49 protein-coding genes, 1 tRNA gene and 1 pseudogene (1 of these 51 running past the window's edge) are annotated in these 57,671 nt (G+C 69.9%); 30 read left to right on the top strand and 21 right to left on the bottom strand.

The window, feature by feature from the left end; translation table 11 throughout:
- The 4 genes from IF67_RS0113910 to IF67_RS0113895 all read right to left on the bottom strand — a co-directional run bounded on the left by IF67_RS0113910 (position 1) and on the right by IF67_RS0113895 (position 4,542).
- On the bottom strand, positions 1-834 hold the full coding sequence (locus tag IF67_RS0113910; protein ID WP_030985500.1) for an S-methyl-5'-thioadenosine phosphorylase: 834 nt from the start codon (positions 832-834) through the stop codon (positions 1-3).
- A 115-nt stretch (positions 835-949) separates the two neighbouring features.
- Positions 950-1,288, bottom strand: a complete 339-nt coding sequence (locus IF67_RS0113905) for an FmdB family zinc ribbon protein (RefSeq protein WP_030985498.1) — start codon at positions 1,286-1,288, stop codon at positions 950-952.
- A gap of 112 nt (positions 1,289-1,400) precedes the next feature.
- Positions 1,401-2,702 (bottom strand): MFS transporter, encoded by a 1,302-nt coding sequence (locus IF67_RS0113900; RefSeq protein WP_030985496.1) that lies wholly within the window; start codon positions 2,700-2,702, stop codon positions 1,401-1,403.
- Between the two features lie 319 nt (positions 2,703-3,021).
- The gene (locus IF67_RS0113895) at positions 3,022-4,542 is read right to left on the bottom strand and encodes a potassium/proton antiporter (RefSeq protein WP_030985495.1); all 1,521 of its coding nucleotides are present in this window, start codon (positions 4,540-4,542) and stop codon (positions 3,022-3,024) included.
- A 182-nt stretch (positions 4,543-4,724) separates the two neighbouring features.
- Here IF67_RS0113895 and IF67_RS0113885 point away from each other — a divergent pair, with 182 nt between their 5' ends.
- Positions 4,725-7,448 (top strand): penicillin acylase family protein, encoded by a 2,724-nt coding sequence (locus IF67_RS0113885; protein ID WP_030985491.1) that lies wholly within the window; start codon positions 4,725-4,727, stop codon positions 7,446-7,448.
- A 132-nt stretch (positions 7,449-7,580) separates the two neighbouring features.
- Here IF67_RS0113885 and IF67_RS0113880 read toward each other — a convergent pair whose 3' ends face one another.
- Positions 7,581-8,171, bottom strand: a complete 591-nt coding sequence (locus tag IF67_RS0113880; protein WP_037839316.1) for a 5-formyltetrahydrofolate cyclo-ligase — start codon at positions 8,169-8,171, stop codon at positions 7,581-7,583.
- Between the two features lie 144 nt (positions 8,172-8,315).
- Here IF67_RS0113880 and galU point away from each other — a divergent pair, with 144 nt between their 5' ends.
- From galU to IF67_RS0113825, 11 genes are all read left to right on the top strand, one after another.
- Positions 8,316-9,218, top strand: coding sequence for a UTP--glucose-1-phosphate uridylyltransferase GalU (gene galU, locus IF67_RS0113875; protein ID WP_030985488.1), 903 nt, complete (start codon positions 8,316-8,318; stop codon positions 9,216-9,218).
- Between the two features lie 4 nt (positions 9,219-9,222).
- Entirely contained in the window at positions 9,223-10,539 is a 1,317-nt protein-coding gene (gene glp, locus IF67_RS0113870; protein ID WP_030985487.1) for a gephyrin-like molybdotransferase Glp, read from the top strand.
- A gap of 60 nt (positions 10,540-10,599) precedes the next feature.
- Positions 10,600-11,082 carry a cyclic pyranopterin monophosphate synthase MoaC gene (gene moaC, locus IF67_RS0113865; RefSeq protein WP_030985485.1) on the top strand — a complete coding sequence of 161 codons (483 nt, stop codon included), beginning with the start codon at positions 10,600-10,602 and terminating at the stop codon, positions 11,080-11,082.
- Positions 11,079-11,582 (top strand): MogA/MoaB family molybdenum cofactor biosynthesis protein, encoded by a 504-nt coding sequence (locus IF67_RS0113860; protein WP_030985483.1) that lies wholly within the window; start codon positions 11,079-11,081, stop codon positions 11,580-11,582. Before moaC ends, IF67_RS0113860 begins: the two co-directional genes overlap by 4 nt.
- A gap of 14 nt (positions 11,583-11,596) precedes the next feature.
- Positions 11,597-12,211 carry a GNAT family N-acetyltransferase gene (locus tag IF67_RS0113855; RefSeq protein WP_037839314.1) on the top strand — a complete coding sequence of 205 codons (615 nt, stop codon included), beginning with the start codon at positions 11,597-11,599 and terminating at the stop codon, positions 12,209-12,211.
- A gap of 151 nt (positions 12,212-12,362) precedes the next feature.
- Positions 12,363-13,406 carry a hypothetical protein gene (locus IF67_RS0113850; protein WP_030985478.1) on the top strand — a complete coding sequence of 348 codons (1,044 nt, stop codon included), beginning with the start codon at positions 12,363-12,365 and terminating at the stop codon, positions 13,404-13,406.
- Positions 13,407-13,481: 75 nt separating this feature from the next.
- Positions 13,482-13,554, top strand: a tRNA-Ala gene (locus IF67_RS0113845).
- A gap of 718 nt (positions 13,555-14,272) precedes the next feature.
- The gene (locus tag IF67_RS0113840) at positions 14,273-14,725 is read left to right on the top strand and encodes a hypothetical protein (protein WP_030985476.1); all 453 of its coding nucleotides are present in this window, start codon (positions 14,273-14,275) and stop codon (positions 14,723-14,725) included.
- Between the two features lie 2 nt (positions 14,726-14,727).
- Positions 14,728-16,920 (top strand): DUF6571 family protein, encoded by a 2,193-nt coding sequence (locus IF67_RS0113835; protein WP_030985474.1) that lies wholly within the window; start codon positions 14,728-14,730, stop codon positions 16,918-16,920.
- 2 nt (positions 16,921-16,922) lie between these two features.
- Complete coding sequence (locus IF67_RS43700; RefSeq protein ID WP_158713088.1) at positions 16,923-18,041, top strand: hypothetical protein; 1,119 nt, start codon at positions 16,923-16,925, stop codon at positions 18,039-18,041.
- 250 nt (positions 18,042-18,291) lie between these two features.
- A complete protein-coding gene (locus tag IF67_RS0113825; protein ID WP_030985469.1) occupies positions 18,292-18,600 on the top strand; it encodes a hypothetical protein in 309 nt (102 codons plus the stop codon).
- Between the two features lie 86 nt (positions 18,601-18,686).
- On the opposite strand, the gene IF67_RS43695 is transcribed toward IF67_RS0113825, so the two are convergent.
- Positions 18,687-19,217, bottom strand: coding sequence for a hypothetical protein (locus tag IF67_RS43695; protein WP_158713087.1), 531 nt, complete (start codon positions 19,215-19,217; stop codon positions 18,687-18,689).
- A gap of 1,052 nt (positions 19,218-20,269) precedes the next feature.
- Between IF67_RS43695 and mycP the strand changes: the two genes are divergently transcribed.
- Both mycP and IF67_RS0113810 read left to right on the top strand, forming a co-directional pair.
- Positions 20,270-21,502, top strand: a complete 1,233-nt coding sequence (mycP, locus tag IF67_RS0113815) for a type VII secretion-associated serine protease mycosin (RefSeq protein ID WP_234341084.1) — start codon at positions 20,270-20,272, stop codon at positions 21,500-21,502.
- 10 nt (positions 21,503-21,512) lie between these two features.
- Positions 21,513-25,499, top strand: coding sequence for a type VII secretion protein EccC (locus IF67_RS0113810; RefSeq protein WP_030985466.1), 3,987 nt, complete (start codon positions 21,513-21,515; stop codon positions 25,497-25,499).
- Positions 25,500-26,297: 798 nt separating this feature from the next.
- Here IF67_RS0113810 and IF67_RS41380 read toward each other — a convergent pair.
- From IF67_RS41380 to IF67_RS0113795, 3 genes and pseudogenes are all read right to left on the bottom strand, one after another.
- Positions 26,298-26,431: pseudogene (locus IF67_RS41380) on the bottom strand (aminoglycoside phosphotransferase family protein); the annotation flags it as partial.
- A 288-nt stretch (positions 26,432-26,719) separates the two neighbouring features.
- Positions 26,720-26,959 (bottom strand): hypothetical protein, encoded by a 240-nt coding sequence (locus IF67_RS44215; protein WP_199812727.1) that lies wholly within the window; start codon positions 26,957-26,959, stop codon positions 26,720-26,722.
- Between the two features lie 10 nt (positions 26,960-26,969).
- Entirely contained in the window at positions 26,970-28,142 is a 1,173-nt protein-coding gene (locus IF67_RS0113795; RefSeq protein ID WP_030985464.1) for an epoxide hydrolase family protein, read from the bottom strand.
- 82 nt (positions 28,143-28,224) lie between these two features.
- On the opposite strand from IF67_RS0113795, the gene IF67_RS0113790 reads away from it, so the two are divergent.
- Complete coding sequence (locus IF67_RS0113790) at positions 28,225-28,800, top strand: CGNR zinc finger domain-containing protein (RefSeq protein WP_030985462.1); 576 nt, start codon at positions 28,225-28,227, stop codon at positions 28,798-28,800.
- A 412-nt stretch (positions 28,801-29,212) separates the two neighbouring features.
- On the opposite strand, the gene IF67_RS0113785 is transcribed toward IF67_RS0113790, so the two are convergent.
- The 9 genes from IF67_RS0113785 to IF67_RS0113745 all read right to left on the bottom strand — a co-directional run bounded on the left by IF67_RS0113785 (position 29,213) and on the right by IF67_RS0113745 (position 36,785).
- Entirely contained in the window at positions 29,213-30,052 is an 840-nt protein-coding gene (locus IF67_RS0113785) for an alpha/beta fold hydrolase (RefSeq protein ID WP_030985461.1), read from the bottom strand.
- Positions 30,049-30,480 (bottom strand): helix-turn-helix domain-containing protein, encoded by a 432-nt coding sequence (locus IF67_RS0113780; protein WP_030985459.1) that lies wholly within the window; start codon positions 30,478-30,480, stop codon positions 30,049-30,051. The genes IF67_RS0113785 and IF67_RS0113780 overlap by 4 nt, the downstream gene beginning before the upstream one ends.
- 89 nt (positions 30,481-30,569) lie before the next feature.
- On the bottom strand, positions 30,570-31,091 hold the full coding sequence (locus IF67_RS0113775) for a M23 family metallopeptidase (protein ID WP_234341083.1): 522 nt from the start codon (positions 31,089-31,091) through the stop codon (positions 30,570-30,572).
- A gap of 160 nt (positions 31,092-31,251) precedes the next feature.
- A complete protein-coding gene (locus IF67_RS0113770; RefSeq protein ID WP_030985456.1) occupies positions 31,252-32,514 on the bottom strand; it encodes a glycosyltransferase in 1,263 nt (420 codons plus the stop codon).
- Between the two features lie 159 nt (positions 32,515-32,673).
- Positions 32,674-33,459 carry a MerR family transcriptional regulator gene (locus tag IF67_RS0113765; protein WP_030985454.1) on the bottom strand — a complete coding sequence of 262 codons (786 nt, stop codon included), beginning with the start codon at positions 33,457-33,459 and terminating at the stop codon, positions 32,674-32,676.
- Between the two features lie 195 nt (positions 33,460-33,654).
- Positions 33,655-34,050, bottom strand: a complete 396-nt coding sequence (locus tag IF67_RS0113760) for a GntR family transcriptional regulator (RefSeq protein WP_030985453.1) — start codon at positions 34,048-34,050, stop codon at positions 33,655-33,657.
- A gap of 169 nt (positions 34,051-34,219) precedes the next feature.
- Positions 34,220-35,242, bottom strand: coding sequence for an ABC transporter permease subunit (locus tag IF67_RS0113755; RefSeq protein WP_030985451.1), 1,023 nt, complete (start codon positions 35,240-35,242; stop codon positions 34,220-34,222).
- Positions 35,239-36,168, bottom strand: a complete 930-nt coding sequence (locus IF67_RS0113750) for an ABC transporter ATP-binding protein (protein WP_030985448.1) — start codon at positions 36,166-36,168, stop codon at positions 35,239-35,241. Before IF67_RS0113750 ends, IF67_RS0113755 begins: the two co-directional genes overlap by 4 nt.
- 134 nt (positions 36,169-36,302) lie before the next feature.
- Positions 36,303-36,785 carry a GNAT family N-acetyltransferase gene (locus IF67_RS0113745; protein WP_030985446.1) on the bottom strand — a complete coding sequence of 161 codons (483 nt, stop codon included), beginning with the start codon at positions 36,783-36,785 and terminating at the stop codon, positions 36,303-36,305.
- A gap of 67 nt (positions 36,786-36,852) precedes the next feature.
- Between IF67_RS0113745 and IF67_RS0113740 the strand changes: the two genes are divergently transcribed.
- Positions 36,853-37,656, top strand: coding sequence for an exodeoxyribonuclease III (locus tag IF67_RS0113740; protein ID WP_030985444.1), 804 nt, complete (start codon positions 36,853-36,855; stop codon positions 37,654-37,656).
- 189 nt (positions 37,657-37,845) lie between these two features.
- Positions 37,846-38,196 carry a hypothetical protein gene (locus IF67_RS0113735; RefSeq protein ID WP_030985442.1) on the top strand — a complete coding sequence of 117 codons (351 nt, stop codon included), beginning with the start codon at positions 37,846-37,848 and terminating at the stop codon, positions 38,194-38,196.
- Positions 38,197-38,367: 171 nt separating this feature from the next.
- Here the strand turns inward: IF67_RS0113735 and IF67_RS0113730 are convergent, their stop codons facing one another.
- Positions 38,368-38,874 carry a hypothetical protein gene (locus IF67_RS0113730; protein ID WP_051818003.1) on the bottom strand — a complete coding sequence of 169 codons (507 nt, stop codon included), beginning with the start codon at positions 38,872-38,874 and terminating at the stop codon, positions 38,368-38,370.
- A gap of 372 nt (positions 38,875-39,246) precedes the next feature.
- Between IF67_RS0113730 and IF67_RS0113725 the strand changes: the two genes are divergently transcribed.
- On the top strand, positions 39,247-41,094 hold the full coding sequence (locus IF67_RS0113725; RefSeq protein ID WP_234341082.1) for an AfsR/SARP family transcriptional regulator: 1,848 nt from the start codon (positions 39,247-39,249) through the stop codon (positions 41,092-41,094).
- Between the two features lie 25 nt (positions 41,095-41,119).
- On the opposite strand, the gene IF67_RS0113720 is transcribed toward IF67_RS0113725, so the two are convergent.
- Positions 41,120-41,926 carry a MerR family transcriptional regulator gene (locus IF67_RS0113720; protein ID WP_420708650.1) on the bottom strand — a complete coding sequence of 269 codons (807 nt, stop codon included), beginning with the start codon at positions 41,924-41,926 and terminating at the stop codon, positions 41,120-41,122.
- 205 nt (positions 41,927-42,131) lie between these two features.
- On the opposite strand from IF67_RS0113720, the gene IF67_RS0113715 reads away from it, so the two are divergent.
- From IF67_RS0113715 to IF67_RS45725, 5 genes are all read left to right on the top strand, one after another.
- Entirely contained in the window at positions 42,132-43,661 is a 1,530-nt protein-coding gene (locus tag IF67_RS0113715) for a flavin-containing monooxygenase (RefSeq protein WP_030985437.1), read from the top strand.
- The gene (locus IF67_RS0113710; RefSeq protein ID WP_030985434.1) at positions 43,658-44,656 is read left to right on the top strand and encodes an alpha/beta fold hydrolase; all 999 of its coding nucleotides are present in this window, start codon (positions 43,658-43,660) and stop codon (positions 44,654-44,656) included. The genes IF67_RS0113715 and IF67_RS0113710 overlap by 4 nt, the downstream gene beginning before the upstream one ends.
- Entirely contained in the window at positions 44,653-45,534 is an 882-nt protein-coding gene (locus IF67_RS0113705; protein WP_030985433.1) for an SDR family oxidoreductase, read from the top strand. The genes IF67_RS0113710 and IF67_RS0113705 overlap by 4 nt, the downstream gene beginning before the upstream one ends.
- A gap of 177 nt (positions 45,535-45,711) precedes the next feature.
- Positions 45,712-45,975, top strand: a complete 264-nt coding sequence (locus IF67_RS0113700; RefSeq protein WP_030985430.1) for a hypothetical protein — start codon at positions 45,712-45,714, stop codon at positions 45,973-45,975.
- An 87-nt stretch (positions 45,976-46,062) separates the two neighbouring features.
- A complete protein-coding gene (locus tag IF67_RS45725; RefSeq protein WP_267959191.1) occupies positions 46,063-46,194 on the top strand; it encodes a hypothetical protein in 132 nt (43 codons plus the stop codon).
- A gap of 162 nt (positions 46,195-46,356) precedes the next feature.
- On the opposite strand, the gene IF67_RS0113690 is transcribed toward IF67_RS45725, so the two are convergent.
- Entirely contained in the window at positions 46,357-49,758 is a 3,402-nt protein-coding gene (locus IF67_RS0113690; RefSeq protein WP_030985429.1) for a S41 family peptidase, read from the bottom strand.
- A 252-nt stretch (positions 49,759-50,010) separates the two neighbouring features.
- On the opposite strand from IF67_RS0113690, the gene IF67_RS0113685 reads away from it, so the two are divergent.
- The 7 genes from IF67_RS0113685 to IF67_RS0113650 form a co-directional block, all read left to right on the top strand.
- Positions 50,011-50,586 (top strand): TetR/AcrR family transcriptional regulator, encoded by a 576-nt coding sequence (locus IF67_RS0113685; protein ID WP_030985428.1) that lies wholly within the window; start codon positions 50,011-50,013, stop codon positions 50,584-50,586.
- A 126-nt stretch (positions 50,587-50,712) separates the two neighbouring features.
- Positions 50,713-53,007, top strand: coding sequence for an MMPL family transporter (locus IF67_RS0113680; protein WP_030985427.1), 2,295 nt, complete (start codon positions 50,713-50,715; stop codon positions 53,005-53,007).
- A 308-nt stretch (positions 53,008-53,315) separates the two neighbouring features.
- Complete coding sequence (locus IF67_RS0113675) at positions 53,316-54,449, top strand: energy-coupling factor ABC transporter permease (protein WP_030985426.1); 1,134 nt, start codon at positions 53,316-53,318, stop codon at positions 54,447-54,449.
- Position 54,450: 1 nt separating this feature from the next.
- Positions 54,451-55,212 (top strand): cobalt ECF transporter T component CbiQ, encoded by a 762-nt coding sequence (gene cbiQ / locus IF67_RS0113670; protein WP_030985425.1) that lies wholly within the window; start codon positions 54,451-54,453, stop codon positions 55,210-55,212.
- Complete coding sequence (locus IF67_RS0113665; protein ID WP_030985424.1) at positions 55,200-55,973, top strand: energy-coupling factor ABC transporter ATP-binding protein; 774 nt, start codon at positions 55,200-55,202, stop codon at positions 55,971-55,973. Before cbiQ ends, IF67_RS0113665 begins: the two co-directional genes overlap by 13 nt.
- A 119-nt stretch (positions 55,974-56,092) precedes the next feature.
- Positions 56,093-57,352, top strand: a complete 1,260-nt coding sequence (locus IF67_RS0113660; protein ID WP_234341081.1) for a serine hydrolase domain-containing protein — start codon at positions 56,093-56,095, stop codon at positions 57,350-57,352.
- 297 nt (positions 57,353-57,649) lie between these two features.
- Positions 57,650-57,671: the 5' portion of a TIGR01777 family oxidoreductase gene (locus IF67_RS0113650; protein ID WP_030985422.1), read on the top strand. The gene runs 932 nt beyond the window's last position; the window shows 22 of its 954 coding nt (coding positions 1-22); it begins with the start codon at positions 57,650-57,652; its stop codon lies beyond the right edge, outside the window.

Raw genomic sequence — 57,671 nt, 5'->3', positions numbered from 1 at the left:
CTACGGCAGGTCGATGCCCAGGTCCCAGCCGGTGTGCACCTCGGTGCACAGGCAGTTGCGGGCGGCGTTGTCAGGGAGGCCGGAGACCGCGTCGAAGAGGACCTCGCGCAGCCGGCCGACGTTCTCGGCGAAGACCCTGAAGACTTCCTCGTGGGAGACGCCGTCGCCGGTCTCGGTGCCCGCGTCCAGGTCGGTGACCAGCGCCAATGACGTGTAGCACAGGCTCAGTTCGCGGGCCAGGACGGCTTCGGGGTGGCCGGTCATACCGACCACCGACCAGCCCTGTGCGGCGTGCCAGCGCGACTCGGCGCGGGTCGAGAAGCGGGGGCCTTCGATCACGACGAGGGTGCCGCCGTCGACCGGCTCCCAGTCCCGGCCACGGGCGGCCGTGAGGGCGGCCTGCCGCCCGGTGGGGCAGTACGGGTCGGCGAAGGTCAGGTGGACGACGTTGGGTGTCTTCCCGTCGGGGAGCGGCTCGCCGTCGAAGTAGGTCTGGGGGCGGGCCTTGGTGCGGTCGACGAGCTGGTCGGGGACCAGGAGCGTGCCGGGGCCGTATGAGGCCCGCAGGCCGCCGACCGCACACGGGGCGAGGACCTGGCGCACCCCGAGCGAGCGCAGCGCCCACAGGTTGGCGCGGTAGTTGATGCGGTGCGGCGGGAGGTGGTGGCCACGGCCGTGCCGGGGCAGGAACGCCACCTGGCGGCCGGCGATCTGTCCCAGGAACAGCGAGTCGCTGGGGCGTCCGTAGGGGGTGTCCACCGTGATCTCGGTCACGTCATCGAGGAAGGAGTAGAAGCCCGATCCGCCGATGACGCCAATCTCCGCGTCAGCCATGCCGGTCACACTATCGGGGCACGGCGGCCCGGGGCGGGCGGGTGGCGGAGGCGAAAGGAAGCCGTAAGACAGCGGACCCCGCCGTCGGTGACGGCGGGGTCCGAAGAGCTGTGGGTCAGGCCGCGGAGCTGGTGCCCGAGGAGCTGCCGGAGGACGACGAGGCGGCCGGGGCCGAGGACTTGGTGTCCGAGCTGCCGGACGAGGAGCTCGACGTGTCCGAGGAGGACGTGCTGCCCGCCGCGGAGGCGTTCTTCGCGGGGCTGCTGCTGGACGACGAGCCGCGGCTGTCGTTGCGGTAGAAGCCGGAGCCCTTGAAGACGATGCCGACCGCGGAGAACACCTTCTTGAGGCGTCCGTCGCAGGCGGGGCACTCCGTGAGCGCATCGTCGGTGAACTTCTGCACCGCCTCGAGGCCCTCGCCACACGCGGTGCACTGGTACTGGTAGGTCGGCACTTGTCTTCCTCCTGGCACTCTCACTCGATGAGTGCTAACGACGCTCCATCTTGCAGTATTCCCGCCCGACAGTCCACCGTGACCGGCCCACGGTGACCGACTCCACGTCCGGTCAGGTGCGCGCCAGCTCCCGCTCGCGGTCGTCGGAAACAGCCGGGACCTGGGCATCCGTGCCGTGCGCGGGGCCCGCGGCGGTCCTCGTCGACGAGCGCGGCAACAGGTGGGCGCGGAGCGCCAGCAGCACCGTCAGGGCCAGCGCCGTACCGGCCAGCGGCACCAGGAACCCGGTGCTCGGCCCGAAGCAGTCGGCGAGCTGGCCGGCCGAGGTGGCCGCGGCCGCCTGGCCCAGCGCGACCGCGCCGGTCAGCCAGGTGAAGGCCTCGGTGCGGGCGGCGGCCGGCACCAGCGACTCCACGAGGGTGTAACCGGTGATCAGGGCCGGGGCGATGCACAGGCCGACGACCAGGCCGACCGCGCCGAGCAGCGGCACCGCGGTGACCGCCCACAACGGGGTGGTGGCCAGTGCCAGCAGCCCGTAGGCGACCAGCAGCCGGCGCCGCGGGCCGACCTTCCAGGCGATGAGGCCGCACGCGATACCGGCGAGCATGTTGCCGCCCGCGAAGATCCCGTAGAGCACGCCGTTGATGCCGGGCTGCCCGATGTGCTGGGTGAACGCGGTCAGGGAGACCTGCATACCGCCGAAGACGGCGCCGATGCCGAGGAACGCCACGATCAGGACGCGTACGCCGGGCACGGACAGCGCCGAGACGCGCGGCCGGTCGCCCGCGCGGTGCCGGTGCACCGGAGGCTGGCTGCGCCGCTGGGAGGCGAACAGCAGCCCGCCGGCCAGCGTCAGCGCGGCCTCGGCGACCAGACCGGCCGCCGGGTGGATGCCGGTGCACAGCGCGGTCGCCAGCACCGGGCCGACGACGAAGGTGAACTCGTCGGTCACCGACTCGAAGGCGGCGGCCGTCGGCATCAGCGGGCTGCCGCCGAGCCGGGAGGCCCAGCGGGCCCGCACCATCGGGCCGACCTGAGGGGTCGAGGCGCCCGTGGGGACGGCCACCACGAACAGCGCCCACAGGGGCGCGTGGGTGAGGGCGAGGGTGATCAGTGCACAGACGCCGGCGACGTGCACCAGTACGCCGGGGATCAGCACCGCGCGCTGGCCGAAGCGGTCGGCGAGCTTGCCGCCCTGCGGGGCGAACAGGGCCATCGAGACACCGGTTGCGGCGGACACCGCGCCTGCGGTGCCGTACGAGCCGGTGGTGGATTCGACGAGCAGCACGATGCCGATCGTCAGCATGGCGAAGGGCTGCCGGGCCAGAAAGCCGGGCAGCAGGAATGTCCATGCACCAGGGGTGCGGAGCAGTGATCCGTAACCGGTACGGGAGTCCTTGACCGCGGATGCCACGGCCGGGCCTTTCTGCCGCCTGGTAGCGCGCCACCCGCGAGGTCGTCACGGGTACGCGCCGAGAGCTGTCCTCTCGCGCAGGACCGAGTGATACCGCGTGGTCCGCACCGGGAGGGTGGCTGCGTGTGGCAGGGGACCGCGGCCGCCGAGCGGTCGCGCCAGCTCTGCATCAGGCAGAGTTGGTTCGTCGATGTTGCGTTTTCATACTACAGGCCGCTGCGCGTGAAGCCCTGGGATTAGCCAGGGCTTCACGCGTATTTCCTTGGGATCCGTGGAGATCTGCACCACATCTCCGGCTCTTCGCCGGTTCCGCCGGACGTCAGCGGGGGCCGTGCCCGCGCCGCCCCGAGGAGCCGTCCGTGCCCAGCCAGCCGGCCAGCTTGCCGCCCTGCGAGACCGCCTGGAGCCGCCGTTCGGCCGCGTCGCGCACCGGGTCGGTGGCGACCACCAGCAGCTCGTCGCCGCGCCGCAGCACCGTCGAGGGCGAGGGCACGAAGCTGGAGCCGTCCCGGACGATGAGGGTGACCGCGGCGCCCGCGGGCATCCGTAGCTCGCCGACCTCGACGCCGTGCATACGGGACGACGGGCCGATGGACGTGGACAGCAGATGGCCGCGCAGCCGCTCCAGGGGAGCGGACTCGATGCCCAGGTCGGCCGCCTCCTCGCCCTCGCCCAGCCGCAGCCGCTTGGCGAGCCACGGCAGCGTCGGCCCCTGGATCAGGGTGTAGACGACGACCAGGACGAAGACGATGTTGAAGACCCGGTCGCTGCCGGGGACATCGCTCACCATCGGGATCGTGGCCAGCACAATCGGCACCGCGCCGCGCAGTCCGGCCCACGACAGCAGGGTCTTCTCCCGCCAGGGCACCCGGAACGGCAGCAGCGCCACGAAGACGGACGTCGGCCTGGCCACCAGCGTCAGGATCATGCCGATCAGCAGCGCGGGCACGAAGTCGTCGAGCAGATTGTGCGGGGTGACCAGCAGGCCGAGCAGTACGAACATGCCGATCTGGCCGATCCAGCCGAGGCCTTCGGCGAAGCCGCGGGTGGCCGGTGAGTGCGGCAGCTTGGCGTTGCCGAGAACCATCGCGGCCAGATAGACGGCGAGGAAGCCCGAGCCGTGTGCCAGTGCACCGGCCGCGTAGGCGGAGACCGCGATGGCCATGACGGCGATCGGGTACAGACCGGACGCCGGCAGCGCCACATGGCGCAGGCCGTACGCGCCGAGCCAGCCGAAGGCCAGTCCGATGGCGGCGCCGATCGCCAGCTCCAGGGCGATCTCACCGAGCAGGGCGTACCAGTGTTCGGCCGGCCCCGCGGTGGAGAAGGCGACGACGAGGATGACCACGGGGGCGTCGTTGAAGCCGGATTCGGCTTCCAGTACACCGGTCAGGCGGGCCGGCAGCGGCACGCTGCGCAGCACGGAGAAGACGGCCGCGGCATCCGTGGAGGACACCACGGCGCCGATCAGCAGCGCCTGGCGCCAGTCGAGCCCGGCCAGATAGTGCGCTCCGGCCGCGGTGACCCCCACGCTCACCGCGACGCCGACCGTCGACAGCGCCACCGCCCGGGGCAGCGCCGGTTTGATCTCTTTCCACTTGGTGCCCAGTCCGCCCTCGGCGAGGATCACGACCAGGGCGGTATAGCCGAGGAGTTGGGTCAGCTCGGCGTTGTCGAAGACGACACCGCCCAGGCCGTCCTGCCCTATGGCAATGCCTATCCCCAGGTAGATGAGCAGGCTGGGGAGCCCGCTGCGCGAGGAGAGCCGTACCGCGGCAACCGCGATGAGCAGTACGAGCGAGCAGAGCAGCAGGAGTTCGTTGAGGTGGTCGACAGACAGGAGCTGGTCCTTCCTCGCACGGGTTCCGGAGTGGTCTTTCCTTACCGTATCTAGTTACTGAGGCTAACAATTTACCATTGCTTGAAGGTTGAAGGTGCTGGTGGTGACTCCGCGTAGGGGTCGCCGGACCCGTGCGCCTATGGTTGCTCCAGCACGCCCACCCTGCCCCTCGAAGGACAGAGATGCCCGCCAACAAGTCCGGCCCAGTCCCCAGGAAGAAGAAGGGGCGGCGCGGCCGCCTCGTCGCGATCACGGTCGTTCTGCTGCTCGTGGCGGGCATCGGCTTCGGCGCGTTCTGGGGTGTCAGTACCGTCCGCGCCTCGTTTCCGCAGACCACCGGCTCGCTCAAACTCCCGGGCCTGACCAACCCGGTGGACGTCACCCGCGACGCCAACGGCATTCCGCAGGTCTACGCCGACACCGACGAAGACCTCTTCCGCGCCCAGGGATACGTCCAGGCCCAGGACCGCTTCTGGGAGATGGACGTCCGGCGTCACATGACCGCCGGCCGGCTCTCGGAGATGTTCGGCAAGGGTCAGGTCAAGACCGACTCGTTCCTGCGGACGCTCGGCTGGCGCCACGTGGCGCAGAAGGAGTACGACACCAAGCTGTCGCCCGGCACCAAGAAGTACCTCCAGTCCTACTCGGCGGGCGTCAACGCCTACCTCAAGGACCACGAGGGCTCGGCGGTGTCCCTGGAGTACGCGGCGCTGGACCTCCAGAACGACTACAAGCCCGAGAAGTGGACGCCGGTCGACTCGGTGGCCTGGCTCAAGGCGATGGCCTGGGACCTCCGCGGCAACATGCAGGAGGAGATCGACCGTTCCCTGATGACCAGCCGCTTCACCCCGGCGCAGATCGCCGAGCTCTACCCGGCATATCCGTACAAGCGGAACAAGCCGATCGTCGAGGGCGGCGCGGTCGACCCTGCCACCAAGAAGTTCTCGCCCAAGGGTTCGGCGAATTCGGCGAACACCGCCCCCGCCGGCGCCACCACGGGCCTCCAGTCGCAGCTGTCCTCGCTGTCCAAGACCCTCGACAAGGTCCCGGCGCTGCTCGGTCCCAACGGCAACGGCATCGGCTCGAACTCCTGGGTCGTCTCCGGTGCGCACACCACCACCGGCAAGCCGCTGCTCGCCAACGACCCGCACCTGGCGCCGCAGATGCCCTCGCTCTGGTACCAGATGGGCCTGCACTGCCGTACCACCGGCCCCAAGTGCAACTACGACGTCTCCGGCTTCACCTTCTCCGGTATGCCCGGCGTCGTCATCGGCCACAACCAGGACATCTCCTGGGGCATGACCAACCTGGGTGCCGACGTCACCGACCTCTACCTGGAGAAGGTCAACGCCGACGGCTACCTCTACGACAACAAGCAGCAGCCCTTCATAACGCGCAAGGAGACCATCAAGGTCGCCGACGGCGAGAGCCACCAGATCACCGTCCGGTCCACCAGGAACGGGCCGCTCGTCTCCGACCGCGACGGCGAACTGGCCAATGTCGGCAAGGACGCCCCGGTCGGCAACGCCGCACCGGACCGCGGCGACGGCTACGCCGTATCGCTGCGCTGGACCGCGCTGAACCCCGGCAAGTCCATGGACGGCGTCTTCGAACTCAACCGTGCCAAGGACTGGAACGGCTTCCGCAAGGCCGCCGGGCACTTCGAGGTTCCCTCCCAGAACCTGGTCTACGCCGACACCAAGGGCAACATCGGCTACCAGGCCCCGGGCCAGATCCCGGTCCGCGGCAAGGGAGACGGCCACTTCGACGGCACCTACCCGGCGCCCGGCTGGGACCCGAAGTACCAGTGGACCGGCTACATCCCGCAGAAGTCCCTGCCGTACGAGTACAACCCCCAGCGCGGCTACATCGTCACCGCCAACCAGGCCGTCACCGACGAGAAGTACCCCTACCTCCTCACCAAGGACTGGGGCTACGGCTCCCGCAGCCAGCGGATCAACGACCTGATCGAGTCGAAGATCAAGGACAGCGGCAAGGTCTCCACCGACGACATGCAGGCCTTCCAGAAGGACAACAGCAGCGAGATCGCCCGGCTGCTGACGCCCTACCTGACGAAGGTCGACATCAAGGACAAGTACGTCCGCGACGCCCAGCAGCTGCTGGACGGCTGGGACTTCAGCCAGGAGCCCGACTCCGCCGCGGCCGCCTACTTCAACGCCGTCTGGCGCAACACCCTCAAGCTCGCCTTCGGCAACAAGATGCCCAAGGAGCTGCGCCCCGACGGGCAGTGCCTGACCGTCCGCCCGGCCGACGAGACCGGCCCCGCCGACGAGAGCGACAAGTACATCCGCGAATGCGGCGAGCGGGACGGTGACTCCGCCCAGCCCGACGGCGGTGACCGCTGGTACGAGGTCGTCCGCGGCCTCCTGGACGACCCCGGCAACGCCTGGTGGAAGACCGAGGACCGGCCCAACCGCCCCGGTGACAAGAACCGCGACCAGCTCCTGGCACACGCCATGACGGATGCGCGCTTCGAGCTGACCTCCAAGCTGGGCAAGAACATCGACAACTGGAGCTGGGGCCGGCTGCACCAGATGTTCCTGAAGAACCAGACCCTGGGCACCGACGGCCCCGGCTTCCTCCAGGGCCTGTTCAACCGCGGCCCCTGGAACGTCGGCGGCGGCGAGGCCGCGGTCGACGCCACCGGCTGGAACGCCGCCGGCGGCTACAAGGTCACCTGGGTCCCGTCGATGCGGATGGTGGTCAACCTCGCCGACCTCGACAAGTCCCGCTGGATCAACCTCACCGGCGCCTCCGGACACGCCTACGACGCCCACTACTACGACCAGACCGACAAGTGGGCCAAGGGCGATCTGCTGCCCTGGGCGTACAGCAAGGACGCCGTCAAGAAGGCGGGCAAGGACACGCTGACCCTGTCGCCGTAGGGGCGGGCGGCGCTCGCGCCGCCACCGGGTGATCGCTGCGCCGTCGGGCGGGCCGGAGATTTCCGGCCCGCCCGACGCGTTTTCGGGCCCCGCTCCGGCCGCGGCTCCCGGCCCGCCCGTATACGGCCCGCGTCAGCCCTCCGTGCGGGCCCCCGGCGCCGTGAACCGGTGCACCGCCGACGGGGTCACCGCGGCATGCACATGCCGGTCGTGCGCCTCGGCCGGCACCTCGGCCAGCACCTCCGCGTCGTAGAGCAGCACCACCAGCGACGCCCGCGCACCGGCCCGCTCCAGCCGCGCCAGCACCCGGTCGTAGGAGCCGCCGCCGCGCCCCAGCCGCAGCCCGCCGTGGTCCACCGCGAGCCCCGGCAGCAGCACCACATCCGCTTGTGTGACGGTCTCCGGGCCCAGCCGGGGCCCGTCCGGCTCCAGCAGACCGCGGCCGGCCCGTACGAGCCGCTCGGCGCCCTCGTAGAGCGCCCAGTCCAGATCGTTGTCCGCCAGCAGGACGGGCAGCAGCACCCGCACCCCGGCCGCCCGCAGCCGGTCCAGCAGGGCGCGGGTGGAGGGCTCGCCGCCGATCGAGACATAGGCGGCGACCACCGGCGGGGTGCCCGGCCGCGGGGTGCCCGGCCGTGGGGAGACCGGCGCGGCCAACTCGTCCAGCTCCAGCGTGCGTCGGGCCAGCGCCTCGCCCGTCACGGCGACGACATCCGGCGGCAACGCTCTCCTCACCTCCAGGAGATGTCGCCGCAACCTGCGCTTTCTATCGTGATCAATGCTCACTGTTGGCCCTTGCTCCCGCTCTCATGCTCTATTCACCAGACCCTCATCATCGTTCCGATAGGGCCGGTTATGGTGTCGCGCATGACCGCATCGCACACACGGATCAGCAAGGCTGTCATCCCCGCAGCCGGCCTCGGCACCAGGTTTCTCCCCGCCACAAAGGCCACACCCAAGGAGATGCTCCCGGTCGTCGACAAGCCCGCCATCCAGTACGTGGTGGAGGAGGCTGCCGCCGCCGGACTCTCCGACGTCCTGATGGTGACCGGCCGCAACAAGCGCCCGCTCGAGGACCACTTCGACCGCAATTACGAACTCGAAGAGGCGCTGCACCGCAAGGGCGACGAGTCCCGGCTCGCCAAGGTGCAGGAGTCCAGCGACCTGGCGACCATGCACTACGTACGGCAGGGCGACCCCAGGGGCCTGGGCCACGCGGTGCTGTGTGCCGCACCGCACGTGGGCGACCAGCCCTTCGCGGTCCTCCTCGGCGACGACCTGATCGACCCCCGTGACCCGCTGCTGGCGCGGATGGTCGAGATACAGGAGCAGCACGGCGGCTCCGTCATCGCCCTCATGGAGGTCGACCCGGCGCAGATCCACCTCTACGGCTGCGCGGCCGCCGCTCCCACCGGTGACGACGATGTCGTGGTCGTCTCCGACCTGGTGGAGAAGCCCGACCCGGCCGAGGCCCCCAGCAACCTCGCCATCATCGGCCGCTACGTCCTCGATCCGGCCGTCTTCGAGGTGCTGCGCAAGACCGCCCCCGGCCGCGGCGGCGAGATCCAGCTCACCGACGCCCTCCAGGCGCTGGCCGCCGACCCCGCCCTCGGCGGACCGGTGCACGGTGTGGTCTTCAAGGGCCGTCGTTATGACACCGGCGACCGCGGCGACTATCTGCGTGCCATTGTCAGACTGGCATGCGAACGTGAGGACCTGGGCCCGGACTTCCGGACCTGGCTGCGCAGTTACGTCACCGAGGAGATGTAAGACGTTGAACGGCACCACCGGCCAGACCCGCCACCAGGACCGCGTCTGGTCGGTGGCCGAGCATCTCGAAGACGTCCTGTCGAAGATCGCCCCGCTGGACCCGATCGAGTTGCAGATCCTCGAAGCCCAGGGCTGCGTCCTGGTCGAGGACATCACGGTCCCCGTCGCCCTGCCGCCCTTCGACAACAGCTCCATGGACGGCTATGCGGTCCGCGCCGCCGATGTCGAGGGCGCCACGGAGGAGACACCGGTCGCCCTCACCGTCATCGGCGATGTCGCGGCGGGCAGCGGCGAGCTGCCGGAGGTCGGCCCCGGCCAGGCCGCCCGGATCATGACCGGCGCCCCGCTGCCGCCCGGCGCCGAGTCCGTCGTCCCCGTCGAATGGACCGACGGCGGCACGGGCGAGGGACCGGCCGCCACGATGCGCGCCCACAGCGCCGCCCCTCAGGACGCCGCCGGCGAGGTCCGCGTCCACCGCCCGGCCGCCGTCGGCGCCCATATCCGCGCCCGCGGCAGCGACGTCACCGAAGGCGAGCCGGCCCTGCGGGCGGGCACGGTGCTCGGCCCCTCCCAGATCGGTCTGCTCGCCGCCATCGGCCGCGGCACGGTCAAGGTGCGCCCCCGCCCCCGCGTCGTGGTGATGTCGACGGGCAGCGAACTCGTCCAGCCCGGCGAGGCGTTGGGCCCCGGCCAGATCCACGACTCCAACAGCTTCCAGCTCACCGCCGCCGCCCGTGCGGCCGGCGCCATCCCCTACCGCGTCGGCGCCGTCGCCGACGACGCCGAGACCCTCCGCTCCACCCTGGAGGACCAGCTCATCCGGGCCGACATCCTTGTCACCAGCGGCGGCGTCAGCGTCGGCGCGTACGACGTGGTCAAGGAGACCCTGACCGCCCTGTCCGCGGAGGACGGCACGGTCGAGTTCCGCAAGCTCGCCATGCAGCCCGGCAAGCCCCAGGGCTTCGGCCTCATCGGCCCCGACCGCATCCCGCTGCTCGCGCTGCCCGGCAACCCCGTCAGCTCGTACGTCTCCTTCGAGCTGTTCGTCCGCCCCGCCATCCGCGCCCTGATGGGCCTGCCCGAGGTGCACCGCCCGGCCACCCCCGCCCGGTGCACCGACGCCATCGCCTCCTCACCCCAGGGGAAGCGCCAGTTCCTGCGCGGTTCCTACGACGCCGACGCCGGCACGGTCACCCCCGTCGGCGGCGCCGGCTCCCACCTGATCAAGGCCATGGCGCACGCCAACGCGCTGATCATCGTCCCCGAGGCGACCACCGAGGTCGCCGCGGGCGCGGACGTGGACATCGTCCTGCTCGGGTAGCCCGCTGCCGCCGGGGGTACGGTGTCGTCCCACAGGCGGCAGTTTGGTACCGGGAGAACGATGAGCAGCGGCCAGCAACACCTCACCCACCTCGACGCGGCGGGCGCGGCGCGGATGGTCGACGTCTCCGAGAAGGACGTCACCGCCCGCACGGCCGGCGCCAGCGGCCGCGTCCTGGTCTCTTCGCAGGTCATCGAGCTGCTGCGGGGTGAGGGCATGCCCAAGGGCGACGCCCTGGCCACCGCCCGGATCGCCGGCATCATGGGCGCCAAGCGCACCCCCGAGCTGATCCCGCTCTGCCACCCGCTGTCCGTCTCCGGCGTCAAGGTGGACCTCTCGCTCACCGACGACGCCGTCGAGATCACGGCCACGGTCAAGACCACGGACCGCACCGGCGTCGAGATGGAGGCGCTGACCGCCGTGTCGATCGCCGCCCTCACGGTCGTCGACATGATCAAGGCCGTCGACAAGGCCGCGGTGATCTCCGACATCCGCGTGGAGGAGAAGTCCGGCGGCAAGTCCGGCGACTGGAGCCGGTCATGAGCCCCGACCGCGCCCTGGTCGTCACCGCCTCGAACCGCGCCGCGGCCGGCGTCTACGCCGACAAGAGCGGCCCGCTGCTCGCCGAGGGCCTGGCCGCGATGGGCTTCGAGGTCGACGGCCCGCAGGTGGTGCCCGACGGCGAACCCGTGGCAGCCGCCCTCCGCGAAGCCGTCGCCTCCGCCCGGTACGCCGTCATCCTCACCACCGGCGGTACGGGCCTGACCCCCACCGACCGCACCCCCGAGGCCACCCGCGGGGTCCTGGACTACGAGATCCCCGGCATTCCCGAGGCGATCCGCGCCGCAGGCCGTACGAAGGTCCCCACCGCCGCGCTCTCCCGGGGACTGGCGGGCGTCGCCGGGACGACCCTGATCGTCAACCTCCCCGGCTCCTCCGGCGGCGTCCGCGACGGCCTCGCCGTCCTGACCGGCCTCCTGCCGCACGCCGTCGACCAGATCCGCGGCGGCGACCACCCCAGACCTTCCGGGAGCCAAAGCTGAACGCGCCCTGGCCGGTGGCCCGCACGGACGGAGTGGTGACCCTCCGTCCGATAAAGCTGCGCGACCAACGGGCCTGGCGCGAGGTCAACCGCCGTAACCGCGACTGGCTGCGCCCCTGGGAAGCGACCATCCCGCCGCCCCCGCCCGGCCTCGCACCGCCGCACCGCCCCACGTACCGTCAGATGGTCCGCCATCTCCGTGCCGAGGCGCACGCCGGCCGGATGCTGCCGTTCGTCGTCGAGTACCGGGGCCAGTTGGTGGGCCAGCTGACGGTCGCGGGCATCACCTGGGGCTCCATGTGCTCCGGCCACATCGGCTACTGGGTCGACCGGGAAGTCGCCGGCCGCGGTGTCATCCCGACGGCCGTGGCGCTCGCCGTCGACCACTGCTTCCGGTCCGTGGGACTGCACCGCATCGAGGTCTGCATTCGCCCGGAGAACGTCCCCAGCCGCCGGGTGGTCGAAAAACTCGGTTTTCGCGAAGAGGGCATCCGCCCGCGCTACCTCCACATCGACGGCGCCTGGCGCGACCACTTGGTTTTCGCCCTGACCGCGGAAGAACTGCCCGAAGGCCTGCTCAACCGCTGGCGCAGGGAGAAGCCCGGTACCTCCGGCACACCCCACAAATAAAATAAATGTTCGAATGCATTCCCTGATTGACCGGATTGGTGGAGGCGCCGATCTCTACCATCACAAAAAAGTTCGAGATATCAGCCAGATCGTGCGACACACCGGCTCAATTGGCGGATGGCCCCCTGCAAACCCCTCTACCGTGTGAGTCGTGAGAAGTAGCGGCCTCATCTACGCAGTCATCGTCGGGGCCTGGGCTGCCTACCTGGTGCCGATGTGGCTCCGTAGGCAGGACGAGCTCAACGAGGCCCGTCCGACCGAGCGCTTCAGCACCGCCATCCGGCTGCTGTCCGGACGGGCGGCCATGCAGCGCCGTTACGACAAGGCGCACGGGGAGTACCCCGCCGACGATGCGGGCGACGACGCGGACCCGGACGCCACGGCCGACGAGGCCGCCGCCCGGGCCTTCGGCGACCCCGCTCCGGCGGAAGGGCCCGAGGCTCCCCACACCCGGGTGCAGGCCGCCCCGCCGCGCCCCTCCGCCGCCGAGCGGACCAAGCGTGCCAAGGCCCTCGCCCGGCGCCGGCGCACCACCACCATCCTGTTCCTCACCTTCACCGCCGGCGCCATCGTCGCCGCGGTCGGCGGCCTGCCCTTCCTCTGGGCCCCCGCCCTCCCCGCCCTTCTCCTGACCGCGTACATCATTTACCTGCGCGCCCAGGAGCGGCGGCGCTTCACCTTCACCATGGACCGGCGCAAGGCGGAGGCGGCTGCGCAGCGGCTGCGGGAAGGCAGATCCCGCCCTCAGCAGGCGGCCGACCAGCCGCCCGCCGACGAGCACCCGCCCGCCGCCCGCGTTGACCCCCCGGCCGACGCCGCCCCGGAACCGCCTCGCCCCGCCACCCCCGCCCACACCGCGGGACGTCGGGCCCTGGTCGAGGAGACCGACCACGCCGAGTGGGTCGACCAGCAGCGCGAACGCGAACGCCCACGGCCCGCCGCCGGCAGCTGGGAGCCGGTCCCGGTCCCCCTCCCCACGTACGTCACCGCCCCGGTCGCCCCCCGCGCCACCAGCCACGTCGACCTGGACGCCGAGGACGCCTGGAGCTCCGCCCGCTCCAGCGCCGCCCCCGACCGCCCCCAGCCCGACACCCAGCAGGACCGCCCCACCCACCCCGGCCGCCGCACCCGCGGCCGCACCCCGCTCTTCGACCAGTACGAGAACGAGGACCGGCCGCGCGCGGCGAACGAGTGACGCTCCTCCGCTGACCAGCACCGGAAGCGATTTCCGAGCACCGCGACCGAGATGCTAGAGTTTCACTCGTCGCAAGGGCCTGTGGCGCAGCTGGTAGCGCACCTCGTTCGCAACGAGGGGGTCAGGGGTTCGAATCCCCTCAGGTCCACAGACGAGCTGTTCGCGGGTTAGCCCGCGAACTGTTCACGAGATCCCGGTCAGACGGTCACCGTCTGACCGGGATCTCGGCGTTTGGGCCTCGATTAGTACGGAAGTCGGTCCATCGGGACTCCGGGAAGCACGGCCTCGCCGCCCGGAGTTGATCGGGGGTGGAGATGCGGGCATGCCGCGGGGACCGCGGGCATGGAGGTCGCGGTTGGTTAGGGGTTGTGCCCAGCAGTGCTGCGACAAGGGGCTTTGTGCGCCGGGTGAAGCGTGGCAATGCGCCGACCGCCATGGATGCCATGTGCGCGATCAACCACGTGCCGGCGGGTTAGGTAGTCAAAAGTGCAAGATGATGTCGTGCACTTACCCGCATCCGCGCTTCCGAGGCGTTGCGAGCCAAGCCTGATGCGATGTCGTCGCTTCGCCACGTGAGGCTGCACTCGACCGGCCTCGGCAACTTGCTTCTCATCCACGATGTACTGGCCGATGCGTTCGTGACCGGTATTGCAAGACGCGCCGCAGGAGTGATGACCGCCCCTTGAGTGGCGTCGGCTGCTGAGTCGCGGCGCCGCATTCAGGTCCTCAGTCGGCCGTCTGGGCGGCTCCGACTGAACGGCGGCTTGATCTCTACGACGTCATCGCTGCGGCGAGATCCTCTGGACTAGGCTTTCGGCACTTTGTGTCGAACAAGCTATGCACGTCGCAGGACCTCGGGGGAACGCATGTCGTACGACCATGAATGGGACAAAATCCTCAACCCGTTCCGCTACAACGCGGACGGTTCGCTCACCGACGCCGCCAAGCGGCAGAACGTGACGATGGAGCTCAACTCCGCGGGGGGCACCGGAGGCGGAGGTGGTGGAGGCCGGCAGACCTCGGTCCGAACGACTGTGCTGACCAAGGCGGCCGACTCGTTGGAGCAGTTGCGGAGTGACACGGACAAGGTGGATATGAAAGCCCTGTCCGAAACAGATTCCGCCTGGAGCGCACTGGACGGCTGGCAGGCCGCCACCGGGCTGGACAAGATGCACAGGCGGTGGGCGGCAGAGGCCAGCAACCTCAGCAAGATGCTGTCGGAGGCCACAGCGAAGCTGCACAACACCAGCACGTCGTACGCGCACACCGATCGCGCAGAGAAGTCCAGGATGGACTCGCTCGACGGCGGGAGGGGCTGACCGTGGTTACTTTCTCCGACCTCCTCCACGCCGATCTAGGAAAGCTTCAGGCAGCAGCAGACGAGTGGAAGCTGTTGCCGAACAAGTACCAGGGCCTGCAGGAGCTCTTCGAGGCCCGCGTCACCAAGCCCCTGAAGTCGGACTGGACGGGTGATGCAGCCGAACAGGCGCAGGTCTCACTCGCCAAGATCAAGAAGCAGTACCAGGCGGCGGCGGAAGAGGCTCAGGCCATCACCTCGCTGCTGCGCGATGCACATACGGAGTTCAGTGGCGCACAGAAGAAGCTCCGCAGGATCGTCGACGAGGAAGCGCCGTCGGAGCATCTCAAGGTGGCAGGGGACGGCACGATCACCGATGCCAAAGCTGAGCCCGATGACCTACCAGGCCCGTACCACCGCAGCCTCTACCTCGAAAAGCGCCAGGCTGCCGTCGATGCGATGAAGCACCGCATCGAAAAGGTGCTGCGGGACGCCACCGCAGCGGACGAAGCCGCGGACTGGGCGCTGAGCCAGGACTCCAACGGTAAGAACAGCGACTCGTTCAACAAGAACGTCTACGCATCGTTGGATGCCGCCAGGGATGCAAAGAAGGACATGGCCGAAGCCCTGAGGCTGACCGAGAAAGGGGGCGAAGACCTGTCCAACGATGAGCTGGACCGTTTGGGGAAGATCCTCTCGAAGCGGAAGAATGACATGGTTTTCGCGGAGAGGTACGCCACGGCGCTGGGCCCGAAGGGCGCGCTCGAATTCTGGCGTGAGGCATCTGGCCCGGACTCGGGAGAGCCAGGAGGCGAACGCAACGCCGCTCTCAAGCAGTTGCAGGCCGGTCTCGGTTCCACACTGGGGATCGCCACGCAGAGCGACAGCGTCGCGATGGACGCGTGGAAAGAGAAGATGCTGGAGCTCGGGCCGCAGACAATCGACCCAGGAGGTGTCGGCGGGCCGAGCGCCAAGGGCTATCAGCTCATGAGCAGCCTCATGCGGAACGGCGGCTACGACACCGACTTCCTCAACGACTACGGTCGGGATCTCGTGAGCTACGAGAAGACCAGAGGCTCATCGACGCCGAGGGAGTTGTGGGCCCCTGACTCCACCATGGCACGGATCGACTACTCCGGGGATGGTCCGGGCAGCGACCCCATGACGGGCTACATGGACGCGTTGAGCAAGAACCCCGTGGCCGCCACCCAGTTTCTCGACCCCGGCGAGCCGCGCGAGAACGGGAACCTCAAGTACCTCGTGGACGACCGAGAGTGGATGCCGGACGGCTTCCATGAAAAGACCGGCCAGGGATCGTTGGCGTCGGCCATCGAAGCCGGCGCCACCGGGCATCAGCCGGGGCATGAAGACGCGGCGCGCGAACACACTGTGTCGCAGGCCAGGATCATGCGGGACAGCATCAACATGCTCGACGGCGGCCCTAAGAACGAGAAGCTCCCGGAAGGCATGCAGCGCCCGATTGCCAACGCGCTTGGTGACTACGTCTCGGACACGCACGACATCCTGTCCGGTACCAACGACAGGTCCCTGAGCCACAACGGAGAAGGTGACTCAGGAGTCTGGAGTGACAAGGACTCCGGCCGGATGCGGATGTCCACTGATAGGACGTCACTTATTCGCCTGATGCGTGGGGTGTCGGATGACCCTGAGGCGTACCACGTCCTCCAGGAGTCGCAAACGGCGCACGTGGCACAGCAGCTGGCAGACCTTTCGCCCGACGCGCAGCAAGAGGACGTGAAGGGAGTCATGGCCAACGCTGCAAGAGCTACAGGTGCCATCGACGCCATTCAGGGGGATGTCATCCTCGACCGGGAGGCCGATGGACTCTCTGACCACAAGTGGTGGATCGGGAAGGCCGGCTATCACACAGGAGCGGGCATCGTCACCAAGTTCCCAGTCGTCGGCGATATAGCGGTTCGCCTGACCGATGTCGGCGCTACCGCTTGGCAGCAGCACATGGACGCTGCTGTCCAGGCCGCGGGGGCGGGTGAAATCGATGCAAACACTATCCATGGTGAATTTGGGAAAAGTGGCCAGGCGGGGGTCAATAAGATGGTAGCCGAGTGGTACGAGACGCATAGTGGTGATCCCGATTCGCCCCACGTTGATTTCGCGCAGAATGAAATGCGGGGAAGCTATGAAGACGGTCGCACCGACGCCCAAGACGTTCTCGGTCGAGGGAAGAACAATAACTAGCCATGGTTGATGTGACGGAGCAGCGTCGTATTGGTGACCCCGACCCCGACCCCGGAGCCGCCCCCCTGAAGCGCAAGCGTCTTCTGATTGCCGCTGGCTTGGTCCTCGTGCTGGCCGTGCCCGGAATCTTCTATTTCTCCGGAGCGTATGACAGCTGGCAGGATAGCCGGAGCCTGGCCGACACCTGCCGGGGCAGCGTGGACACTTCGGAAGTCAAAGAATTGCTCGGCGTTGACCGTGTGCGCGGCCACGACGTCGAAGCGGACGACGGTTCCTCCCTGCGTGCGGGCCAACTGCGGAAGTGCTCGGTGGGGGATTCTGACGACAATGCTTCAGTGTCCGTGTCGCTGGACTGGAGTGGTGACGCCGCGGGGCCTCTCCACGATTTGGGCGGCTTCACACCGTACGGCGACGTGGGGATGGCGACTCCGCTAGAGCACGGCTGGGAAGGCGTTCTCGATGAGGTGCCCGGAACCGGGAACCTGGTCGCCACGGTGAACATGCACTGCGAAAACCGCCGCAGTGATCCTCGGCACTCCTCATTGATTGCCACTGTGCAGGGCATGGGCACACGGTCGATGGCTGGAGGCGCACAGCGCGCGCGCTTTGCCCGTACGACGGTGAAGACAGCCCAGCACGCTGCCGAAGCTTGGGGTTGTACAGCCCACTCCGGGGGCGTCATCGAGCATGTGCCGGGGAGCACTGCGCATACGGAGGTTCCGCGGGGTGAGGCCCGCGGGACTTGCGCGGGCATCAAGACCGCTGTCCGTGAGAGCGTGACGGATCCCAAAGCGCCCATCGAGAACTGCTACGTTCTTGCGGGACGTAGTGCCTCCCAATATCGCATTAGTGCTTTCTATGGCCCCTTTGCTCAGGCGTTGCCGTTGCAGCGGGGATATTCGGGGGAGGTCGATACGGAAAAGCCTGCCGGGAATAAGGGGAGTTTCTTGTGGGGCTCCGCCGAGTGTCCTTCCGGAAGTCGGGCGTTGTACATCTCGACCAGGCTCCCTGGTGCGGACGGTCGTTTCGATCCGGATAGCGATCTGGAAAGGTCCAGGCTGAAGACGTTCGCCACGCGGTCTTCCAAGAGTCATGGCTGTGAGGATCTCAAGCTTCCGTGATGGAGCGGGTAGCGACTGGTAGCCGGCCAGCGATGCGCGCGTACGCCTCCTTGGGGTGTACGTGCAGGCTGACGCCACTTTCGCCCTTTCATGTCAGCCAGATCAGTGACACTTTCAAGACAGAGATGCGACGCCTTGCCCTCCATCGATAAGCCGGTTGACCAAGTGTTCTAATGGAGGGTTATATGGTGCTGCCATGGCGTCAGTGCGCCAGGCGCAGTTTTAGGTGCAGCATCAGGGGGATCTGCGGATGACTGAGGAATATCGTGTCGATCTGAGCGCATTGCAACAGGTGATCACACGGCTCAACTCGCTCGTGGACACCATGGACGGTGTCGGGGCCACGGCGAAGTACAAGACGGAGCTGCCGGAGGGGTACCTCGGTCAGGGTTTCGCGGAGGAGGCCGGACTCCGGAACGCGCACGGAAAGATGAAGCACGAGATCGCTGGCATGGTCGCCGAGCTGAAGCAGATGATCGCCGAAGCCGGCAAGAAGACGAGGACCGTGCACGACGGCTACGACAGCCGTGAGCAAGAGGTCCGTGCATTCATGAGCTGAGGCGGATCGTCGTCGGCTCGTGCACGTGAGTCGGCACAACGGGGAGGATCGAGATGGGTAGCGGGGGCGGGCACACCAGCAACTTCTCAAGCAACACGCTTGAGGCGTTGAAGGCCATGGTGCGAGACGCGCAGCCGGACAAGGTCGACGAGATCGCCGACCACTGGATGCACGTGCATGACCAGCTCGCTGGCGATGCGCCGGATGGCAGTGTGCGGGACCTGCTGGACAAGGCTGTGGCGGATGTCCGTGAGTACTGGCACGGAACCGCTGCGGATGCCTTCGCAGCACGAGCCAAGAATTTGAGCACGAGCCTCAAGAACGGCTCTCTTTATGCGAAGAACACGTCGCACACTCTGAAGTCCGCTGCGGCCGACCTTCGAGCAGCCAAACGGGCTGTCACCGACCTTCAAGACACCGAGAGCGAGCGCAAGTCCGGGAACATCGTTGGAGCGGCGATCTCGCTCGCGAAGGACGGAGTGGACAAGACCGAAGATTTCTTCAGCGGGCGTGACGACACCGGGCTCAAGAGTGACATTTCCAACGGAATGAGCGCTGACAAGGCACGGGCGGCGCACGCCGAATCGCTTTCCCGCGGGCGCGAGATCGCCCTGCAAGCAGCCGCACACATGGAGAAGCTCGGGGCGTCGTACAACGTCAAAGCGAATCAGCTGGCGGGGCCCGGGGCCCGTGACCCGGAGAAACCCATCCCCCCGCCGGACTCGACGGTGCCACCGCCAGACGTGGGCTTCGCCGTGGTTCCAGCCGTGGCGAGTCCGCGGAGGGGAACTGCCCCGGACGTGTCGGGCCGGCCGGTGGCCGGCGGTGCGTCTTCCGGGGGCGGTGTCGCTTCGCCCCGGTTGTCTGGGCACGATGGGGCCATGGGAGGCTCTGCCGGATCTGGGGCCCGCCCTGCCGTGCCGCATGCGCCGCATCCTGGGACGGCGTTGGACGGTGTCCGTGGCGGTGTGCCCAATCCCGCCAGCCCCCTTCCCAGCACAGGCCCCGGTGGGCCCGTGGTTGGTGGAGCTCCCGGCAACTCCGGTCCGGGCAGCGGCGGGCCGGTCATGCCCCCTGGTGGCCAAGTGGTCGGAGGCCGGGGTCCTTCGGGCGGGAGAGCGGTGCGCCCCGGGTCACCGAGCACCCCGAGCACGCCTCGGGGCGGTCGCGGCAGTGCCGGAAAGTCCGTCATGCCGGGTGCTCCCGGCCAGTCGGGTCAGGCAGGGCGACCGCCGATTGCGGGCGCCACGGGCCCGGGTGCGTCCGGAAAGGGCGGCACACCTGGCCGTCAGGGAGGCTGGGCGAGACGTCCCGGTGGCGTCGTCGGGGAACCGGAGAAGCCGGGGGCGCCGGGCCGGGGCGCGCAGGGTGGCTCAGGTCTGCATCGCAGTCGTGGTGGCGCTCTGAGCGGGAGCTCGGAAGGCTCTTCTCGTGCGCGCGGACCAATGGGCGTTCCACCCGGCGGGCGGAACGCCCGTGAGGACAAGGAACGGCGGCGGTCAACGCGTCCTGACTACTTGGTCGAGGACGAGGAGACCTGGATTTCGCAGCGCGACGTCGTGCCGGGAGTTGTCGGTGCGTCTGCTCCCGAGAAGGCAGAGGACGACGGCACGCCGGAACAGCGAAGCCGTGAGGCGGAGCCGGACAGCGCGGAAGGAAGCAGCAGGGCGTGACGTTCAAGCGATGGATGAGGGCGGCAGGCGGGACGGCGCTGCTGTGTGCAGCGAGCCTCGTGCAGGCAGCGCTCCCGGCAGCCGCGGACTCCATTCGCGATCGTCAGTGGGCCTTGTCGGCGTTCGAGGCGGACGCGATCGAGAAGGTGTCCACAGGCCGGGGGGTGACCGTCGCCGTCGTCGACACCGGAGTCGACGGGACACACCCCGACCTTGTGGGCAGCGTGCTGCCGGGGAAGAACTTCCTCAAGGGCGGCGGTCGCGCCGACCGTGAAACGGAGAACTCACACGGCACTGCCATGGCCTCCTTGATCGCAGGCCATGGCCATGGGCCGGGGGGAGCGGCTGGCGTCCAGGGTCTCGCGCCGGCCGCAAAGGTCCTGCCGTTGCTGGTCAATACGCAGGACGGCCTGCAGGTCGGCACGGGTAAGGGTGGGTCCCCCGTGTCGCAGGCGATCCGCTACGCCGTTGACCACGGGGCGACAGTCATCAATCTGTCGCTGGGAGACACGTTCAAGATCACAGATCTGGACGATGCAGTTCGGTATGCGCGGCAGAAGGATGCCGTGATCGTCGCCGCAGCAGGCAACGACGGCGTGGACGAGCCGAACTATCCCGCGAGCATCCCGGGGGTGATCTCGGTAGGTGCGGTCGACACTTCAGGGAAGATCTGGGAGAAGTCGAACTACGGGTCGAACAACTTGCTCTCAGCACCAGGCGTGGACGTTCCAGGCGCGGGGCGGGACCATGGCTACCGAAGCGGTACCGGAACCTCGGACGCCACCGCCTATGTATCAGCTGCTGCTGCCCTCCTCCGTGCAAAGTTCCCGGATCTCACGGCAGGGCAAATTGCCAATCGTCTCGTGAAGACGGCCAAGCTGCCGGAATCTGCAGAAGCGGCGAAGCTTCCGGACAAGCACTACGGCTACGGCTTCATCCGCCCCTACCGCGCCCTGACCGAGGAAATCCCCGCCGGTTCGAAGAACGGTCCGCTGCCGGCGGCCCCGTCATCCTCTGCGTCAGCAGGGGCCACCGGTCCTTCTGCTCCGACCGATCGAGGAACATCCACCCCTAACAACCGCTCACAGTACGTCGTTTGGGGTGTTGCGGGCGTACTCGGGCTCGGGCTCCTCGCAGCACTGGTGGTGGTCGTCATCCGGCGTCGGCGTCCCGTCGTACCCCCGCCCCCACCGTACGGCCAGCAGCCCGGCCCCGACTTCCGGCAGTAGCCGGCGCCCGTTGGCAACCGTCACCGTCAAGCGCCCTCCGCGCGCAACGCCCCCTGAATACCCCAAGGGCGAGCTCCGGCTGAAGGCGCCACCCACGCTGCCTGAACGTCAGGGCGAGTCGGTGGTGCTGATGATGCTGCCCATGATGGGCATGGGCAGCAGCGCGGTGTATTTCTTCCTGCCCGGCTCACCACCGTTCATGAAGGTCATGGGCAGCATCATGCTCATCTCGGCGGTAGCCATGGGAGTGGGCCAGGTTGTGCGTGCCCGGCGCGGCTCGACGGCAGGCGTACGTGCAGAGCGTCAGGAGTACCTGAAGTACCTGGCCCGTACCCGCCAGGAGGCACGTGACGCCGCGCGGTCCCAGCGCCTGGCCGAATGCCGAACGTTCCCTGAACCGGGCCAGCTGTGGGCAGTGATCGCTGAACGCAAGAGGCTGTGGGAGCGTCGGCCCGGGGACGATGACTTCGCCCAGGTACGCGTCGGACTGGGGCCCCAGACTCTCGCGACCCGTCTCGACGTGCCGCAGCTCCGCCCCGCGGAGGAGTGGGAGCCGCTGTCGGCACATGCGCTACAGCGCTTCGTGGAAGCGTTCGCGTACCTCGATGGGCTGCCCTTGGCGCTGGCCCTGCGCGCGTTCCCGCGGTTGACGATCCGAGGTGATGCCACGACGGTCCACGGGAGCGCTCGGGCCATGCTCTGCCAGCTGGCGGCACTGCACTCGCCCGACGACCTGTGGATAGCCGTTGTCGCGGCCCCAGGTACGGCCCGGGAGTGGGACTGGATCAAGTGGCTGCCGCATGCTCGCCCCTCTGAACATGGGAATTCCGGCGCACGGGGAGCTCCCGGGCTGCTGATGTATCCCACGGTCGGCGCCCTCGAGGAGGGGCTCGCCGGGCATCTTGCCGCCCGACCCGCCTGGGAACGGGACGCCCGACCTCTATTGGACCGACCCCATGTGGTGATCCTTCTGGATCCCGAACCGACCACGACATCGCTCTGGCCCTTCGACCACACCGGATATCTCGGCGTGACCGTCATCGAACTTGAATCGTCAGCCGGCACCGAGCAGCAGCCTCGGATCAGTGGCACCAGAACCCACGGAGTCGGTCACCGACCGGGCCTGACTGTCGAGCCACAAGCCCTCAGCCTCGTCTCCACCACGGGTTCCGTCTACACCGGCATTCCGGACGCTTTGACCGAGGTCGAAGCCACGACGCTCGCTCGCGCCCTCGCACCCCTGCGGACCAGCGACGACGAAGACGAAGACCCTTTGCTAGGTGATCTCGGATTCAGCGACCTGGTGGGCATCGACGACCCCACAACGTTCGATCCGCCTTCTGGGCCACGATCCCCGCAGGACCGACTGCGCGTACCTATCGGCGTGAACGGAGAAGGAAAGCCCGTCGTCCTCGACCTCAAAGAAGCGTCCCAAGGAGGCATGGGGCCACACGGGCTCTGCGTCGGCGCCACCGGCTCCGGCAAGTCCGAGCTGTTGCGCACCCTTGTCCTGGGGCTAGCCACTACACATGGTTCCGAGACGCTGAATTTCATCCTGGTCGACTTCAAGGGCGGAGCGACATTCGCCGGCCTGGCGGACCTGCCCCACGTAGCAGCGTTCATCAGCAATCTCGCCGAGGACCTGACGCTCGTCGACCGCTTACAGGACGCCCTCGCGGGCGAACTACTCCGTCGTCAGGAATTGCTGCGTTCCACCGGCAACTTCGCCAATATCGGGGCCTACGAAAGGGCGCGTGCGGCAGGCGCACCACTCCAGCCATTGCCCACGGTACTGGTCGTCCTGGACGAGTTCAGTGAACTGCTCACAGCCAGACCCGAGTTCATTGACACGTTCCTGCAGATCGGTCGCATCGGACGGTCACTCGGCGTCCATTTGCTGCTCGCCTCACAGCGGGTGGAAGAAGGTCGTCTACGCGGATTGGACACGTATCTCTCCTACAGGATGGTGATGCGGACCTTCTCCGCGGAAGAGTCCCGCATCGCGCTCGGCACTCCTGACGCCTACCACTTGCCCAACGTTCCGGGGGCCGGGCTCCTGAGCCACGGCACAGAAGCCCCCACGCAATTCAAGGCCGCATACGTCTCCGGCCCGCACCATCCCCAGCAGGCCTCGGCTGCCGGGCGGCAACACGCCCTTTCACCGATGCTGTTCACGGCTGAGTTCGACCTGCCCGATTCTGACTCGCTCGGCCTTGACCAGGAGGCAGACCCGCGGGATGACGACGGGACCGGCTCGTCGGTGCTCGACATCCTGGTCGGGCGCCTTCGGGAATGGGGCCCACCGGCACAGTCGGTCTGGCTTCCCCCGCTGGACGATTCGCCCGCCCTCGGCGATCTGCTTCCCGCTCTGACTCGTACGACCGAGCGCGGCCTGCACCCTGCCGAATGGCGAGAGATGTCATTGGTCGTACCGCTGGGCATCGCCGACGTTCCGTACGAGCAGCGTCGAGAAACGCTGCACTACGACTTTTCAGGTTCGCAGGGGCATGCAGCGGTCGTCGGGGGCCCACGTTCGGGGAAGTCGGCCCTGCTGCGCACCCTCGTCACATCTTTCGCCCTGACGCACACGCCGCGGGAAGTGCAGTTCTACTGCCTGGATTTCGGGGGCGGCAGCCTGTCCTCGCTCGCTGATCTCCCGCACGTCGGGGGTTTCGCGTCCCGGCTGGATGCGGCCAAGGCGCGGCGGACCATCGCCGAGATACGGGGGATCTTGGACGAGCGGGAGGAGTTCTTCCGGACCCACCACATCGACTCCATCCGCACCTATCGCGGACGGCGGGCCGTGGGCCATTACCCCGACCACCTGTGGGGCGATGTCTTCCTGGTGATCGATGGTTGGGGCACCTTCAAACGGCAGCACGAGCAGCTGATTCCCGACATCGAGGCAATGGCCGTGCGCGGACTCGCCTTCGGTGTCCACCTCGTTCTTGCCGCCGGCCGTTACAACGAGATCCGACCCGCGCTCAAAGACCAACTCGCCACCCGGCTGGAACTTCGTATGGCGGATCCGCTGGATTCCGAACATGACCGGAAGCGCGCCCGCAACGTGCCCACAGCCCGTCCCGGTCATGGCCTTGCCCGGGGCGGCCTGCACTACGTGGCTGCGCTGCCCCATGCTGACGGCTTCGACTCGGCACTTGATCACTCGGGGAGCGCATTGGACTCCGCCGGACTGATCGCAGCCATCGCGTCGAGCTGGTCGGGTCCGGTGTGTCCACCTGTGCGTATGCTCCCGGACCGTCTGCACGCCGATGCTCTTCCCAAAGCAAGCGAAACACCTGACTTGGGCTTCGCGGTGGGGTTGGACGAAGCGACCTATGCCCCCGCCTACATCAACTTCGATACCGACCCGCTCCTCGTCATTTACGGCGAAAGCGAGTCCGGGAAGACCGCCTTGCTTCGTCTCCTGGCTCGGCGTCTCGCGGAGAGACACGGGCCCCGTGAAGCGCTGGCAATTGTCGGGGACTACCGACGTGCTCTGCATGGACAACTCCCTCAGGGCCATGTGCTGCACTACGCTTCCGCTTCGGCGTCCCTTGAAGAGGGACTCAACCGACTCGTCCCGCTGCTACAAGCCCGGATGCCTACCGCCGACGTAACTGCCGAGCAGATGCGTGCCCACAGCTGGTGGCACGGCCCTGAAGTCTTCGTCATCGTCGACGACTACGACCTCGTCGCGCTCCCGTCCGGGAACCCCCTCGAAGCGCTGACCGAATATCTTCCTTACGCCCGTGACATCGGCCTGCGAGTGATCGTCGCTCGCTCCACGGCTGGCGCGGCCCGCACATCTTTCGATCCGGTCACCCGGCGCCTCAAAGAACTCGGTGCAGCGGGCGTCATCCTGTCCGGGGACCCCGATGAGGGGCTGCTGGTAGGCAGCGCCAAGGCCGTGGTCATGCCGCCTGGGCGAGCTCAGTTCATCACCTCTCGGCAGCGCCCCCGCGTTATCCAAACCGGCTGGTACGACCCAGAGTGAGGACCCCATCGGATGGCCGTGCTGCTGAAGCAACGTGTTCCCAGCCTCAGGGCGGCCTCGGCATAGGACTCGACCAGCCGGACCGGGGCGTGGGGCAAGGCCCAGGGCTTGTGGACGGGATCAGAGAGTGGAAAGAGGGCTAAGCGCTCTTGTGCATCGATCACGACGAGAGTCACTGCGCGATGGAAGCGGGGGCCGGGGAGATGCATGGGATTACCATCGGTGGTGGCTATATGAATAGCCAGGCGGCTGGTCTGGATGGCCGAGGGTGCTGCCGAAGGAGTAGGTCGGCCACCAGCCCCTTTTCGGGCGGACGTGAACGCGCCTTCGCGATCGCTCTCTGCCGACCTCCCCCACCGCATTGCCGTGTGGTCTAGCAGGCGTAGGCGCGTTCCATCGCCTTCAGCCCGGCAGCGATGAACTCGTCGCGCGCGGTAGCGCCCATGAACATCCCTCCCGTGCGGCGCCCATGGACGCTGCGACGGTTTGGCGCTCGGCTCCGGCGAAAAACCATCAAGGCCTGTTGGTAGCCAATGCCCCGACCAACTCGCCAACCTCCGCCCGCCAGACGTGGACCTGGTCCTCTGCCCAGACCGCAGACGAGCTGTTCTTGAGTTAGCTCGGGAAGAGTTCATGAGATCCCGTCCGATCCGTTGATCGGGCGGGATTTCTGCATGGTGGGGCGTTGTTCGAGGCGAGGTCCGAACTCGGATGGCGTGTGGAGCGGGTTCTCGGTGGTCCGTGGTGGTGGTTCTGAGTGGTCCGGTGCGCGGAGGGCATGCCGCGGCGCCTGCGGACCGGGACCGGCGCCAAGGCCATCGCACCGACCTCGACGTCGATGCGCGCCTGATCGGCGTCCACCTTCAGGAACACGTTGCCGACGCGCAGGGTCGCGCGCTCGGAATGGCTACGACGACCTTGACCTCATCCATGGCGACCAGTATCCCGAGATGACCGTCGGCGTCGCCGGATTTATCGCCTGCGATGGCGCGGCTGACCACGTCCTGGCTTTGTCGACGAGTTCCAGCAGCGGGTGTGCAGCGCTTCGGAAGGCAGCCTGCCGGAGCAAGGGTTGATGTTCACGAGAACGGGAGGCACTGACCGCCAACGCAGCTAGAACAGTGCTGCTATGGCCGGTCCAGGGGCACCGGCTGGCGTGAAGCAGCCTGGCCGGCCCGCACGTTGGAGTCAGGGTGGGGGCCGGGCCTTGTGCTTTGTGGTCAGGCCTTCTTCATCTCGTCTCCTACGCCGTAGCGGGAGAGAGCGGCTCTTCGCAGTTGAGGGTGTAGTCGGGGTGTCGGCGGGGAGGCGTCGAGGTCTACCATCCGAAAGACCTCGACATGCTCCACGCCATCTTCGCCGTACCCTGTCTGACCACGTTCTGCCGTCTCGATGCACTCGGTCTGGAAGCCGTCGGGCAACGCCTTGAGCCGGATCAGGCGGTGATCGAGTGCCGTCACCCAGGCGCGTTCACCGATTAACGGCCAGCACTGCCGCGAGGCCTTCTTGCAGGTCCTTGACGAAATACTCGGGAACCTCCAGCGACGGGAAATGTCCCCCGATTTCGGGCGACCTCCATCGGACGATCTGTCGGTAGCGCTCCTGTGCCCAGGGGCGCGGACACTTCTCGATGTCGCGGGGATACATAGTGATTGCTGACGGGACGTCGACCCGAAGTTCGGGGTCCAGCGAGTTGTGGCTTTCGTAGTAAATGCGGGCCGACGATGCGCCGGTCCGCGTCAGCCAATACAGGGTGACGTCGTCAAGAACCCTGTCTCTGGAAATCGTCTCGAACGGGCTGTCTTCGGTATCTGTCCACTCGGCGAACTTGTCAAGGATCCAGGCAAGAAGCCCGACCGGTGAGTCGACGAGCGAGTAGCCGATGGTCTGCGGTCGGGTCGCCTGCTGCTTCGCGTACGCCGCGTGGTGGCGCCAGAAATCGCGGGTTTCCTCGGTCCACTTGCGCTCGACCGCTGTCAGCCCGTCCGTTGTCAACCCGGGCGGTCCCTCCGCGAACGTGGTGTGGATGCCGAGAACCTGCGCCGGGAACCTGCCGCCGAGAACTGTGGTGATGTTGCCTCCCCAGTCGCCGCCGTGGGCTGCGAACTTGCTATAGCCGAGCCTTCCCATCAGTTCCACCCATGCGGCCGCGATCTTTTCCGTTCCCCACCCGGTGGTGGCCGGCTTGTCGCTGTAACCGAAGCCTGGTAGCGACGGGACCACGACGTGGAATGCCGGCGCGTCTGCATCTTTCGGATCTGCCAGCTCGTCTACTACATCGACGAACTCAGCAATGCTGCCCGGCCAGCCGTGCGTCAAGATCAGAGGAGTGGCATCTGCGCGCGCGGATCGGCGGTGCAGGAAGTGGATTCCCAGATCATCAATGGTCGTGCGGAACTGGCCGATCCGGTTGAGGCGCGCTTCGAATGACCGCCAGTTGTACCCGGTGCGCCAGTAGTTCACGAGATCGACGAGGTCGGCGAGAGGAACGCCCTGTTCCCATCGGCGAGGGCCGGGCGCGGCGCGATGGACCGTCTCGGCCTCCGGTAGCCGCGCCGCGGCCAGTCGCGCGCGCAGATCGTCGAGGTCAGCGTCAGTTGCGTGGGCTTCAAATGCTTGCACGTCGCTGGTGAGACGGGGCATGAGACCTCCTGGCCATCGTGGAACCGGCTAAGACGGTTCTAGCAGTTCTCCGAGCCACGCTGCAACCCTCTAAGGTGGTTCCATGCGTGCTGGATTTCCTGACTTCCGCCTCGGTAGCGTGCTGGCGACCAGCTTCACGGCGACTCTGACGGAGCGTCATGGCAACGCTGTGGAGCGCATTCCCACGCCGCACCGACTCATCGACTGGCTGGCAGTGAACGGCCTCGCCGTGGACTCCTGCACCGCTGCCCAGCTCGACCTCGCTCGGGAACTGAGGGAGTCGATTCACGCCGCCGCGACAGCGGCCGCGATCCAGGACGCTCTCCCTGCGTCTGCTGTCCAAGTCATCAATGACCGCAGCGCTCAGGGTCGGGCCGCGGCGATCCTGACGCCCGAGGGCAAGCGGCGATGGCGGCTCAGCTCGGCTTCCTGCGTGGAAGATGCCCTCAGCGTGATCGCCGCCGACGCGATCAACATCATCGCAGGCGAACGAGACGGAAAATTGGCCTTGTGTGCCTCGCCGACCTGCCAAGCTGCCTTCTTCGACACCAGCCAGAGCCGCACCCGCAAATGGTGCGACATGAACACGTGCGGGAATCGTCAGAAGAAAGCGCGCTTCCATGCCAACCAGCGCAAGAACCCCAGATCAGCGGAGTGATCGGCTTCTCGGGCACGTCTGATGGGAAACGAGCACTCAGCAACCGGGAAGTGATCTCCCAATCGGCCAGAAGCCCCTGGCCAGGGGCTTCTGGCGTGAACACCCCACAGACAAAATCCGTTTCCGGGCGGCTCGGGAGGGGTTGACGAGATCCCGCCGATCGAGATGGTCGGGCGGGATCCTTGTCGTTTCCTGGGGGCGTTCGGGTCTGTTCGGGGTGGTGGAGGGGGCGGGCCGCCGTGGCGGGCGTGCTGATGTGGCGTCATCCGGTGCGTCAGCGGTATGGCCGGCCTCCGTCGGTTTCCGGGGGGCCGGCCAATTCGCTGTCCGGGGATGCCGGTTGACGCGTGGCGCTGCGGGACGGACGCGGAGGGGCGGCATTCCGTCGTTGTGGTGAGGCGGTGGCGACCGGCTATTCGCGTAGGAAGGCCAGGACGGCATCGGTCTGGTTGAGGATGGCGTGGCCGGTCTCGGGCAGGAGGTTCACGGTCGCGTGGGGGACGCACTGCCGCATGCGCCGGGCGGTGCCGGCGGAGTCGAACATGGCGTCGCGGGCGCCGGCTGTCACCAGTACGGGCATGGTCAGGCGGCGCAATACGCTGTCGGGAAATACGGGCAGCCGTTCCGTGCGCGGCTTGAAGTGCGAGAAGGTCAGCATCACGTGGTCGAGGACGTGCCGGGCCTGCATGGTGTCCAGGCCGGTCACGGCTCGCGTCGAGCGGAGTGCCCCCCGGCGGCCGAAGGGGCGCAGGAGCAGGGCCTTGAACAGCCAGCCCACCTTCTGCCTCCCGACGCCGCCGGGGCACAGCAGGGCCAGGCGGGTCATCCGCTCCGGCCGGCGGGTGGCGTAGTCCAGCGCCAGCCAGCCGCCGAGGGAGGTCCCGACGACCGAGGCGCCGGCGATCCCGAGGCCGTCCAGTACCTCGTCCAGCCACCGGGCATGCGCGTCGGAGGCCAAGGGCGGGCGGGACGGCGCGCTCATGCCCGGCTCGCCGATGACGTCGAGGGCGTAGGTGCGGAAATGCCGTGACCAGGAGGCGATGTCGTCCTGCCACATCGTCGCGTTCGCCCCCGAGCCGTGCAGCAGCAGCACCGGTGGTGCGTCTTCGGGGCCGGAGACGACGGCGAAGGTCTCGCCCTCGCGGGTCGGTATCCGCACATGCTCGGCGGGGACCGGCCAGCTGCGCAGCATCTCCTGGTAGCGCCGCCGGATCTCGCGCGCGCCGGCCTCGGACTTGTAGATCGTGCTCATGAAGAGAGCACCCCCTCTATGTAGTCGAGCAGCCGGGCGGTGACGCCCAGGCCGCCCAGGACAATGATCTTCATCCGGGCCCGTTCCGCGTCGTAGGCCGTCTCGATGCGCAGCGGCTCGTCCTCCGGGCGAGGGTTGGCTGCCGCGCCCATCAGGAGGGTGGTCACGCGGTCGGCCGTCTCGGCGCTGATCGCGTCGATCTCCACGATGCTCGACACCTCGGAGTGCCGCTGTTGCCCGGCCGTCTCGCCCGGGGGTGCGGGGACCGGGCGCCCGGTGAACGCTTCCAGGTCCTCGTGCGCGATCCGGTACTGCTTGCCGATGCGGACCGCGGGGAGCCGTCCGTCCCGCACATAGGTGCGGATGGTGCGGACGTGCAGCCCCAGGCGCTCGGCGACTTGTTCCACGGAGTAGAAGCGTTCGTTCACGAGACTACTCTAACCGTCCCTATTGGGGGGTGGAATAGGGAAGATTGGGGAAGGGTGGGGAAGTCTGAGGAGGGATGGTGGGGGAAGGGTCAGCGGGTGAAGGTGCGTGAGGTGAGGCGGACGCCGTGTTTGGCCAGGTAGGCGAGGGGGTTGATGTCCGTGCCGTAGCGGCGGCTCTTGCGCACCTCGAAGTGGAGGTGGGGGCCGGTGGCGCGGCCGGTGGCGCCGCTGTAGCCGAGGCGGGTGCGGGCGCGGACCTTCTGGCCGGGGCGGACGGTGATGCGGGAGAGGTGGCCGAAGAGGGTGTAGCGGCCGTCCTTCATCCGGATCGTCACGGCCTTCCCGTAGGCGCCTGATCTCCTGGCGAGGACGACGGTGCCCGATCCCACGGATCTGACCCGGGTGCCGGGGCGGACGGCCAGGTCGATGCCGGTGTGGTGGCCGGCGCGCCAGGTGCCGCGGATGCCGTAGGGGGCGCTGATGCGGTGGTGGGTGGTAGTGGGGTGGGTCCAGGTGCCGACGGGGGAGGCGGGGGCGGCGTGGGCCACCTGGGAGGCCGTCAGGGTGAGGACGGAGCCCACGGCCGCCGTGGCTATGGCGTGGAGCAGCATTCTGCGAAGCGGGGGGCGTTTGCGGAATGTGGTCATAGTGGTGAGCCCACGCCTTGTGACGGGTGGTCGCATCCCGGGGCGGGGCCACGGGCCGCCGAACGGGTGGAGGTTGGCGCGGAGGAGGGGCCTTGCCGGTCCGGGCGTCCGGACGGGTGAGGGGTCAGACCACCAGGCGCTCGACCGCCTTGACGACTTCGCCGGCGCCGTCCTCGGCGGCGAGGCGGCGGGCGGCCTCGGTGGCCTGGTCGCGGCGGGCGGGGGAGGTGACGGCCTGGGTGACGGCGTCGGCCAGGCGGGCGACGCCGTTGTCGGCGGACAGGTCGGCGAACGGGACCGGGGCGGTGGCCGCGCCCAGGGAGGCCAGGCGGGCGGCCCAGAAGGGCTGGTCGGCGGTGACCGGGACCGGGACGGTGGGGGCGCCCGCGCACAGTCCCGCGGCGGTGGTGCCGGCGCCGCAGTGGTGCACCACGGCGGACATCCGGGGGAAGAGGAGGGCGTGCGGGACGTCGCCGAGGGTGAGGAGGTCGGCGTGCTCGGGTGCTGTGTGCCGGGTGGTCAGGCCCGCCCAGCCGGACTGGAGGATGCCGCGGACCTTGGCGCGGCGCAGGGCGGCTGCCGCGAGGGTGCTCAGGCGCTCGCCGTCGCCGCCCGCCATGCTGCCGAAGCCGAGGAAGACCGGGGGCGGGCCCGCGGCGAGGAAGTCCTCGACGATGTCGGGGAGTTGGGCGTCCGGTGCGTGCCAGGGCCACCAGTTTCCGACGACGTCCAGGCCGGTGCGCCAGTCCGCGGGGCGGGGCAGCAGGACCTCGCTGAAGCCGTGCAGGACCGGCCGGCCGGCGGCTTCGGTGCGGCGGCGGACCGTACGGGGGGTGGCGGGCGGCAGACCGAGGCGGGCCCGGAGGTCGCGGGTCGCGTCCGCGTAGAGGCGGTCGATGATGCGGAGCGAGAGGCGGCCGGCGGCGCGGTTGCCCCAACGGCCCAGTGAGCGGCCACCGCTGACGACCGGGGCGAAGTCGCCGGTGGGGGCGCTGGGGACGAGGGGCAGGTCCAGGGACGGGATGTGCAGCGCCTCGGCGAGGTGGTGGCCGAGTGGTGCGGTGGTGGCGGAGAGCAGGAGGAGGCCGGTGTCCTCGTGGGCCGCCTCGGCGATCCCGCCGCCCAGTTCCTTGATGAAGGCGGCGGCCTGGCGCATGAGGGCGCGCTTGTCGCCTGGGGCGGCGGTCGGTGCCTGGCCGGGGCGGCGGGTGCGGGGGTCGGCCGGCAGCCGGCGGAACTCCAGGCCGGCGGCCTGGACGAGGGAGGCGTAGGTGTCGTGCGTGGCGAGCGCGACCTCGTGGCCGGCGTCGCGGAGCCGGGCGCCCAGGCCGGTGTACGGGGCGACATCGCCGTACGAACCGGCGGCGGTGATCAGGATCTTCGTCATGGGGCGGTCCGCTTTCGCTTCGCTTCGGGCAGGGGAGGGCGGCCAGAGGGAGGAAGGGAGGGGAGGCGGGGGGAGGGAATACGCGTTCGGCGGTGGGTGGGGGTGCCCGTGCCGTGTTCAGGACTCGTGCAGGCTCGTTCAGCCGTGCGCAGGCTCGGTTCAGGCGTGGTCGGCCGGAGAGCGGCGTACGGCGTTGGCGTGTACGGCGGTGCGCAGGTACGGGGCGAGGCCGGGCCGTTGCTCGGTGGGCGGGACGGCCAGGGCGAAGGCGCGGGGATCGGTGACGAAGCCGTCGGCGATCCGGCCGTGTACGTCGGTGGGGCACGGGGTGAACCAGCGGGCGATGTGCTGCCGGTGTTCCTCGGCGAGGTCCATGGCGCGCTCGCCGTCCGCCGGTTCCCCGGCGTCGAAGGCTGCGGTCAGCCGCAGGCGCCAGTCGGCGGCCTCGGCCATGAGCTTCGCCCAGTCCTCCTTGGAGTGCCCGGCGGCCCGTGCCATCGACCGCTGGTAGCTCTCGCGGTGCTGCCACTTCAGATGGGCCTGGGTGGCGTAGGTGAGGTCGAAGGTCACCTCCCCGAAGACCTCGAACCGCTCCTCGGGTGACAGCGCCACACCGGTCCGCTGGACCTCCATGGCCTGCTCGGCGACCTCGACCAGCCGCTGGAGCTTGCTGATCCGGTCGTTGAGGAGGCGGTGCCGGGCGTGGAGGTGATCGAGGGCGTTGGCCTGGGGGTCCTCCAGGATCGTGGCGATCTCGTCGAGGGGGAAGCCGAGCTCCCGGTAGAAGAGGATCTGCTGGAGCCGGGAGAGGTCGGCATCGCTGTAGAGGCGGTATCCGGCGGGGCTGCGGTCGCCGGGGGAGAGCAGGCCGGCCTTGTCGTAGTGGTGCAAGGTCCGCACCGTGATCCCCGCGAAGCCGGAGACCTGCCCGACCGAGTAGCTCATCGCAGCGCCTTTCGTCCCGTCCTGTCCGGCCGTCGTGTCCGGTCGGCCCGTCCCCCCTTCCGGCCGGTGGTGTCACCGGTGGCGGGGCGGGCCGTTCGTCAGGCTGGGGCCTGACGTGGCGTGGGGGTCAAGCGCGGCCGGTACGGGCGGAGGGCCGTGGCGGGGCGAGCAGACGGGAGCCCGCCCCTGCCACGCTCAGCTGTCCGGATACCGGTCCTGGAGCACCGAGTTCACCAGCGCCTGGACGTCCTCCCGGTCGAGCCCCTCCGTGCGGGCCCGGTCCATCCAGGAGCGGAGCTCCTCGCGCAGCAGGGCGTCCGCCGCGGACTCGGGGCGGGCGAGCGTACGGCTGACGAAGGTGCCGAGACCGGGGCGGGGTTCGACCAGGCCCTCGCGCTCCAGTTCGCGGTACGCCTTGAGGGTCGTATTGGGGTTGACCTTGGTCGTGGCGGCGACCTGCGCGGCGGTCGGCAGGCGGTCGCCCTCCACCAGGATGCCCAACCGCAGTGCCTGCTGGACCTGTTGGACGATCTGGAGGTAGGTGGCGACGCCGCTCCGCCGGTCGATTCGGAACTCGACGACGCTCACCACCTCTCTGCTTCTTCCGCCTGTCGCGCCCTGGGCGCCGCCGGGGCCGCGCGGCCCGACCGCTTGATGATCGGGCCGGCCGTGCCGGGTGTCAAAGCGCCGCCCGGGGTGTGCCGCGTACGGGCGGAACCCGCAGGCCGGCGCCCGCACCGTCCGTCGTGCGCCACGCCGTTCAGAGGGGCCGCCGGTGCGCCCGCCACACCACGAACGTGAGCACGACGGCGGCCAGCGCCAGCAGAATTCCCGCACCCAGCCACTGCATCCCCGCCATCTGCCCGTAGTCGAAGTACTGGGTCACCCGGTTGACGATGCCCAGCTTGGCCCGGCAGGACTCGGCGTCGCCGTGGACGCAGGTGCCGTAGCCGTAGAGCTTGCCGTCCGCGGTGGACACCCAGTCGTCGATCCGTACGGCATCGGGCGGCAGGTCGGGGCCGTCGCCGTCGTAGCGGTAGCTGACGCTGCGCAGGGTGCCCAGGCGGCCGATCAGCAGCTCGGACCAGATCAGGGACGTGACCAGGGCGAAGACGGCCGTGGCCGCCATGGCCCGTACCACTCGCTTGACCAGCATGCCGAGGGCGATACCGCAGACGGTCAGGAACAGGGTCCAGGCGACGGGGACGGGGCCGGTGCTCTCGAAGGCCCCGCCCGTCAGCCAGTCGCCGCCCATGGCCAGGGTGTGCGCCGGCGTCCACAGCCAGGTGAAGGCGGCCGACAGCAGGGCGGTGCACAGCACCGCGACGGTCAGCGGCAGGGCGAGGGTGGCGGCAACCCAGCGGCCGCGGCTCACCGACTGGGTGCTGACCAGCTTGATGGTGCCGTGCTCCTGCTCGCCGGCGATGAGCGGAGCGCCCAGGAAGACGCCGATGATGACGGGCAGGAACTCCAGCAGCTGGGAGCCGCTGAGGAACAGCCGGCCGTAGGCGTTCTGGAAGTCGTTGCCCAGCCGGCCCTCGGTGTCGGGGGTGGTTCCCCGGGCGTGCAGGAAGTCCATCAGGCCGATGCGCTGGTAGGCGAAGGCCGCGCAGCCCACGACGGTGACCAGCAGGGCGAGGCGCAGGAAGGTGCGGTGCCGGCGCCAGACCAGCCAGGGCAGGCCGTGCAGCAGTTCACGGCGGGCGGCGGGGCCGCTGCCGGGGGCATCGCCGGGCTCCGCCGCGTTCGCCACCTCGGCGCCGGCGGTGCTCGTCCTGGTCACGCGGCCGCCTCCCGCGGTCCGCCGACACGGGCCTCGTCCGCGATCAGAGTGGGCGCTTCGGGCGACCGCAGATAGGCCAGCAGGACCTCCTCCAGGCTCGGCACCAGCACCTCCCAGCTGTCGGAGACCGGGCCGTGGGGCCGGACCAGGGCGTTGAACTGCCGTCCGGTGACCCGGGCTTCGACCACGGTGTGCCGGCGTCGCAGCTCCTCGGGCACCCCGTCGTCGCCCTCGGCCACACCCGTCACCAGCAGGTGCGCGGGCACCAGCTCCTCGGTCTGGCCGGCCATCCGCAGCCGCCCCTCGGTGAGGACGAGGAGGTAGTCACACATGACCTCCATCTCGGCGAGCATGTGGGAGGACATCAGGACCGTCGTGCCGTGCTCGGCGGCCTCGGCCATCAGCAGCCCCGACAGCTCGTGCCGGGCGAGCGGGTCGAGGTCGGACATCGGCTCGTCGAGCATCAGCAGCTCGGGCCGCTTGCCGAAGGCGAGGGCGAAGGCGACGCGGGTGCGCTGGCCGCCGGAGAGGGTGCCGATCCGGGCGGTGAGCGGCACCTTTCCGGACCGTACGATCCGCTCGGCGAGCGCCTGGTCCCAGCGCGGGTTGAGCTCCTTGCCGAGCCGCAGGGTCTCGGCCACGGTGAAGCGCGGGTAGAGGGGCTTGTCCTGCGCGAGGAAGGCGATCCGCTCCAGGGCGGCCGGGTCGGAGACCGGGACGCCGAACAGCTTCAGCGTCCCGGTGGTCGGCTGCACCAGCCGGGTCGCGGTGCCCAGGAATGTGCTTTTGCCGGCGCCGTTGGGTCCGACGAGTGCGCAGATGTGGCCGGCGGGGAGCCGGAAGGAGCAGTCCCGCAGTGCCCAGCCGCGACGGTACTTCTTCCCCAGTCCTTCGGCCTCGATGGCCCATGGGCTCGGCTCGCTCACCTGGATCCCCCCTTTAGCTAGTTGATTAGTGGAATGAGTATGCGGAGCGGCCCTCGGGCGTGTCAACAAAACGGGCCCCGGCCGACGGGGCCGCGGGGCCGCCCGCCGGCCGGGCCGAGGGCGCCGCCGTCCTCTCAGGCGTCCGCCACCAGCGACTTCGCCATGCACCGGCTTTCGTCGTAGGTCCGGTACAGACCGAATTTCTCGACCAGCACATAGCCGCTGGAGGCGTACAGTTCCAGCGCTTCGGGCTGCTCGGTGCCGGTCTCCAGCACCATGCGGGAGCGCCCCGCGGCGCGTGCGTCCGCTTCCAGGGCGGCCAGGATCTGCCGGGCCAGCCCCCGCCCGCGCGCCTCCGGGACCACGAACATCCGCTTGATCTCGGCGTCGCCGACCGCGTACCCCTCCGCCGTGGCCTCCTGGCGGCGCCATCCGCCGGTGGCCAGCGGGCGGGCGCCCTCGTAGGCGATCAGATACGTACCGTGCGGAGGGGTGAACATCTCCGGGTCCAGCGGCGTCATGTCGCCGTCGCCGTAGCGCCGGACGTACTCCTGCTGGACCAGCGCATCGAGCGTGACCGCGTCGGGGTGGTCGTAGCGGACGGGGCGTATCTCCATTCCGGAAATCGTACGGGTGAGCGGGTGCCCGGCGCGACGAGGTCCCGGGGATGGGTATCGTGCCGGGATGCTCACCGTGACCTCTGTGAATGTGAATGGACTGCGCGCCGCGGCCAAGAAGGGCTTCGTCCCGTGGCTGGCGGGGACCGCGGCCGATGTGCTGTGCCTCCAGGAGGTACGGGCCGAGACGGCTCAGCTCCCGGAGGAGGTGCGGGAGCCCGCCGGATGGCACACCGTGCATGCCCCGGCGGCGGCCAAAGGGCGGGCCGGGGTCTCGCTCTACACCCGGCGGGAGCCGGAGCGGGTGCAGGTGGGCTTCGGGTCGGCGGAGTTCGATGGCAGTGGGCGGTATGTGGAGGCGGACCTGCCCGGTGTGACCGTGGCCAGCCTCTATCTGCCCTCCGGTGAGGTCGGTACGGAGCGGCAGGACGAGAAGGAACGCTTCATGGCGGAGTTCCTGCCCTACCTCGTCGAGCTGCGGAAGCGGTCCGCCGCGGACGGCCGTGAGGTGGTGGTGTGCGGCGACTGGAACATCGCCCACCAGGAGGCCGACCTGAAGAACTGGAAGGCCAACCAGAAGAAGTCCGGCTTCCTCCCGGAGGAGCGTGGCTGGCTGAGCGATGTCCTCGACGAGACCCGTGGCGGTTACGTGGACGTGGTCCGCGGCCTGCACCCGGACACCGAGGGCCCGTACTCGTGGTGGTCCTACCGGGGCCGCGCCTTCGACAACGACGCGGGATGGCGCATCGACTACGCCATGACCACCCCCGGTCTGGCGCAGCGTGCGGTGAAGGCGTTCGTGGAGCGGGCGGCCAGTTATGACCAGCGGTGGAGCGATCACGCGCCCGTGACCGTGGTGTTCGACCTGTAGGACTGCGGGCGAAGAGTAAGGCTGCGGACGACCCGCACGGCGCCGCTGGTGAAGGACTGGTGAGGAACGGATTTCCTGCGGGTCCCGCACGGTGGGCGTAGGTGGCACACGCCCACCGGATGCCCTGGCGTGCATCGCCGTGTACATGACGCGGCTGTGGTTTGCCGCTGTTCAGGGGGTCTTTTCTTCATGCGTTCGGCAACCGTAATTCTGCTGCTTGCCGCCCTGCTCGGGGCCGCACCGGCCACGGCCGCGTATGCGGCGCCGTCGAACGACTCGGTCTCGTACGTCGCGTACGGGCGGGGCGGGAGCGACAGTCACAGTGCTCCCCGTGGCCGTCACGGCGATCTCGGCAGCGCCGGCGTCAGCAAGGTGGAACTCGCCTACAAGAGCCGCAGCATAGGGACGCACAGTCGCTCCAACAGCCTGAAGGAGCCGTGGGAGGTGGTCCTTGTCCTCGTCGTCTTCCTCGGCTTTTTCGGGTACGTGGGCTACCGCGGCGTCAAGAAGGTGCAAGGGTTCTTCCGGCGGGACGCCTGACGCCTGGCGCCCGGGAAGTGCTCGCAGGTGCGTATGCCGGGACGCACCCGGCGTGGTGACCGTCGCCTTCGACCGCCAGGCCGGGCGCCGCCGCGCTCCGGGGATGGCGCCCGAACGCCGAACGGCCCGCCGGGTATCCGGCGGACCGTCACACGGGGTGGGGCTGTTTCGTCAGTGGCGGGTGAAGATCATGAGACCGCCGTTGTCGGGACGCTCGATGTAACCCTTGGCCGCCCAGTTGATGAAGCCGCCGTCGCCCTTGTTCGTGAACTCGCCGTCCTCGAACACCCAGATGCCGTAGGTGACACCGTCGTAGGTGGTGGTGGCGAACGTCTTCACGCCGTTGAGGTGCTCCTCATACGGCTGCTGGAGGTTGTGGACCATGACGTTGTGGTTCCCGCCGGCCGCGTAGAACGCCGACTCCATGAGGCCCTTGACGAAGCCTTCGCGGTTCTGGGCGGTCTTGATCGACGCCTCGATCTTGTTGGCGATGCCGAGAACGTCGACGTTGACGTTCAGGCTCGCGCCGACGCTGCCCGTCGGGCCGCCCTTGGCCGCCGCGGCGGCAGCCGCCGGCGCGGCCGAAGCCGTCGCCGGGAACGCCACGGCAGTGCCGCACAGCGCCGCGCACAGTGCCGCCGCGGCAACGCTCTTCTTCACAATGTTCTTGGTGGACATGGTTCTCCTCCATGTGTACGGATGGCAGTCCTCTCTGCTCCCCGAAACGGGTCTCGGGGAGCAGAGAGCCGGCCAGGGCAGCCGCCAGGGGAATTACGGCTGCGACCGGCACAGGAACGATGTTTCGCGGCGCCGCTCATGAACCGCTCACGCTGTGGTCACGTACTTCGCAGGCGGTCCGCACATTTCACTGACTCTTCGTCAACTCATGCACTGTGTCCACATAGTGAGAGCGGGTGAGTGAAACGGAACCCGGCCTTCCCTCCCGCGGTCTTTGCAGGGAAAAGGGCGGTTTGCTGTGGGCACATTCGGCGGCATGAACTCGAGGTCACAATGGTTCAGTTGCGGCTACTAGGGCCGGTTGAAATTGAAGTGAACAATGGGCGACTGCTGAGCCTGGGAGCGGGCCGATTGCGCACCGTGGCCGCGATTTTGATCAGCGAGGTCAATCAGGTGATCCCGGTGAGCAGAATGATCGATCTGGCGTGGGACGCGGATCCGCCGGCCAGAGCGAGAGGCGTGGTCCACAATCATGTCCATCGTTTGCGGCAGTTGCTGGCCGGCCAAGCCGAAATTGTCACCCGCGGCCGGGGATATGTGCTGATCGCCGATCCGTGGGCGGTGGATGCCAACCGGTTCCAGAGCCTGGTGTCCGGCGCCCGCGAGGCCGAGCCGCGGACCGCCGTCGCCAAGCTGCGCCAGGCTCTCGGTCTGTGGCGTGGCGAGGTGCTGGCGGATGTGCCCGGCGACCGGGTACGGCGGACGCTGGGAGTGGGCCTGACCCAGGCGAGGGTGGCGGCGCTCCAGGAGCTCGGCGAAAGGCTGTTGCTGCTCGGCCGTTACGGGGAGCTGATCACGGAGCTGACCGGCTGGCTCGCGGAGCATCCGCTGCACGAGGAACTGACCGCGCTGCTGATGCGGGCGCTCCAGGCGAGCGGCAGGCAGGCCGAGGCCCTCGATCACTTCCACCGGACCAGGCGGCATCTGAAGGGCCAGCTGGGCATCGATCCCGGCCCGGCGCTCAGCGAGACGTATCTCGCGGTGCTCGGCGGGAAGCCCGCGGTCGCGCCGCACTTCCCCGACCGCCGGTCGGCCGGCCCCGGCCCCGCCGCTCCGTACGTTCCCGACCGCCCGCCGGCACCACTGCCTTCCGTCGCTCAACTCCCGCCCCGCATACCGGACTTCTGCGGCCGCGCGCGGGAGATCGCCGCGCTGGACCAGAACCTGGACCGGGTGCCGAGGCCGGACTGTGTGGTGCTCGCGGGCGGGGGAGGGGCCGGCAAGACCACGCTGGCGGTGCACTGGGCCCACCGCCTCAAGACCGAGTTCCCCGACGGGCAGCTCTTCGTCGACCTGCGGGGTTTCGAGCGCCCCCCGATGCGCCCGGGAACCGTTCTGGGGATGTTCCTCCAGGCGCTGGGGGTGCCGGACGAGAAGATCCCCGACCCCGTGACGGAGCGCTCGGCGCTGTACCGCTCACTGCTCGCGGGACGGCGGATGCTCGTGGTGCTGGACAACGCCGGCACCGCCGAACAGGTGCGCCCCCTCCTGCCCGCGACACCGGGCGCACTGGCCGTGGTGACCAGCCGAAGGCGACTGAGCGGACTGATGATCCGCGACGGGGCGGCGCTGGTCACGGTGGGGCCGTTGCCCGCGGACGAAGCTCTGGAGCTGCTGGGAACCGCGCTGGGGCGGCAGCGCATCGCGGCGGAGGGAGCCGCTGCCAGGGAGCTCGTCGAGCGGTGCGACCGGCTGCCGCTGGCGCTGCGGATCGCCGCCGCACGGCTGATGGCACACGCCGGCTGGTCGCTGGCGGACTGGACGAAGAAGCTGGCCGATGAGAGCCACCGGCTGTGTGAGCTGTCCGCGGCCGATCCGGACCTGTCCATGGAAGCCGGCCTCTATCTCAGCTATCGCGCGCTGTCGAGCGGTGCCGCGCGGCTGTTCCGCCTCCTCGGGCTCGTCCCCCGCCCGGATGTGGAGGTCCACGCCGCCGCGGCCCTGGCCGGACGCGATCTGGAGCGCACCCGCCGTTATCTCGCCGAGCTGTGTGAGGCGCACCTTTTCGAAGAGCAGGCCGGGGGGCACTTCGCGCGGACCGAGCTGGTGCGCATCTACGCCGCCAAGCTCGTCGCGTCCGAGGAGACGCCGGGCGACCGGGAGCTCGCCCGGCAGCGGTTGCTCGCCCACACCGCACGGTCCCGGCTGCGGCCCGGCTGAGCCACCGCCGCCCGGCGGCCCCCGCTCACTCCTCCGCCTGCCCCTGCTCCCGCAGCCACTCCGCCAGCTCCGCCCGCACGCGGCGGTCCACGGCCATGGAGAGTTCGGCCTCGACCACGCCCTTGGAGAGCGGGCGGAGCTTTTCGATGGTCTCGGCGATGTGATCGACCTCGTGGGGGCCGGGGGGCTCGCCCGCCGAGGCGCGTGCGAGGACCTCGGAGAGGACGTGGGTGCGGATGAGGGTGGTGAAGATGCCGGCGAGGGCGTCGGCGTGGACGCGTACCTGGCGGCCGGCTTCGAGGACGTCGGCCAACGGGACGCCTCTGCTGACGAGTTCGGTCGAGGCGTCCAGCAGGCGGCGGCTGATGTGGACGAACTCGTCGCCGTCGACGGCGAGATAGCCGATGTCCAAGGACGCGGTGAGGTTCTCGGCGGTGATGTCCTCGCTGAAGTGGTCGGCGAGTTCCTCGGGGGTCAGGCGGACGGGCGTTTCCTCGGACCAGGGCGGGAGGAGGGGGTTCTCCAGGCCGAGGAGTTCGCCCACGTCGCGGCCGGTGTCGAAGGCCGAGAGGAGTTCCCCGATGCCGCCGAGGGTGTGGCCGCGCTCCAGGAGGGCGCCGATGGTGCGCAGCCGGGCGAGATGGTGCTCGTTGTACCAGGCGATCCGGCCCTCGCGGCGCGGCGGCGGGATGAGCTTGCGCTCGCGGTAGAAGCGCAGCGTACGGACCGTGATGCCGGCTTCCCTGGCCAGGTCGGCCATGCGGAATTCGCGTGCCGGGGGCGGTGCCGCGGGTTCTCTGCGCGCGTCCTGGGGGCTTTCGTTCGCTGCCACGGGCCCAGCCTATGCCGGGGGTACGACGCGGGGGCCGGGATGTGACCGGCGGTAACTCCTGCTGTCCGCCCCCTACCGCTCGGTACGTGGCTGCCCTACTCTCCAACTGTGCCAGTGATTGCTGGCGCGATGGGGGCGGTCGTGGTGGCGGACGTCGCGGCCCCGAAGATGGCAGTGGAGTACGTCGAACTCGGGAGGCGGCTAAATGGCCGAGCGCGAGCGCAGGCATGTGCGGGTTGCGGTGATCGGATCGGGGTTCGGTGGTCTCGGCGCGGCCGTCCGGCTGCGGCGCCAGGGGATCACCGACTTCGTGGTCCTGGAGCGGGCCGGTGCGGTGGGCGGCACCTGGCGCGACAACAGCTATCCGGGGTGCGCGTGCGATGTGCCCTCGCACCTGTACTCCTTCTCCTTCGCGCCCAACCCGGAGTGGCCGCGGAACTTCTCCGGGCAGCCGCACATCCGTGCCTACCTGGAACGGGTCGCCGACACCTTCGGACTGCGTCCGCACCTGCGTCTCGACTCGGAGGTGCAGAGCCTGCGCTGGGACGCGGAGGCGCTGCACTGGGAGGTGGAGACGGCCGGCGGGCCGCTGACCGCGGATGTCGTGGTGTCCGCGACCGGGCCGCTGTCGGATCCCAAGATCCCCGGCATACCGGGGCTGGACACCTTCCCCGGCAAGGTCTCGCACTCCGCCCGCTGGGACCACGACTACGACCTGCGCGGCAAGCGCGTCGCCATGATCGGTACGGGTGCCTCGGCGATTCAGATCGTGCCGGCCATCCAGCCGGACGTGGAGCGCCTCACGCTCTTCCAGCGCACCCCGCCCTGGGTGCTGCCCCGCGCCGACCGCAAGATCAGCGCGGCCGAGAAGTGGCTGCACACCAAGCTCCCGGCGACCCGGGCCGCGCGCCGGGGGCTGCTGTGGGGCATCCGCGAGCTCCAGGTCAGCGCCTTCACCAAGCGCCCCAATGAGCTGGGTCTGCTCGAATTCCTGGCCAAAAACCATATGAAGAAGGCCGTCAAGGACCCGGTGCTGCGGGCCGCGCTCACTCCCGACTACCGCATCGGCTGCAAGCGGATCCTGCTCTCCAACACCTATTACCCGGCCCTGGCGCAGCCCAATGTGGATCTGGTCGCCGCCGGGCTGAAAGAGGTCCGCGGCAGCACGCTCGTGGGGTCCGACGGGAGTGAGGTGGAGGCGGACGCGATCGTCTTCGGCACCGGGTTCCATGTGACGGACATGCCGATCGCCCAGCGGGTCACCGGCGCCCACGGCACGACGCTCGCCGAGGAGTGGAAGGACGGCATGGAGGCGCTGCGCGGCACCAGCGCGGCCGGCTTCCCCAACTTCCTCACCCTCATCGGGCCCAACACCGGCCTCGGGAACAGCTCGATGATCCTGATGATCGAGGCGCAGCTGAACTATCTGGCCGACTTCATGCGCCAGCTGGACGTCCTCGGCGGGAAGATCGCGCTCGACGCCCGGCCGTCCGCCGTACAGGACTGGAACCGCGGGATCCAGCAGCGGATGACCCGCACGGTGTGGAACATCGGTGGCTGCGACAGCTGGTATCTGGACGCCAACGGCCGCAACACCACCGTCTGGCCCGGCACGACCGGGGAGTTCAAGAAGGTCACCCGGCAGGTCGACCTCGCGGAGTACGAGGTGCTGCGGCCACCGGCCGGCCGGCCCGCGGACCGGTCCGCCGGCACGCACACGGAGGTGGCCGCATGAGTCGCCGTCCCGGACACGTCACCACCGGCCCGTACGCCCCGCCGGTGCCGCGTACGACGCTGACCGTCACCTCGGCCGACGGCGCCCGGCTGTACGCCGAGGTCCACGGGCCCGAGGACGCCCCGGCCGTCGTCCTGGCGCACGGCTGGACCTGCTCGACCGCCTTCTGGGCCCCGGTCGTCCGCGAGCTGGCCGCCGGCCACAAGGTCGTCCTCTACGACCAGCGCGGCCACGGCCGCAGCCCCGCCGCCGGTCCGGCCGGCCACAGCACCCATGCGCTCGCCGACGACCTGGTGGCCGTACTGGAGGCCACCCTGCGGCCGGGTGAACGCGCCGTGGTCGGCGGCCACTCCATGGGAGGTATGACGCTCATGGCCGCCGCCGACCGGCCGCAGCTGCGCGAGCGGGCCGCCGCCGCGTTGCTGTGCAGCACCGGCAGCGCCGAACTGCCCGCCGAATCAAGGGTGTTCCCGCTGCGCAGCCCGCAGGGCCGCCGCCGTGCGCACCGGCTGATGCTGCACTCACGGATGCCGCTCGGCCCCGTGTCGCCGCTCGCCAAGAGCGCCCTGCGGTACGCCACCATGGGCCCCGGCGCCACCGCCGAGCAGATCGAGGCCTGTGCGCGCATCGTGCACGCCTGCCCGCCCGGGGTACGGGCCCGCTGGGGCAAGGTGCTGGCCGGCCTCGAACTGACCGGCGGCGCCGCCAGGTTGGAGCTGCCGACCGCGGTCATCGCCGGCACCGCCGACCGGCTCACCCCGGTGGTGCACGCCCGCAGGCTGGCCTCCGTCCTCCCCGACTGCCGCGGTCTGACCGAGCTGCCGGGTCTGGGACATATGACGCCGATCGAGGACGCCGTCGCCGTCGCCGGCCGGCTGCGCGAGCTCGTCGAGGATCATCTGCGGGCGACGGAAACCGGCACCGAGGTCCCGGCGGCCGACGGGATCACCGAAGCCCCCCGCGCCCCGCGGCAGAAGAAGGAGAAGATGGCATGAGCGCGAGCAGGAATCTGGAGGGCCAGGTCGTCGTCGTGACCGGTGCGGCCCGTGGGGTCGGGGCGCTGCTGGCCCGGAAGCTGTCGGCGCGCGGGGCGACGCTGGCGCTGGTCGGCCTGGAGCCGGACGAACTGCGCGGCGTCGCGGCCTCGCTGCACGGCCCGGCGCACCACTGGCATGCCGATGTCACCGACCACGAGGCGATGGCCCGGGTGGCGGGCGAGGTCAAGGACCGCTTCGGGAAGGTCGATGTGGTCGTCGCCAACGCCGGGGTGGCGACCGGCGGCCCGTTCGCCGACTCCGACCCGGTCTCCTGGAGGCGGGTCATCGAGGTCAACCTCATCGGCGGCGCGGTCACCGGCCGCGCCTTCCTGCCCGCCTTGACGGCCTCCCGCGGGTACTTCCTCCAGATCGCCTCGCTGGCCGCGATCACCCCGGCCCCGATGATGACCGCCTACTGCGCCTCCAAGTCGGGCGTCGAGGCGTTCGCGCACAGCCTGCGGGCCGAGGTCGGCTACAAGGGTGTACGGGTCGGCGTCGGCTATCTGAGCTGGACCGACACCGACATGGTGCGCGGCGCGGACCAGGACGACATCATGCGCGAGCTGCGCTCCCGGCTGCCCTGGCCGTCGAACAAGACCTATCCGCTGGGCCCCGCCGTCGACCGGATCGTCGCGGGCATCGAGCGCCGTTCCGCGCATGTCTACGGGCAGTGGTGGCTGCGCGGGATGCAGTCGCTCCGCGGGTATCTGCCCTCGCTCATCGGGTCGGTGGGCCGGCGGGAGATGCGGCGGTTCGGGGACCGGCTGGACGGGATGCGGGTCGGGCTGGTGGGCGCGGGCGGTGAGGCGGACGAGAAGGCGCGGGCGGACCGGTGAACGGGCGGCGGGCGGCCTGAAGGGCCTCTGAGCTGGCCCTGAGCGGTTCGCGGGCGGTTCGGGAGCGGCCTTGCGCCTCACGGAGCGTAGTCATCCGTGATCGAAATGCGAGCAATGTCCGGGCGTGTCACGCTGAACGGGGCCCAACCCCCCTACACCCCACTAGGAGTGAACAGCATGGGCATCAAGGACCAGTTCCAGGACAAGGCCAACGAGCTCAAGAACCAGGCGCACAAGGCCGCGGGCGACGCCCGCGAGCAGGGTCAGGAGCGCGGCGGTCAGCGTCAGGACCAGGAGCGCGGCGGTCAGCGCCCGGACCAGGACCGCGACCGTCGCCAGGGCGGCCAGGAGCGTGGCCAGCAGCCGCGTGAGCGTGGCCAGCAGGGCAACCGCCCCGCCCAGGACGCGATGGACGCCGCCGAGGGCCGCTCCCAGAGCTGACGTGGCTTGTCCTGAACAACACGCGTGACGGCGTACGCGTCATGCGTGAAGGGGCGCACCCGGTCGACCGGGTGCGCCCCACCCGTTTTGCCGTGTGTCCCGGCGCCGCGCCACTACCGCTCGCTGGGCTGCATCAAGCTGAGCCCGGCCCACATCAAGAACCTCTTCGCCAAGGCCGAGCAGTACGGCTGGCCGACGCAGCTCAAGGTCACCAGCTGAACCTGCGGCGCCGGCCGGCCTCGTAGCGTGACCTGACCGGGCCGGCAGTCCCGTCGTGACCTGACCGGGCCGTGGTCCCGCCGTGACCTGACCGGGCCGTGGTCCCGCCGTGACCTGACCGGGCTGTGGTCCCGCCGCAACTCGGCCGATCCGGTGGCCCGTTCAGGCCCCGGCCGCCTCCGCCGTGCCGTCGCTCCGCGGTGGCAGCGCGGGCCGCCGCCGGTCCGGTGCGTCCGACAGGTCCGGAGGCGTCGCCGCCGGATGCCGCTCCAGCAGCTCCAGCACCGTCCGTACCGCGACGCCCAGTTGGGGGTGCCGGCCCTCGGCCCAGTGCAGCGGGGAGCGCAGCGCCTCGATGTCGACCTCGACGCCGTGGTTCTCCACGCCCCAGCCGTAGAGCCGGAACCATGCGGCGTTCATCGGGACGGTGATCGCGGTGCCGTCGGCGAGCCGGTGCCGGCCGGTCATCCCGACCACCCCGCCCCAGGTGCGCATGCCGACCACCGGCCCCAGGCCCAGCAGTTTGAAGGCCGCGGTGATCATGTCGCCGTCGGACGAGGTCATCTCGTCGGCGACCGCCACGACCGGGCCGCGCGGCGCATTGCTGGTGTACGAGACGGGCTCGGCATCGCGGGTCAGGTCCCAGCCCATGATGGTGCGGGTCAGTTTCTCGATCACCAGCTCGGAGATGTTGCCGCCCGCGTTGCCCCGTACGTCCACGATCAGCGCGGGCCGGGAGACCTCCATCCGCAGATCGCGGTTGAACTGCGCCCAGCCGGAGCCGCCCATGTCGGGGATGTGCAGATAGCCGCACCTGCCGTCGCTCAGCTTCCGCACCACCGCCCGTCGTTTGGCCACCCAGTCCTGGTAGCGCAGCGGCCGCTCGTCGACCAGTGGGACCACCGCGACCCGGCGGGGCGGGCCGTCGCCCTCCGGCGGGGAGAAGGTGAGCTCCACGGTCGTGCCGCCGGCCGCGGCGAGCAGTGGATACGGGCCGGTCACCGGGTCCACCCGGCGGCCGTCGACATGGGTGAGCGCCGCCCCCTCGCGGATGCCCGTACCGGCCAGCGGGGAGCGGGCCTTGGAGTCCGAGGACTCGCCGGGCAGGATCCGGGTGACCGCCCACCGGCCGTCCCGGCAGGCGAGGTTGGCGCCGAGCAGCCCCATGGCGCGCTGGTAGTGCGGCGGTCCCTCGTTGCGCCGGGCGCCGACGACATAGGCGTGCGAGGTCCCCAGTTCGCCCATCACCTCGCGCAGCAGATCGGCGAACTCGTCCGGGGAGGCGACCCGGTCCAGCAGCGGCCGGTACTGCGCCAGCACCGCGTCCCAGTCGATGCCGCACATCTGCGGCTCCCAGAAGTACGCCCGGGTGATCCGGCCCGCCTCCTCGAACGCCTGGTGCCACTCCGCCACCGGATCGACATCGTGCAGGATGCGCCGCAGGTCCAGGAAGACCGTGGAGTCACTGTCCGGCTGTTCGGTCGCCGGCACCGCGCGCAGCTCGCCCTCGTCGTTGACGACCAGCCGGGAGCCGTCGCCGCTGAGCGCGAACCCGTCCAGGGAGCTGGTGAGTTCGGTGCGCCGCGCCTTGGTCAGATCGAAGTGTTCGAGGGTGGGCCGGCCCGAGGTGTCGGCCGGGTTGGCGAAGGTCTCGCCCAGCGCGCCGGAGATCGGCCAGCGCAGCCAGACCAGTCCGCCGCCGCTGACCGGCTCCAGGGAGGAGTACTTGGACGCCGCCACCGGGAACGGGGTGACGCGGTTCTCCAGCCCCTCCACCTCCACCAGTACGGGCCCCTCGCCCGACGGCGGCGGAATCTCGTCCGGGTCCAGACCGCCCGCCGCGGGCCGTCCCTCCGGGGACAGCGCGAAGGGGGAGGGGGTCGCCGACGACAGCGGTACGAGATAGGGGCGGCAGCCCAGCGGGAACGACAGATCGCCGGTGTGTACGTCGTAGACCGGGTCGAAGCCGCGCCAGGACAGGAACGCCAGATAGCGGCCGTCGCGGGTGAAGACCGGCTGCTCGTCCTCGAAGCGGCCGTTGGTGACATCCAGGATGTGCCGGTCGGCCAGCCGGGCCATCTTGATCTGCCGCAGCGTCCGGCCGATGCCGGGGTGCGACCAGGTCAGCCAGCGGGAGTCGGGGGAGAACGCCAGGTCGCGGACCGGGCCGTTGGGGGAGCGGACCAGCTCGGTCACGTCGCCGGGACCCGCGGCTTCCTCCCCGGACTTCCCGGACTCCCCGGACTCCCCGGACTCCCCGGACCGGTCCTCCTCGACCGCCCCCTCCTCCGGCCGGGCCACGTCCACCAGCAGCAGCCGGCCGTCGTTCGAGGCCACCGCCAGCCGTTCGCCGTCCGGCGCGGAGGCCATCTCGTGGACCCGGCCCAGCTCACCGGCGGCCAGCCGGAGCGGTTCGCCCGGCGCGCTCGCCCGCGGCAGGTGGGTGATCTCGATGGCGTCCTCGCCCTCGGCATCCGTGACGTAGGCGATCCGGCCGGTGGAGCCGAGCATCTCGGGGAGCCGGACGTGTACGCCCGGGGTGTCGTGGATCGTGCGGGCGGGGCCGTCGCGATGGGTGAGCCAGTACAGGCTGCCGCGTACGCCGACCGCGCTGGCCCGGCCGGTGGTGTCCACCGCGAGCGAGGTGACATGCGAGGCCGCCGGGACCTGGTAGGTCCGCCGGCCGGCCCGCGGACCGCCCAGGCGCACGGTCAGCTTGCGCGGCACGGCGTCCGGGCTCAGATCGTCGATCAGCCAGAGCTCACCGGCGCACTGGTAGACGATGCGCGAGCCGTCGCTGGAGGCGTGCCGGGCGTAGAAGTCGGCGTGGTCGGTGTGCCGGCGCAGATCGGTGCTGTCGGGCAGACAGGAGTAGACGTTGCCGATGCCCTCGTGGTCGGAGAGGAAGGCGACCCGGCCGCCGACGAACATCACCGAGTCGAGGTGCCCGTGCAGATCCGGCAGCAGCCGGGTGCCGTGCAGCCACATGCGGCCCATCGCGCCGCCGCGGTAGCGCTTCCAGGAGGCGGGCTCGTGCGGCGGTTTTCCGCTCAGCAGCAGGGTGCGGCGCTCCCCTTCGAAGTCCGCGACCTCGATGTCGGAGACCGGCCCCCAGGGCAGCTGGCCGCCGGGGCTGCCGTCGGTGGGCACGCTGTAGGCCCACGAGTAGTACGAGAACGGCTGGCCGTGCGAGGAGACCGCGAGGATATGGGCCTGGCCCTCGTGGTCGGGGGGTGACCACCCGCAGACCCGGGCATCGGTGCTGCCCCAGTAGGTCAGCCTGCGGGCCGGGCCGCCGTCGACCGCCGTGAGGTGGACCTCCGGGTCGAGGCTGCGCCAGGTGGTGAAGGCGATGTGCGCTCCGTCGGGGGAGAAGCGGGGGTGGCCGACGCGGGTGCGGTCCACGGTCAGCCGCCAGGCGCGCCCCGGCTGCCGGCCCTCCGGGGCGATCGGGGCGATCCACAGGTCGTCCTCGGCGGCGAAGCAGAGCAGGTCGCCGTGCAGATGCGGATAGCGCAGATATGCGCCGTCGGACGGTCCCGGCGGCCCCGGCGCGGCCGCCATCCGGCGCAGCCGCCCGCGAGGCTTGGCGGGGTTCGGCTCCGGGCGCGGCCCGACGGCCTCGGGTGCATCGCTCACCCACCCATCGTTTCGGGACGGGGGTGCGGCGGCAACTCGGTCGGGTGACGCAGACCACCATCGAAACGCTTCCGTTTCGCTCGTTCTGCCCCTACCTTCGAGGTGTACGAAACCGTTTCGTTCGCTGCCGCCGGTAGGGTGGCCGCGTCCGTACGGTCCGACCAGGAGGTGCGTGTCATGGGACGCAGCCGGCTGACTCCCGAGCGGGAGGCCGAGCTCTTCGATGCCGTGCTCGATCTGCTGCGCGAGGTCGGCTACGACGCGCTGACCATGGACGCCGTCGCCGCCCGCACGCGCTCCAGCAAGGCCACCCTCTACCGCCAGTGGCAGGGCAAGCCGGAGCTGGTGGCCAGGGCGCTGCGGCGCTGCAAGCCGGTCAGCACCGCGGACATCGACACCGGCAGCCTGCGCGGCGACTTCGCCGAGCTGGTGCGCCGGGCCGACGACGAGGGACAGGTGGAGAAGGACGCGGCCCTCATGCGGGGCCTGGGGATGGCCATCCACGGCAACCCCGATCTGCACCAGGCCCTCCGTGATGTCCTCCTCGACCCCGAGGTGACCGGACTGAACGCGATGCTGCGGCGCGGCATCGACCGTGGCGAGATCGCGGCCGACTGCCCCGCGCTCCAGTTCGTCCCGCACATGCTCGTCGGCGCGTTCATCGCCCAGCAGCTCATCGAGGGCCGCTGCGCCGATGCCGCGTTCCTCTCCTCCTATCTCGACGCCGTGGTCCTCCCCGCCCTGGGCGTCTGACCCCACCCGCCCGACTCCCCTTCATCCCGGCCCTCGTACCCGGCACGCCGCTCTCGTCGCCGGGGCGATGGCGCACGCCTCTGTACGCCCATGCACGCCCTTCATCCGACGGGAGCACCCGGTCTCGTGGCCACTTTCCTCTATAAACTCGGACGTTTCGCCTTCCGGCAGCGTCGCTTCGTCGCCCTCATATGGGTGGCCCTGCTGGCCGTTGCCGGCGTCGGGGCCGCCACCGCCGCCTCGCCCGCCGCCGACTCCTTCTCGATCCCCGGCACGGAGGCCCAGCGCGCCTTCGACCTTCTCGACCAGCGATTCCCCGGCACGAACGCCGACGGGGCCACGGCCCGGGTGGTCTTCCGGGCCCCCGAGGGCGAGTCGATGAAGGACCCGGCGAACAAGGCGGCCGTCGAACGGACCGTCCACGCCCTCCAGTCGGGCTCCTCGGAGGTCGACCGGGTCGCCGATCCGTACACCGCGAAGGCCCTCAGCAAGGACGGCCGCACCGCCTACGCCCAGGTCTCCTACAAGGTCACCGGCTTCGAGCTGAGCGACGCCTCCAAGGACGCCCTCGAGGACGCGGCCAAGGACGGCCGGGACGCCGGGCTGAGAGTCGAGACCGGCGGCAGCGCACTCCAGGCCATCCCCGAGACCGGCGCGACCGAGGTCATCGGTATCGCGATCTCCGCGGTGGTCCTCGTCATCACCTTCGGCGCGCTGATCGCGGCCGGACTGCCGCTGCTGACCGCGCTGATCGGCGTCGGCATCGGCGTCTCCACCATCACCGCGCTGAGCAGCACGCTCGATCTCTCCAGCACCACCTCGACGCTGGCCACGATGATCGGCCTCGCCGTCGGCATCGACTACGCCCTGTTCATCGTCTCCCGCTACCGCGCCGAGATCACCGAGGGCCGCGAGCGCGAGGAGGCCGCCGGACGCGCGGTGGGCACCGCGGGCTCCGCGGTCGTCTTCGCGGGGCTGACGGTGGTGATCGCCCTGGTCGGCCTCACCGTCGTCAACATCCCGATGCTGACGAAGATGGGCCTGGCCGCGGCCGGCACCGTCGTCATCGCCGTACTGATCGCGCTCACCCTCATCCCGGCGCTGCTGGGGTTCGCGGGGGCGCGGGCGCTGCCCCGCAAGGCCCGTAAGGCGGGCAAGGCGGGTAAGGCGAGCAAGGCGGGCGTGGCAGTTGAGGCAGGTGAGGCGCACGGCCGGGACGCCGCCGCCGGGGAGCGGCCCAATATGGGCACCCGCTGGGCGCGCTTCGTGCTGCGCCGTCCGGTCGCCGTGCTCCTCACGGCCGTGCTCGGCCTCGGCGTTGTCGCGATCCCCGCCACCTCACTGGAACTGGGCCTGCCGGACGACGGCTCCCAGCCCACCGACACCACCCAGCGCAAGGCCTACGACCTGCTGTCGGACGGCTTCGGCCCCGGCTTCAACGGCCCGCTGATGCTGGTCGTCGACGGCCGGGACGCGCACGCCGGGCAGAGCGTCAAGTCCGCCGCCGCGCGGGTCGCCAAGGAGGTCCGCGGGCTGGACGATGTCGCCGTCGTCACCCCGCCCACCTTCAACAAGGCCGGCGACACCGCGATGCTGAACGTCGTCCCGAAGTCGAAGCCCAGCAGCGTCGAGACCGAGGACCTGGTGCACGGCATCCGGTCCACGACGCACGGCATCGCCCAGGACACCGGGGCGAACACCCTGGTCACCGGCACCACCGCGATGAACGTCGATGTCTCGCAGAAGCTGAACGACGCGCTGGTGCCCTACCTGGCGCTGGTCGTCGGCCTGGCCTTCCTCCTGCTGATGGTCGTCTTCCGCTCGGTGCTCGTCCCGCTCAAGGCGGCGCTCGGCTTCCTGCTGTCGGTGGTGGCGGCGCTCGGCGCGGTTGTCGCGGTCTTCCAATGGGGCTGGCTGAGCGGTGTGTTCGGCGTCGAGCAGACCGGCCCGATCATGAGCATGATGCCTATCTTCATGGTGGGCGTGGTCTTCGGGCTGGCGATGGACTACGAGGTCTTCCTCGTCACGCGGATGCGCGAGGCCTTCGTCCACGGGGAGCGCCCGGGTGAGGCCGTCGTCACCGGCTTCCGGCACGGTGCGCGGGTGGTCACCGCCGCCGCGGTCATCATGATCAGCGTCTTCGCCGGCTTCATCGGCTCCTCGGACTCGATGATCAAGATGATCGGCTTCGGTCTGGCCGTTGCCGTCTTCTTCGACGCCTTCCTCGTCCGCATGGCCGTCGTCCCCGCGGTCCTGGCACTGCTGGGCCGCTCCGCCTGGTGGCTCCCGCGGTGGCTCCAGAAGCTGCTGCCGAACGTGGATGTCGAGGGCGAGGGCCTGCGGACGCAGCTCGCCGGGACCGGCACCGGCCCCGCCGACGGACCGGACGTGAGCGCCGCGCGCGAAGCGGCGCGCGTCTGACGGGACGCCACCATGCGGGCACTGACGCAGATGTGACGGCACGCCGGCGAGCCCGGCGACGGCCTCCCGTGGGGACGGGGCCGTCGCCGGGCCGGGTGCGGGCGAGGATGCCGGACCCCGGGTGCACCGCGCGGCCGGGTGCGCCGCGCTCCTCCTTTTCATACATGTGTTCCCCTGGGTGAAGGTGTGCAGGCGGGACCCGCCTTTGCGGTCGCCGTATCCGTTTCGCATCATGGGCGCTCTTGCAACTTATTTGCAGGAGGCACCACCATTGGTGGGTTGCAGAGCCTGAAGCGGAGAAGCCTGAGATGCACGTACCCGATGGATTCATCAATGCGCCGGTGTCGGTCGCGACCGGTGCGGTCGCCGCCGTCGCGGTGGCGGTCAGCCTGCGCGGTGCCCGGCGCGAGCTGGCGGGTGCGGGAGCGGGCGGTGTCGCGGGGGCGGAGCGCACCGCGCCGCTCGCCGGACTGGTCGCCGCCTTCATCTTCGCCGTGCAGATGCTGAACTTCCCGGTCGCGGCGGGCACCAGCGGGCATCTGCTGGGCGGTGCACTGGCGGCGATACTCGTCGGCCCGTACACCGGTGTGCTGTGCGTCTCGGTCGTGCTGCTCATGCAGGGCGTGCTGTTCGCGGACGGCGGGCTGACCGCGCTGGGCGTGAACATCACCGATATGGCGATCGTGACGACCGTCGTCGCCTACGCCCTGTTCCGGGGCCTGGTGAAGGTGCTGCCGCGGCGGCGCCGCTCGATCACCGTGGCCTCGTTCGTCGCCGCGCTGATCTCGGTGCCGGCGGCCGCGGTGGCCTTCACCGGCCTCTATGCGCTCGGCGGGACCGCGGACGTGCCGATCGGCAAGGTCTTCACCGCGATGGTGGGCGTGCATGTGCTGATCGGGATCGGCGAGGCGACGATCACCGCTCTGACGGTCGGCGCCGTGATCGCCGTACGCCCCGACCTGGTCTACGGCGCACGCGGCCTGACCAAGCCGCTGGAGCTGCGCACCTCGCCGCTCGCCGCCCCGGCCGACGAGCCCGCGCCGGCCGCCGCTCCTGCTCCCGCGTCCGCCGCCCCGGCCCCCGTCGCCCCGCGCCGTTCCGTCCGTCGCGTCTGGCTGGCCGGGGTCGCCGCCGCCCTGGTGTGTGCGGGCGGCGTCAGCTACTACGCCTCCGCCAGCCCCGACGGCCTGGAGAAGGTCGCCCACGATCAGGGCATCGACGCGAAGGCCGAGGACCACGCCGCCAAGGACTCCCCGCTCGCCGACTACAGCGTCAAGGACATCACCAATCCGCGGCTGGCCGGCGGCCTCGCCGGGGTCATCGGGGTCGGCGCGACGCTGGCCGTCGGAACGGGCGTGTTCGTCGTCCTGCGCCGCCGCAGGAACGCCGGCGCCGACGAGCAGCCGGCCACGGGAGCCGAGCGTCCCTCGGAGAACGTCTGAGATGGGTGCCGGCCATGCGCACAAGCTGTACCGGCACGGGCATTCGCCGGTCCACGCCCTGCCGGCGCACTGCAAGATCGCCGCGGTCTTCTGCTTCGTCCTGATCGTCGTCTCCACCCCGCGCGAGGCGCTCTGGGCGTTCGGGCTCTATGCGCTGCTGATTGCGGCCGCCGCCGGGGCCGCCCGGATCCCGGCCGGATTCCTGCTCAAGCGGCTGCTGATCGAGGTGCCCTTCGTCGCCTTCGCGCTGCTCATGCCGTTCGTCGCCGAGGGGCCGCGGGTCGCAGCCCTCGGGATGAGCCTGAGCCAGTCCGGGCTGTGGGGCGCCTGGAACATCCTGGCCAAGGGGACGCTGGGCGTCGCCGCGTCCGTGCTGCTCGCCTCCACCACCGAACTGCGCGAGCTCCTGCTGGGCCTCCAGCGGCTGAGGATGCCGCCGCTGCTCGTCCAGATCGCGTCCTTCATGATCCGCTACGGCGATGTGATCACCGACGAGATGCGGCGGATGCGGATCGCCCGGCTCTCCCGCGGCTTCGAAGCGCGCGGCGTCCGTCACTGGGGTGTGCTCGCCAAGTCCGCCGGCGCCCTGTTCATCCGCTCCTACGAGCGCGGTGAGCGCGTCCACCTGGCCATGGTCAGCCGCGGCTACACCGGCACCATGCCCCAGACCACCGAGACCACCGCCACCCGCACACAATGGACCCGCGCGGCCGCCCTCCCCCTCGCCGCGCTCGCCGTCTGCCTCCTGGGATGGACCCTTTGAGCACCACCGCACCCGCCCCCTCCCTCGCCGTCTCCCGGCTCGCCTACGCCTACCCCGACGGCCACCAGGCGCTCTTCGGCGTCGACCTCACCGTCGGCCGCGGTGAGCGGGTCGCCCTGCTCGGGCCCAACGGGGCCGGCAAGACCACCCTCGTGCTGCACCTCAACGGCATCCTCGAAGCGGGCGCCGGCCGCGTCGAGGTCGCCGGGCTCCCGGTCGCCAGGGAGAACCTCGCGGAGATCCGCCGCCGCGTCGGCATCGTCTTCCAGGACCCCGACGACCAGCTGTTCATGCCCACCGTCCGTGAGGACGTCGCCTTCGGCCCTGCCTCCTCGGGGCTGCGCGGCGCCGCACTGGAGGAGAGGGTCACCGAGGCGCTCACCCAGGTCGGCATGGCGGACTTCGCCGACCGGCCGCCGCACCATCTCTCCTTCGGCCAGCGCCGCCGGGTCGCCGTCGCTACCGTGCTGGCGATGCGGCCGGAGATCCTGGTCCTCGACGAGCCGTCCTCCAATCTCGACCCGGCCTCCCGCCGTGAACTCGCCGACATCCTCCGGTCGTTGGACGTCACGGTCCTGATGGTCACGCACGATCTGCCGTACGCGCTGGAGCTGTGCCCGCGCTCCGTCGTGCTCTCCGGCGGCGTGATCGTGGCCGACGGGACCACCCAGGAGCTGCTGTGCGACGAGGAACTGATGCGCACCCACCGGCTGGAGCTGCCCTTCGGGTTCGATCCGCGGTCGGTCGACGTTCCGCGGTGACCCGCCGCTGACCCGCTCGCGGTGACCTGCCGCCCCTTCGTTCCCGTGTGACGAACGCCACGGGCCGCGGTCCTGGTCATCAGCACTGATCCGCGCGTTGCACCATGGATGGGTCACGCATGCGACGGATGAGTGGGAAGCAGGAATCAGTGGTGGACGTCCAGGGCACGGTCGAGGACGGCTTCGAGCCGGTCCGGGACGCCTTCATGGCCAACTTCGCGCGGCGCGGTGAGCGCGGCGCGGCGGTTGCCGTCTACCGGCACGGACACAAGGTCGTGGACCTGTGGGGCGGCACGAAGGACGGTGACACGGACCCGGACGCGGCGGACACCGCGCCCTGGGAGGCCGGTACGGCCCAGGTGATCCGGTCCGCGACCAAGGGCATCGCCGCCCTCGTCCCGCTGCTGCTGCACCAGCGCGGACAGCTCGACCTCGATGCGCCGGTCGGCACGTACTGGCCCGAGTTCAAGGCCGCCGGCAAGGAACGCGTACTCGTCCGCCATCTGCTCTCGCACCGCGCCGGACTGCCCGTCCTGGACACCCCGCTCACCCCGGAACAGGCCATCGACGGCGTCAGTGGCCCGGCCGCCCTCGCCGCTCAGGCACCCGCCTGGGAACCCGGCACCGAACACGGCTACCACGCGCAGACCTACAGCTGGCTGATCGGCGAGCTGGTGCTGCGGGTCACCGGCCGCACCCTCGGCAGCTGGATCGCCGAGGAGATATCCGGGCCGCTCGGCCTCGATCTGTGGATCGGCCTGCCGGAGGCGGAGCAGTCCCGCGTCGGACGGCTGGCTTCCGTCGAGACCCCGGCCCCGCCCGCCGCGACGGGGCTGCGCGTCCGCCCCAAGCAGTCCGTCGCCGCTGCGTACGCCGATCCGGACTCGCTCACCAGCCGTGCCTTCGCCGCGATCACTCCGGCGCCGGACGAGAACGCCCCGGCGTACCGGGCCGCCGAGCTGCCCGCCTCGGCCGGCATCGCCACCGCCCGCTCCCTGGCCCGCTGTTACGCCGCGCTCATCGGGTCCGTCGACGACCACCCGCGGCTTTTCGCGCCCGCGACGCTCACCCTCGCCCGGACCGAGGAGTCCGCGGGGCTCGACCGCACCCTCCTGGTCCATACGCGGTTCGGCCTGGGCTTCATGCTCCACGGACCGGCCTCGCCGCTGCTGGCGCCCGGTTCCTTCGGCCACCCCGGCCGCGGGGGCGCGCTGGCCTGCGCCGATCCGGAGACCGGGCTGGCGGTCGGCTATGTCACCAATGGGATGCAGCGGAATGTGACGGCGGATCCTCGGGCGCAGGCGCTGTTGCGGGCGGTTTCCCACGTTGCCGGGGGAGCCCGCCGTACCTCGTCCGTTGTTCTTGCCCCGTGTTCTTGACCTGCCTTCGGCAGGAACGGGGGAGGTGGCGGGGCGCGCCCACGAGCTGAGTGGTGGTGCCGCCTCCGGGGCCTCCTGTGGGCCACCGGCTCTACCGCAAGGGCCCGTCGGGGCACCTCCCGGTACAGGCGTTCGACACCTGTCTCCTTACGCTGAAGACCCCGCCCCCCGGCACCGTCTACCCCTCGAACTGAGGGGCCGACGGGCGGTATCCGCCGGTGGCCGGGTGTGATGTTCCCGCACCCGGCCACACGGGAAGCGGGACCAGGACTGTCCGTTGCGCGACGAGGGAGCCCGATGAAGATAGTGATACCCGGCG

Source organism: Streptomyces sp. NRRL S-1813 (assembly GCF_000719605.1).
GTDB classification, from domain to species: Bacteria; Actinomycetota; Actinomycetes; order Streptomycetales; family Streptomycetaceae; genus Streptomyces; species Streptomyces decoyicus.
The sequence above is the reverse complement of the archived record's forward strand: the minus strand, read 5'-3'. Positions and strand labels throughout refer to the sequence as shown.

Coding starts and splice junctions, on each gene's coding strand:
- moaC (WP_030985485.1), top strand. CDS start 10,600: ATGAGCAGCGGCCAGCAACACCTCACCCACCTCGACGCGGCGGGCGCG.
- galU (WP_030985488.1), top strand. CDS start 8,316: ATGACCGCATCGCACACACGGATCAGCAAGGCTGTCATCCCCGCAGCC.
- IF67_RS0113740 (WP_030985444.1), top strand. CDS start 36,853: ATGCTCACCGTGACCTCTGTGAATGTGAATGGACTGCGCGCCGCGGCC.
- IF67_RS43700 (WP_158713088.1), top strand. CDS start 16,923: ATGGTTGATGTGACGGAGCAGCGTCGTATTGGTGACCCCGACCCCGAC.
- IF67_RS0113825 (WP_030985469.1), top strand. CDS start 18,292: ATGACTGAGGAATATCGTGTCGATCTGAGCGCATTGCAACAGGTGATC.
- IF67_RS0113735 (WP_030985442.1), top strand. CDS start 37,846: ATGCGTTCGGCAACCGTAATTCTGCTGCTTGCCGCCCTGCTCGGGGCC.
- IF67_RS0113705 (WP_030985433.1), top strand. CDS start 44,653: ATGAGCGCGAGCAGGAATCTGGAGGGCCAGGTCGTCGTCGTGACCGGT.
- IF67_RS0113665 (WP_030985424.1), top strand. CDS start 55,200: ATGGACCCTTTGAGCACCACCGCACCCGCCCCCTCCCTCGCCGTCTCC.
- IF67_RS0113785 (WP_030985461.1), bottom strand. CDS start 30,052: ATGAGCACGATCTACAAGTCCGAGGCCGGCGCGCGCGAGATCCGGCGG.
- IF67_RS0113700 (WP_030985430.1), top strand. CDS start 45,712: ATGGGCATCAAGGACCAGTTCCAGGACAAGGCCAACGAGCTCAAGAAC.
- IF67_RS0113795 (WP_030985464.1), bottom strand. CDS start 28,142: ATGCCCCGTCTCACCAGCGACGTGCAAGCATTTGAAGCCCACGCAACT.
- IF67_RS0113790 (WP_030985462.1), top strand. CDS start 28,225: ATGCGTGCTGGATTTCCTGACTTCCGCCTCGGTAGCGTGCTGGCGACC.
- IF67_RS0113910 (WP_030985500.1), bottom strand. CDS start 834: ATGGCTGACGCGGAGATTGGCGTCATCGGCGGATCGGGCTTCTACTCC.
- cbiQ (WP_030985425.1), top strand. CDS start 54,451: ATGGGTGCCGGCCATGCGCACAAGCTGTACCGGCACGGGCATTCGCCG.
- IF67_RS0113675 (WP_030985426.1), top strand. CDS start 53,316: ATGCACGTACCCGATGGATTCATCAATGCGCCGGTGTCGGTCGCGACC.
- IF67_RS0113660 (WP_234341081.1), top strand. CDS start 56,093: ATGCGACGGATGAGTGGGAAGCAGGAATCAGTGGTGGACGTCCAGGGC.
- IF67_RS0113765 (WP_030985454.1), bottom strand. CDS start 33,459: ATGAGCTACTCGGTCGGGCAGGTCTCCGGCTTCGCGGGGATCACGGTG.
- IF67_RS0113685 (WP_030985428.1), top strand. CDS start 50,011: ATGGGACGCAGCCGGCTGACTCCCGAGCGGGAGGCCGAGCTCTTCGAT.
- IF67_RS0113710 (WP_030985434.1), top strand. CDS start 43,658: ATGAGTCGCCGTCCCGGACACGTCACCACCGGCCCGTACGCCCCGCCG.
- IF67_RS0113860 (WP_030985483.1), top strand. CDS start 11,079: ATGAGCCCCGACCGCGCCCTGGTCGTCACCGCCTCGAACCGCGCCGCG.
- IF67_RS0113770 (WP_030985456.1), bottom strand. CDS start 32,514: ATGACGAAGATCCTGATCACCGCCGCCGGTTCGTACGGCGATGTCGCC.
- IF67_RS0113885 (WP_030985491.1), top strand. CDS start 4,725: ATGCCCGCCAACAAGTCCGGCCCAGTCCCCAGGAAGAAGAAGGGGCGG.
- IF67_RS0113775 (WP_234341083.1), bottom strand. CDS start 31,091: ATGCTGCTCCACGCCATAGCCACGGCGGCCGTGGGCTCCGTCCTCACC.
- IF67_RS0113745 (WP_030985446.1), bottom strand. CDS start 36,785: ATGGAGATACGCCCCGTCCGCTACGACCACCCCGACGCGGTCACGCTC.
- IF67_RS0113840 (WP_030985476.1), top strand. CDS start 14,273: ATGTCGTACGACCATGAATGGGACAAAATCCTCAACCCGTTCCGCTAC.
- IF67_RS0113715 (WP_030985437.1), top strand. CDS start 42,132: ATGGCCGAGCGCGAGCGCAGGCATGTGCGGGTTGCGGTGATCGGATCG.
- IF67_RS0113730 (WP_051818003.1), bottom strand. CDS start 38,874: ATGTCCACCAAGAACATTGTGAAGAAGAGCGTTGCCGCGGCGGCACTG.
- IF67_RS0113690 (WP_030985429.1), bottom strand. CDS start 49,758: ATGGCGGCCGCGCCGGGGCCGCCGGGACCGTCCGACGGCGCATATCTG.